The 54,143-nt window shown below is 54.7% G+C and carries 67 protein-coding genes, 1 other RNA gene and 1 other annotated feature (1 of these 69 running past the window's edge); of the genes, 49 read left to right on the top strand and 19 right to left on the bottom strand.

Annotated elements, in window-relative coordinates; genetic code table 11:
• The 7 genes from DD597_RS17940 to DD597_RS17910 form a co-directional block, all read left to right on the top strand.
• Positions 1–228, top strand: partial view of a DUF5347 domain-containing protein gene (locus tag DD597_RS17940; protein WP_032707289.1) — the 3' portion only. Its footprint begins 114 nt before the window's first position; only the last 228 of its 342 coding nucleotides appear in the window; the start codon falls outside the window, past its left edge; its stop codon occupies positions 226–228.
• Between the two features lie 88 nt (positions 229–316).
• The gene (locus tag DD597_RS17935) at positions 317–523 is read left to right on the top strand and encodes a DUF2732 family protein (RefSeq protein WP_165298150.1); all 207 of its coding nucleotides are present in this window, start codon (positions 317–319) and stop codon (positions 521–523) included.
• Positions 523–750, top strand: a complete 228-nt coding sequence (locus DD597_RS17930) for a TraR/DksA family transcriptional regulator (RefSeq protein WP_046888463.1) — start codon at positions 523–525, stop codon at positions 748–750. The genes DD597_RS17935 and DD597_RS17930 overlap by 1 nt, the downstream gene beginning before the upstream one ends.
• 19 nt (positions 751–769) lie before the next feature.
• Positions 770–3,181: a replication endonuclease gene (locus tag DD597_RS17925; RefSeq protein ID WP_129256478.1), complete on the top strand. Its 2,412-nt coding sequence runs from the start codon at positions 770–772 to the stop codon at positions 3,179–3,181.
• Between the two features lie 152 nt (positions 3,182–3,333).
• Complete coding sequence (locus DD597_RS17920) at positions 3,334–3,522, top strand: hypothetical protein (protein ID WP_001154431.1); 189 nt, start codon at positions 3,334–3,336, stop codon at positions 3,520–3,522.
• Positions 3,523–3,532: 10 nt separating this feature from the next.
• Entirely contained in the window at positions 3,533–3,766 is a 234-nt protein-coding gene (locus tag DD597_RS17915; RefSeq protein ID WP_165298146.1) for a DinI-like family protein, read from the top strand.
• 113 nt (positions 3,767–3,879) lie between these two features.
• Positions 3,880–4,557, top strand: a complete 678-nt coding sequence (locus tag DD597_RS17910; protein WP_139003150.1) for a hypothetical protein — start codon at positions 3,880–3,882, stop codon at positions 4,555–4,557.
• 350 nt (positions 4,558–4,907) lie between these two features.
• Here DD597_RS17910 and DD597_RS17905 read toward each other — a convergent pair whose 3' ends face one another.
• The 3 genes from DD597_RS17905 to DD597_RS17895 are packed head-to-tail and all read right to left on the bottom strand — an operon-like array spanning position 4,908 to position 8,451.
• Positions 4,908–5,963, bottom strand: coding sequence for a phage portal protein (locus tag DD597_RS17905; protein ID WP_045307532.1), 1,056 nt, complete (start codon positions 5,961–5,963; stop codon positions 4,908–4,910).
• Positions 5,960–6,685: a terminase large subunit domain-containing protein gene (locus DD597_RS17900; protein WP_039505133.1), complete on the bottom strand. Its 726-nt coding sequence runs from the start codon at positions 6,683–6,685 to the stop codon at positions 5,960–5,962. The genes DD597_RS17905 and DD597_RS17900 overlap by 4 nt, the downstream gene beginning before the upstream one ends.
• Positions 6,685–8,451 carry a terminase ATPase subunit family protein gene (locus tag DD597_RS17895; protein ID WP_045895159.1) on the bottom strand — a complete coding sequence of 589 codons (1,767 nt, stop codon included), beginning with the start codon at positions 8,449–8,451 and terminating at the stop codon, positions 6,685–6,687. The genes DD597_RS17900 and DD597_RS17895 overlap by 1 nt, the downstream gene beginning before the upstream one ends.
• Before the next feature lie 142 nt (positions 8,452–8,593).
• Here DD597_RS17895 and DD597_RS17890 point away from each other — a divergent pair, with 142 nt between their 5' ends.
• The 18 genes from DD597_RS17890 to DD597_RS17805 all read left to right on the top strand — a co-directional run bounded on the left by DD597_RS17890 (position 8,594) and on the right by DD597_RS17805 (position 18,545).
• The gene (locus tag DD597_RS17890; protein ID WP_129256476.1) at positions 8,594–9,427 is read left to right on the top strand and encodes a GPO family capsid scaffolding protein; all 834 of its coding nucleotides are present in this window, start codon (positions 8,594–8,596) and stop codon (positions 9,425–9,427) included.
• Positions 9,428–9,443: 16 nt separating this feature from the next.
• Positions 9,444–10,505, top strand: coding sequence for a phage major capsid protein, P2 family (locus DD597_RS17885; protein ID WP_013098795.1), 1,062 nt, complete (start codon positions 9,444–9,446; stop codon positions 10,503–10,505).
• A gap of 3 nt (positions 10,506–10,508) precedes the next feature.
• Complete coding sequence (gene gpM / locus DD597_RS17880; RefSeq protein WP_129256475.1) at positions 10,509–11,159, top strand: phage terminase small subunit; 651 nt, start codon at positions 10,509–10,511, stop codon at positions 11,157–11,159.
• A 93-nt stretch (positions 11,160–11,252) separates the two neighbouring features.
• Positions 11,253–11,717 (top strand): head completion/stabilization protein, encoded by a 465-nt coding sequence (locus DD597_RS17875; protein WP_045895156.1) that lies wholly within the window; start codon positions 11,253–11,255, stop codon positions 11,715–11,717.
• Positions 11,717–11,920, top strand: a complete 204-nt coding sequence (locus DD597_RS17870; protein WP_000868184.1) for a tail protein X — start codon at positions 11,717–11,719, stop codon at positions 11,918–11,920. Before DD597_RS17875 ends, DD597_RS17870 begins: the two co-directional genes overlap by 1 nt.
• A gap of 3 nt (positions 11,921–11,923) precedes the next feature.
• Complete coding sequence (locus DD597_RS17865; RefSeq protein WP_000171565.1) at positions 11,924–12,139, top strand: HP1 family phage holin; 216 nt, start codon at positions 11,924–11,926, stop codon at positions 12,137–12,139.
• Positions 12,120–12,629 carry a lysozyme gene (locus DD597_RS17860; RefSeq protein ID WP_045895153.1) on the top strand — a complete coding sequence of 170 codons (510 nt, stop codon included), beginning with the start codon at positions 12,120–12,122 and terminating at the stop codon, positions 12,627–12,629. The genes DD597_RS17865 and DD597_RS17860 overlap by 20 nt, the downstream gene beginning before the upstream one ends.
• A 4-nt stretch (positions 12,630–12,633) precedes the next feature.
• A complete protein-coding gene (locus DD597_RS17855) occupies positions 12,634–13,011 on the top strand; it encodes a DNZ54_00345 family protein (protein WP_129256474.1) in 378 nt (125 codons plus the stop codon).
• Complete coding sequence (lysB, locus tag DD597_RS25220; protein WP_165298148.1) at positions 13,008–13,436, top strand: Rz-like lysis system protein LysB; 429 nt, start codon at positions 13,008–13,010, stop codon at positions 13,434–13,436. Before DD597_RS17855 ends, lysB begins: the two co-directional genes overlap by 4 nt.
• Positions 13,321–13,569, top strand: a complete 249-nt coding sequence (lysC, locus tag DD597_RS25050) for an Rz1-like lysis system protein LysC (protein WP_230065598.1) — start codon at positions 13,321–13,323, stop codon at positions 13,567–13,569. Before lysB ends, lysC begins: the two co-directional genes overlap by 116 nt.
• The gene (locus DD597_RS17840; RefSeq protein ID WP_129256472.1) at positions 13,532–13,963 is read left to right on the top strand and encodes a phage tail protein; all 432 of its coding nucleotides are present in this window, start codon (positions 13,532–13,534) and stop codon (positions 13,961–13,963) included. Before lysC ends, DD597_RS17840 begins: the two co-directional genes overlap by 38 nt.
• On the top strand, positions 13,956–14,402 hold the full coding sequence (locus DD597_RS17835; protein WP_045895143.1) for a phage virion morphogenesis protein: 447 nt from the start codon (positions 13,956–13,958) through the stop codon (positions 14,400–14,402). The genes DD597_RS17840 and DD597_RS17835 overlap by 8 nt, the downstream gene beginning before the upstream one ends.
• Before the next feature lie 68 nt (positions 14,403–14,470).
• The gene (locus DD597_RS17830; protein ID WP_045895141.1) at positions 14,471–15,049 is read left to right on the top strand and encodes a phage baseplate assembly protein V; all 579 of its coding nucleotides are present in this window, start codon (positions 14,471–14,473) and stop codon (positions 15,047–15,049) included.
• Positions 15,046–15,405: a GPW/gp25 family protein gene (locus DD597_RS17825; RefSeq protein WP_045895140.1), complete on the top strand. Its 360-nt coding sequence runs from the start codon at positions 15,046–15,048 to the stop codon at positions 15,403–15,405. Before DD597_RS17830 ends, DD597_RS17825 begins: the two co-directional genes overlap by 4 nt.
• Positions 15,392–16,300, top strand: coding sequence for a baseplate assembly protein (locus DD597_RS17820; protein WP_045895138.1), 909 nt, complete (start codon positions 15,392–15,394; stop codon positions 16,298–16,300). The genes DD597_RS17825 and DD597_RS17820 overlap by 14 nt, the downstream gene beginning before the upstream one ends.
• On the top strand, positions 16,293–16,898 hold the full coding sequence (locus DD597_RS17815) for a phage tail protein I (protein ID WP_045895136.1): 606 nt from the start codon (positions 16,293–16,295) through the stop codon (positions 16,896–16,898). Before DD597_RS17820 ends, DD597_RS17815 begins: the two co-directional genes overlap by 8 nt.
• A complete protein-coding gene (locus DD597_RS17810) occupies positions 16,895–18,310 on the top strand; it encodes a phage tail protein (RefSeq protein WP_129256471.1) in 1,416 nt (471 codons plus the stop codon). The genes DD597_RS17815 and DD597_RS17810 overlap by 4 nt, the downstream gene beginning before the upstream one ends.
• A 1-nt stretch (position 18,311) precedes the next feature.
• Complete coding sequence (locus DD597_RS17805; RefSeq protein WP_129256470.1) at positions 18,312–18,545, top strand: phage tail protein; 234 nt, start codon at positions 18,312–18,314, stop codon at positions 18,543–18,545.
• Here the strand turns inward: DD597_RS17805 and DD597_RS17800 are convergent.
• Positions 18,508–18,933: a tail fiber assembly protein gene (locus tag DD597_RS17800; protein WP_129256469.1), complete on the bottom strand. Its 426-nt coding sequence runs from the start codon at positions 18,931–18,933 to the stop codon at positions 18,508–18,510. The two genes, DD597_RS17805 and DD597_RS17800, sit on opposite strands and share 38 nt — an antisense overlap.
• Before the next feature lie 589 nt (positions 18,934–19,522).
• Here DD597_RS17800 and DD597_RS17790 point away from each other — a divergent pair.
• The 8 genes from DD597_RS17790 to DD597_RS17755 all read left to right on the top strand — a co-directional run bounded on the left by DD597_RS17790 (position 19,523) and on the right by DD597_RS17755 (position 27,016).
• Entirely contained in the window at positions 19,523–20,695 is a 1,173-nt protein-coding gene (locus tag DD597_RS17790) for a phage tail sheath protein (protein WP_129256468.1), read from the top strand.
• A gap of 9 nt (positions 20,696–20,704) precedes the next feature.
• Positions 20,705–21,220: a phage major tail tube protein gene (locus tag DD597_RS17785; RefSeq protein WP_129256467.1), complete on the top strand. Its 516-nt coding sequence runs from the start codon at positions 20,705–20,707 to the stop codon at positions 21,218–21,220.
• 54 nt (positions 21,221–21,274) lie between these two features.
• Complete coding sequence (locus DD597_RS17780; protein ID WP_007848877.1) at positions 21,275–21,577, top strand: phage tail assembly protein; 303 nt, start codon at positions 21,275–21,277, stop codon at positions 21,575–21,577.
• A gap of 14 nt (positions 21,578–21,591) precedes the next feature.
• Complete coding sequence (locus DD597_RS17775; protein ID WP_007848878.1) at positions 21,592–21,711, top strand: GpE family phage tail protein; 120 nt, start codon at positions 21,592–21,594, stop codon at positions 21,709–21,711.
• On the top strand, positions 21,704–25,147 hold the full coding sequence (locus DD597_RS17770) for a phage tail tape measure protein (protein WP_129256466.1): 3,444 nt from the start codon (positions 21,704–21,706) through the stop codon (positions 25,145–25,147). The genes DD597_RS17775 and DD597_RS17770 overlap by 8 nt, the downstream gene beginning before the upstream one ends.
• Positions 25,147–25,632: a phage tail protein gene (locus DD597_RS17765; protein ID WP_014884887.1), complete on the top strand. Its 486-nt coding sequence runs from the start codon at positions 25,147–25,149 to the stop codon at positions 25,630–25,632. Before DD597_RS17770 ends, DD597_RS17765 begins: the two co-directional genes overlap by 1 nt.
• Complete coding sequence (locus DD597_RS17760; RefSeq protein WP_129256465.1) at positions 25,629–26,729, top strand: phage late control D family protein; 1,101 nt, start codon at positions 25,629–25,631, stop codon at positions 26,727–26,729. The genes DD597_RS17765 and DD597_RS17760 overlap by 4 nt, the downstream gene beginning before the upstream one ends.
• A 68-nt stretch (positions 26,730–26,797) precedes the next feature.
• Positions 26,798–27,016 carry an ogr/Delta-like zinc finger family protein gene (locus tag DD597_RS17755; RefSeq protein WP_045334934.1) on the top strand — a complete coding sequence of 73 codons (219 nt, stop codon included), beginning with the start codon at positions 26,798–26,800 and terminating at the stop codon, positions 27,014–27,016.
• 115 nt (positions 27,017–27,131) lie between these two features.
• Here DD597_RS17755 and ssrA read toward each other — a convergent pair.
• Both ssrA and smpB read right to left on the bottom strand, forming a co-directional pair.
• Positions 27,132–27,495: a transfer-messenger RNA gene (gene ssrA / locus DD597_RS17750) on the bottom strand.
• Between the two features lie 89 nt (positions 27,496–27,584).
• On the bottom strand, positions 27,585–28,067 hold the full coding sequence (smpB, locus tag DD597_RS17745; protein ID WP_003863115.1) for an SsrA-binding protein SmpB: 483 nt from the start codon (positions 28,065–28,067) through the stop codon (positions 27,585–27,587).
• Between the two features lie 156 nt (positions 28,068–28,223).
• On the opposite strand from smpB, the gene DD597_RS17740 reads away from it, so the two are divergent.
• Positions 28,224–28,661, top strand: coding sequence for a type II toxin-antitoxin system RatA family toxin (locus DD597_RS17740; RefSeq protein ID WP_003863117.1), 438 nt, complete (start codon positions 28,224–28,226; stop codon positions 28,659–28,661).
• Positions 28,651–28,938 (top strand): RnfH family protein, encoded by a 288-nt coding sequence (locus tag DD597_RS17735; protein ID WP_003863119.1) that lies wholly within the window; start codon positions 28,651–28,653, stop codon positions 28,936–28,938. Before DD597_RS17740 ends, DD597_RS17735 begins: the two co-directional genes overlap by 11 nt.
• A 61-nt stretch (positions 28,939–28,999) precedes the next feature.
• Here DD597_RS17735 and bamE read toward each other — a convergent pair whose 3' ends face one another.
• The 3 genes from bamE to nadK all read right to left on the bottom strand — a co-directional run bounded on the left by bamE (position 29,000) and on the right by nadK (position 32,102).
• Positions 29,000–29,338, bottom strand: coding sequence for an outer membrane protein assembly factor BamE (gene bamE, locus DD597_RS17730; protein WP_003863121.1), 339 nt, complete (start codon positions 29,336–29,338; stop codon positions 29,000–29,002).
• 138 nt (positions 29,339–29,476) lie between these two features.
• On the bottom strand, positions 29,477–31,138 hold the full coding sequence (gene recN, locus DD597_RS17720; protein WP_045337470.1) for a DNA repair protein RecN: 1,662 nt from the start codon (positions 31,136–31,138) through the stop codon (positions 29,477–29,479).
• Between the two features lie 85 nt (positions 31,139–31,223).
• Positions 31,224–32,102 carry an NAD(+) kinase gene (gene nadK, locus DD597_RS17715; RefSeq protein WP_003863124.1) on the bottom strand — a complete coding sequence of 293 codons (879 nt, stop codon included), beginning with the start codon at positions 32,100–32,102 and terminating at the stop codon, positions 31,224–31,226.
• Between the two features lie 122 nt (positions 32,103–32,224).
• On the opposite strand from nadK, the gene grpE reads away from it, so the two are divergent.
• Positions 32,225–32,818: a nucleotide exchange factor GrpE gene (gene grpE / locus DD597_RS17710; protein WP_003863126.1), complete on the top strand. Its 594-nt coding sequence runs from the start codon at positions 32,225–32,227 to the stop codon at positions 32,816–32,818.
• Between the two features lie 52 nt (positions 32,819–32,870).
• Here grpE and DD597_RS17705 read toward each other — a convergent pair whose 3' ends face one another.
• Positions 32,871–34,157 (bottom strand): HlyC/CorC family transporter, encoded by a 1,287-nt coding sequence (locus tag DD597_RS17705; RefSeq protein WP_129256464.1) that lies wholly within the window; start codon positions 34,155–34,157, stop codon positions 32,871–32,873.
• A gap of 19 nt (positions 34,158–34,176) precedes the next feature.
• The gene (locus DD597_RS17700) at positions 34,177–34,968 is read right to left on the bottom strand and encodes an inner membrane protein YpjD (protein WP_003863130.1); all 792 of its coding nucleotides are present in this window, start codon (positions 34,966–34,968) and stop codon (positions 34,177–34,179) included.
• Between the two features lie 166 nt (positions 34,969–35,134).
• Between DD597_RS17700 and ffh the strand changes: the two genes are divergently transcribed.
• The 7 genes from ffh (at position 35,135) to DD597_RS17665 (ending at position 40,551) form a co-directional block, all read left to right on the top strand.
• On the top strand, positions 35,135–36,496 hold the full coding sequence (ffh, locus tag DD597_RS17695) for a signal recognition particle protein (protein WP_003863132.1): 1,362 nt from the start codon (positions 35,135–35,137) through the stop codon (positions 36,494–36,496).
• 116 nt (positions 36,497–36,612) lie between these two features.
• Positions 36,613–36,861, top strand: coding sequence for a 30S ribosomal protein S16 (gene rpsP, locus DD597_RS17690; protein ID WP_003863133.1), 249 nt, complete (start codon positions 36,613–36,615; stop codon positions 36,859–36,861).
• Positions 36,862–36,876: 15 nt separating this feature from the next.
• The gene (rimM, locus tag DD597_RS17685; RefSeq protein ID WP_003863136.1) at positions 36,877–37,416 is read left to right on the top strand and encodes a ribosome maturation factor RimM; all 540 of its coding nucleotides are present in this window, start codon (positions 36,877–36,879) and stop codon (positions 37,414–37,416) included.
• A 31-nt stretch (positions 37,417–37,447) separates the two neighbouring features.
• Positions 37,448–38,215, top strand: a complete 768-nt coding sequence (gene trmD / locus DD597_RS17680) for a tRNA (guanosine(37)-N1)-methyltransferase TrmD (RefSeq protein WP_003863138.1) — start codon at positions 37,448–37,450, stop codon at positions 38,213–38,215.
• 43 nt (positions 38,216–38,258) lie between these two features.
• Positions 38,259–38,606, top strand: coding sequence for a 50S ribosomal protein L19 (gene rplS / locus DD597_RS17675; RefSeq protein ID WP_002914145.1), 348 nt, complete (start codon positions 38,259–38,261; stop codon positions 38,604–38,606).
• 131 nt (positions 38,607–38,737) lie between these two features.
• On the top strand, positions 38,738–39,142 hold the full coding sequence (locus DD597_RS17670) for a DUF2946 domain-containing protein (RefSeq protein ID WP_045337472.1): 405 nt from the start codon (positions 38,738–38,740) through the stop codon (positions 39,140–39,142).
• 38 nt (positions 39,143–39,180) lie between these two features.
• Positions 39,181–40,551 (top strand): PepSY domain-containing protein, encoded by a 1,371-nt coding sequence (locus tag DD597_RS17665; protein ID WP_045337473.1) that lies wholly within the window; start codon positions 39,181–39,183, stop codon positions 40,549–40,551.
• 2 nt (positions 40,552–40,553) lie between these two features.
• Here the strand turns inward: DD597_RS17665 and DD597_RS17660 are convergent, their stop codons facing one another.
• The 4 genes from DD597_RS17660 to DD597_RS17645 form a co-directional block, all read right to left on the bottom strand.
• Complete coding sequence (locus tag DD597_RS17660) at positions 40,554–41,039, bottom strand: OmpA family protein (RefSeq protein WP_003863144.1); 486 nt, start codon at positions 41,037–41,039, stop codon at positions 40,554–40,556.
• Between the two features lie 12 nt (positions 41,040–41,051).
• Entirely contained in the window at positions 41,052–42,272 is a 1,221-nt protein-coding gene (dgcN, locus tag DD597_RS17655; RefSeq protein WP_023323614.1) for a diguanylate cyclase DgcN, read from the bottom strand.
• The gene (locus DD597_RS17650; protein ID WP_045337475.1) at positions 42,265–42,801 is read right to left on the bottom strand and encodes a YfiR family protein; all 537 of its coding nucleotides are present in this window, start codon (positions 42,799–42,801) and stop codon (positions 42,265–42,267) included. The genes dgcN and DD597_RS17650 overlap by 8 nt, the downstream gene beginning before the upstream one ends.
• 153 nt (positions 42,802–42,954) lie before the next feature.
• On the bottom strand, positions 42,955–43,329 hold the full coding sequence (locus DD597_RS17645; RefSeq protein WP_003863151.1) for a DUF2799 domain-containing protein: 375 nt from the start codon (positions 43,327–43,329) through the stop codon (positions 42,955–42,957).
• Between the two features lie 212 nt (positions 43,330–43,541).
• Here DD597_RS17645 and aroF point away from each other — a divergent pair, with 212 nt between their 5' ends.
• Genes aroF through DD597_RS17630 form a run of 3 tightly spaced genes read left to right on the top strand, consistent with a single transcriptional unit; the run spans position 43,542 to position 46,677 of the window.
• Positions 43,542–44,612 (top strand): 3-deoxy-7-phosphoheptulonate synthase AroF, encoded by a 1,071-nt coding sequence (gene aroF / locus DD597_RS17640; RefSeq protein ID WP_048241938.1) that lies wholly within the window; start codon positions 43,542–43,544, stop codon positions 44,610–44,612.
• A gap of 10 nt (positions 44,613–44,622) precedes the next feature.
• Positions 44,623–45,744 (top strand): bifunctional chorismate mutase/prephenate dehydrogenase, encoded by a 1,122-nt coding sequence (tyrA, locus tag DD597_RS17635; RefSeq protein WP_129256463.1) that lies wholly within the window; start codon positions 44,623–44,625, stop codon positions 45,742–45,744.
• Between the two features lie 60 nt (positions 45,745–45,804).
• Entirely contained in the window at positions 45,805–46,677 is an 873-nt protein-coding gene (locus DD597_RS17630) for an SMP-30/gluconolactonase/LRE family protein (protein ID WP_032609874.1), read from the top strand.
• On the opposite strand, the gene pheA is transcribed toward DD597_RS17630, so the two are convergent.
• The 4 genes from pheA to bamD form a co-directional block, all read right to left on the bottom strand.
• Positions 46,674–47,834: a bifunctional chorismate mutase/prephenate dehydratase gene (gene pheA / locus DD597_RS17625; protein WP_129256462.1), complete on the bottom strand. Its 1,161-nt coding sequence runs from the start codon at positions 47,832–47,834 to the stop codon at positions 46,674–46,676. The genes DD597_RS17630 and pheA overlap by 4 nt on opposite strands.
• A gap of 30 nt (positions 47,835–47,864) precedes the next feature.
• Positions 47,865–47,990: a sequence feature (Phe leader region), on the bottom strand.
• The gene (gene pheL / locus DD597_RS17620) at positions 47,942–47,989 is read right to left on the bottom strand and encodes a pheA operon leader peptide PheL (protein WP_100229775.1); all 48 of its coding nucleotides are present in this window, start codon (positions 47,987–47,989) and stop codon (positions 47,942–47,944) included. It overlaps the preceding feature by 48 nt.
• 104 nt (positions 47,991–48,094) lie before the next feature.
• A complete protein-coding gene (gene raiA / locus DD597_RS17615) occupies positions 48,095–48,436 on the bottom strand; it encodes a ribosome-associated translation inhibitor RaiA (RefSeq protein ID WP_003863162.1) in 342 nt (113 codons plus the stop codon).
• 267 nt (positions 48,437–48,703) lie between these two features.
• Entirely contained in the window at positions 48,704–49,441 is a 738-nt protein-coding gene (bamD, locus tag DD597_RS17610; RefSeq protein WP_003863164.1) for an outer membrane protein assembly factor BamD, read from the bottom strand.
• 131 nt (positions 49,442–49,572) lie between these two features.
• Here bamD and rluD point away from each other — a divergent pair, with 131 nt between their 5' ends.
• The 3 genes from rluD (at position 49,573) to clpB (ending at position 53,984) form a co-directional block, all read left to right on the top strand.
• Positions 49,573–50,553 carry a 23S rRNA pseudouridine(1911/1915/1917) synthase RluD gene (gene rluD, locus DD597_RS17605; protein WP_003863165.1) on the top strand — a complete coding sequence of 327 codons (981 nt, stop codon included), beginning with the start codon at positions 49,573–49,575 and terminating at the stop codon, positions 50,551–50,553.
• Entirely contained in the window at positions 50,550–51,281 is a 732-nt protein-coding gene (gene yfiH / locus DD597_RS17600) for a purine nucleoside phosphorylase YfiH (protein ID WP_003863167.1), read from the top strand. Before rluD ends, yfiH begins: the two co-directional genes overlap by 4 nt.
• A gap of 129 nt (positions 51,282–51,410) precedes the next feature.
• On the top strand, positions 51,411–53,984 hold the full coding sequence (gene clpB, locus DD597_RS17595) for an ATP-dependent chaperone ClpB (protein ID WP_003863168.1): 2,574 nt from the start codon (positions 51,411–51,413) through the stop codon (positions 53,982–53,984).
• Positions 53,985–54,143: the final 159 nt, after the last annotated feature.

Raw genomic sequence — 54,143 nt, 5'->3', positions numbered from 1 at the left:
GAGCTTGAAAGGTTCATTAAAGATATGCGTGACCGTCGCGATATAAACCATAAACAAAATGAGCGCGCACTGGCTGCCATATTCTTTATGGCAAAAATTCCGGCAGAACGTCACGGCGTCAATATTAGTGATCTGACTACTGACGAAAAGCGGGAACTGGTTAAAGCAATGAATCATTTTCGTGCAGTGGTGAGCTTATTTCCCAAACGGCTAACCATGCCGAATTAACCCACAACAGAAATTAATGGCGTAAACCCGCCGGGCATTCTTTTGCCAAAATTCAGGAGAGAGAACAATGCAGAAAGAATTACGAAAAATGTTTGTAGCCGAAACCGATTCGCTTATGGCGGTGATCGATATTGCCAAACGTGAGGAGCGCAAAGGCCGCGCGCTCGCAGTTTCAATCCGTCTTGAGGCGCTGGCAACCCATATCACCAACAAAGGGTTAAACGGTATTGAAGCGGCTGAACTGCTGCGCCGCGAAGCAACCCGCTACGAAAACGAATCTCGGGAGCTGCACTAATGGCTGACTCTATGGACCTCGTACAGCAGCGCGTTGAAGAACAACTGCAGCGCCACATTCACGCCGCCCGCAACAGAGCGCCGGGCGCTTCCCGTGTGCTTTGCATCGAATGCGATGCTCCGATCCCTCCAGCGCGCCGCCGTGCCATTCCGGGCGTGCAGTGCTGCGTAACATGCCAGGAAATCGTTGAGCTGAAAGGGAAGCATTACACCCGAGGCGCGGTGTGAGCTTCGGAGCCAGTCACTGATGCCTGAATTAATAAAAGACGAAGGCGGCCCGACTGTGGCCGCTGGGACTTTCCCATGGAACGGCCCGAGAAAAGCACTAAATCCCTACATGGACCCGGCGGAAGTAGCGCCGGAGACTGCGCTTTCAAACCTGATTTCTCTCTATGCTGCAGATAACGAGCAGGAGCAGCTGCGCCGCGAGGCCCTGAGTAATGAGGTCTGGGAACGTTATTTCTACAATGAATCCCGCGATCCTGTTCAGCGTGAAATGGAGCAGGACCAGCTGATGAGCCGCGCCAAAATGGCCCGCGAACAGCAGCAATTTAATCCCGATCTGGTTATCGTTGCTGACGTGAGCGCCCAGCCAGCGCATATCAGTAAGCCGCTGCTTGAGCGGATTAAATATTTCGAGGGCCTGGGCAAACCGAAGGCATATTCCCGCTATCTGCGTGAAACCATCAGGCCGTGCCTTGAACGCCTAGAGCGCGTGCGTACCAGCCAGATTTCTGCTTCATTCCGTTTCATGGCGAGCCATGACGGGCTGGAGTGCTTGCTGGTCCTGCCCGAAATGAACCAGGAGCAGGTTAAGCGGTTATCTACCCTGGTGGCGGCGCACATGAGCATGTGTCTGGATGCTGCCTGCGGTGAGCTGTTTACGGATGAAAACGTTACGCCGGAAGAGATCCGCCGGTCATGGGAAAGGGTGGCCGCTGAGGCCATGCGCCTCGATGTTATCCCGCCAGCTTTCGAGCAACTGCGCCGTAAAAAGCACCGGCGTAACCCGGTCCCCTACGAGCTTATTCCGGGCTCGCTTGCCCGTATGCTTTGCGCGGACTGGTGGTATCGCAAGCTGTGGCAGATGCGCTGTGAATGGCGGGAAGAACAGCTGCGCGCCGTCTGCCTGGTTAACAAAAAGGCCTCCCCATATGTCAGCTATGAGGCCGTGATCCACAAACGCGAACAGCGCCGCAAATCCCTGGAGTTTTTCCGCTCGCATGAGCTGGTTAACGCCGAAGGTGACACGCTGGATATGGAAGAAGTGGTAAACGCCAGCAGCAGCAATCCGGCGCACCGGCGCAACGAAATGATGGCCTGCGTTAAGGGGCTGGAGCTGATCGCAGAAATGCGTGGTGAATGCGCCGTGTTCTATACCATCACCTGCCCGTCACGCTTTCACGCAACGCTTAACAACGGCAGGCCAAACCCGAAATGGACCAGTGCCACGGTCCGTCAGAGCAGTGATTACCTAGTGAATATGTTCGCCGCCTTCCGTAAGGCGATGCACAAAGCCGGGCTGCGCTGGTATGGCGTCCGCGTTGCTGAACCACACCATGACGGCACCGTGCACTGGCACCTGCTGTGCTTCATGCGCAAAAAAGATCGCAAATCCATCACCGCGCTGCTGCGTAAATTCGCCATTCGTGAGGATCGGGAGGAGCTGGGCGCCAATACTGGGCCGCGTTTCAAGTCTGAGCTTATCAACCCGCGCAAGGGCACCCCGACCAGCTATATCGCCAAATACATCAGTAAAAATATCGACGGGCGTGGACTGGCGCAGGAAATCAGTAAAGAAACGGGCAGATCACTGCGCGATAACGCTGAGAACGTAAACGCCTGGGCTTCGCTGCACCGTGTCCAGCAATTCCGCTTCTTTGGTATCCCTGGCCGCCAGGCGTACCGCGAGCTGCGCCTTCTGGCCGGACAGACTGCCAGGGTGCAGGGTGACCAGAAGGCAGGCGCGCCGGTACTGGAAAACCCGCGACTGGATGCTGTGCTGGCCGCAGCTGATGCTGGCTGTTTTGCCACCTACATCATGAAGCAGGGCGGTGTCCTGGTTCCCCGTAAACATCACCTTGTCAGGACTGCCTACGAGCTTAACGAGGAGCCGAGCGCCTACGGTGATCATGGTGTTCGTATTTATGGCATCTGGTCCCCGATTATTGAGGGCCGGATCTGCACTCATGCGGTGAAGTGGAAAATGGTTCGTAAAGCCGTTGACCTTCAGGAGGCGACAGCCGACCAGGGCGCTAGCGCCCCTTGGACTCGTGGCAATAACTGTCCCCTTGCTGAAAATTTGAACCAACAAGGGAAAGACAAATCAGCTGATGGGGATACCAGAACGGATATCACCCGCATGGATGACAAGGAGTTGCACGATTACCTGCACAGTATGAGCAAAAAAGAGTGCCGGGAACTGGCAGCAAGGTTACGCCTGGTTAAACCGAAACGGCGTAAAGACTACAAACAGCGAATTACAGACCATCAGCGACAGCAGCTCGTCTATGAGCTGAAGTCCAGAGGATTTGATGGTAGCGAGAAAGAGGTCGATTTACTCCTTAGCGGCGGCAGTATTCCGTCAGGAGCAGGCCTGCGTATCTTCTATCGGAACCAGCGTTTGCAGGAAGATGATAAGTGGCGGGATCTGTATTAATTACGCGGGTTAACAATTCGTGCTCTTAATAATACCAGGCATATCAGGCTGATGAACGTAAAAAAACGTTTTACATCAGTAAGATTATTATATACTGTGAATATAAACAGTGGTTATGTATACAGTATTGCTTTGGTGTTATAGGAGGAAAGATGCAGGACTATTTTTTGGAGTCTTTGAAGCTCCAGCGCATTGATTTTTTTCTTAAGCTTGTAGCGGCTAGTGAGTGTAGTGATGAAGAGAAGGGGCTGGCTTTGCAGTGGGTTTCTGAACTGACAGATGAACTCATGGCAAAAATCAGAAGCCACGAATACAACCGCTCAATGGATGTCATCAGCTGAGGTGACTTTTATGCGCATTGAAATAATGATCGATAAAGAGCAGAAGATTAGCCAGTCTACCCTGGACGCCCTTGAATCCGAGCTTTACCGCAATCTGCGCCCCCTATATCCCAAAACGGTAATTCGTATCCGTAAAGGTAGCTCTAACTGTGTGGAACTGACCGGACTGCAACTGGATGAAGAAAGAAAACAAGTGATGAAAATTATGCAGAAGGTGTGGGAAGACGACAGCTGGCTGCATTGATTTTGTCAATAGATGCTTGTTTTTAATACTTAAAAAGGGTTACATATGAGTGAGAGGTGATGTCAATCAGATATCACCTCGTTTTTTGTCAAGAAAAGAATAATAGGCTAAAAATGAAAATTAACCATATTGCGTTACCTATATCTCTTGCTGTAATCCTAACTGGTTGCGTGCCTCATGCTTCTAACCGAAATATCACAGCTATTGAAGTGGTGAAGCCTGCTATTGGGCAAAGTGCTACAGCCTACATGGGCGACCCCATCATAACATCTGCTACTGGATATAAAACGGACGTACTAGAGCTTGGTGCGGCTAATGGTGCGCTATCTTCTATCTCTGCAGGTACATATTGCAGCGAAGGGAATGGAATTTACCGCAATCATCATAATTCTCAAGCTGTTGCGCTAAAAAATATCTATGGACAAATCGGCACCTATGTTGATTATGTAAGTTACGATGCTGCAAAAAATGAGATATCACCACCAAACGGCACTTCTTATACAGCCTCAGAAATTTCTATCAAGCGTGTTCCTGATGGGCTGTGTCGAGTGAGTAACTCATTGGTTAAGACTATCGAATACAATGGAAATGCAGGCGGTGTAATGAAGTTTACCTATCGTGAGTTTGCAAACGATATGGCTCGTGCAGCGTTTACAACAGATTTTTCTGTAGATTCGAAGGGAAGTGATGTTATCGCTTACAAAGGAGCCAAGTTCAAAGTGAACAAGGCTGATAACTCGTCTATTTCCTATACAATTATTTCTGGCTTTGACAAGGCTGTCACGTTCTAGGTTTCACGCTTGCTGAGTATGTTACGATTTTGCACATTCTGCATAAACGCGCATGTCTATGCTGCATGAGATCGCATGATCGTTTGAGGATCTTTTGTGTTAAGGCCCGCCAGTTCTGGCGGGCTTTTGCGTAGATCATGCAGGTGCATGAAAACCACTACATAAAGCGGGCAGGCGTGGCGGGGATACGAGCGCGCGCAACGGGGTGAAATGGTGAAAATCCGGCGCAATCTCCGGCACGCTGGCGGCTTCAATTGGTGAGGGTGAGGGAGCAGCAGCAAAAAAGAAGCGCCCCGCAGAATGCTGCTGGGGCGCTGTGAGGGGCGGTCTTGTTGTCGTGGTGCGGTGGGTCAGTCGTTGCGCTTGTCTTCTGTCAGTCCCAGCGTGTACGGCTCAAAGCGGATCACTTCTTCTCCAAGCCAGTCGTTAAGCTCCTGCAGTCGCTTCTGCAGCGGCATCAGCTCGTTGCGGACAAAGACGCGGCTGGCCTTTTCCACATCACCAAAGCCGCCGGTATTGTTGGGAATAATGCCCATCATCTGCGGCGGTACGCGGTGCGCTGCCATCATGTCATCGCGGCTCACGTTCTTGATGTTCAGAAACTCATCTTTCGCCGCAACCTCTGATAACGGGATGATCTGGATGCCGTCCTTTTTGCCGTTGGGCGAATACATAAACAGGTTGCGGAAGTTGCCCGGCCCTTTGGCGCTTTTCATTGCCTGGCGGATATTGTTCACGTCCTCCTGGTTCTGTGCTGCGTCGGTCATGTACATGATGAAGCCTGCATGGCTGCCGTTGATGTAATACTTCCGGCGGAACAGCGTTGCGGACTCGTTGAGCAGGGTTGACGGGATGGCGGAGAGATAGCCGGGCAGCCCGTAAATCTCCTGGTTAATATCCGGCTCCAGCAGATGAAAGATATTGCCCTGCGTAAATTCATAGGGCTGCGTGGTCAGGCCATACTGCACAAACCAGTAGGTGTCGAGGTCCACGCCTCGCCGTGTGTACTTCGCCAGCGCTGGCTCCAGTGAGAGAACGCCGCCGAGCCGGTTGGTGCGCTTTTCCAGATAGGCGTTACCGAACACCAGATAATCCTGGACGAAACGGGCAAAAGCCTGCTGGCTGAGCAGGCGGTGCGGGATGTAGGTACTGCTGAGAATGTCACGCTTAACGGCAATCGGTGAGCTGTGATGCACGGCGGCGCGATAGGTTCGCGCCAGTCCGTCAAAGCTCACCGGCGGCTCATACCAGCGGTCCATCTGCACGCATTCCACGTAGTCCAGCAATTCGCGTCGGTCTAACACCGGCACCGGGTCGCCAAAGCTGAACGCCTCCGCTGCAGCGCCGCCTGATTGTGCGTTGTGATCTACCGCTGCGCGGTTATTCTTGTTTTTACGTTTGCTCATGCCGCCTGCTCCTTGTCAGCCTGAGGCCATTCGCACATAAACAGCATTTTCCAGTCCTCTGCTGATAATTCTTTTTTCATGTCATTCAGCCATTCATCATCAAAGAGCGCGGCTCCGGTTGCGAGCGTTGCCCCGGATGCTGCAGCGTCATCAGCGGTAAAGGTCATGCTGGTTGTGCTGTTGCGGGAAATCAGCTTCTTGTATTCCCGCCATGCTTCCGGGCTGGGGCTTGGGGTGGTGTAGTAGGTAGCGTGATAGCGCGCGTGCATGGACAGGCTTTTGGCGAGCGCAATCATATTTTTCGGGGAGTCCGCCCAGGCATACTCTGACACGTAGACGTTTCCATGGAGCGCGGCGGCGAGGCTTTCCGGCCCGATAAAATAAATGACCGCACCGTTTGGTAGTTCCAGATGCGCTTTACCTGATTTTATTTTCCCAAGGTGTGTCCAGGCTGCGGCCTCACTTAAAAAAGCTGACATATAAGTTTTGACGGTAAGGGCAGATGCCGGGGTGCAGCCCAGAAAAATCTGGTTGCGTCCGGTATGCAGTGCATCGTTCAGTGCTTCGTAGGCGAAAAAGAAATCCGCGCCAGCCTGACGCATTTTTGTAAGCACACGGTTTCTGCTGCGTGCGCCGCTGTTCCATTCATGCTGGTAAGCAAAGAAAGGGCGATCTACAGGCAGGCTGGCGGTGGTCATGAGGTTAGTTGGGGTTGAGTGCATCAGAAAATCTCCACAATGTTGCTGGTATTGGCGGCTTCGCCCTGCAACGGTTCGTTAAACAGTGCGTGCATCGTTGCCCAGGCCAAATCGGCGTGGCTGGCTTCTTCGCTGCGGCTGGCTTCGTAAGTGGGACGGTTTCCGCTGGCGGTAGTGGCGCGGCGGATAGCCATAAAGGATTGCGCAATGTCGGTGTGTCCTGCGTCAAACTCCAGACGGCGGTGGCTGATAATGTCGTATGCCTTGAGCACAAGGGCGTTTTTGACGTTGGGGTTGTAGACAAACTCCCGCACGGCAGGAAAGAACGCTTTCACGTTCTCGTAGACACCGTGACCGACGCCGGTCGAGTCGATACCGATATAGGTCACGTTGTACTGCTGCGTCAGCTTTTTGATAGCGTCAGCCTGGGCGCGGAAGTCCATCCCGCGCCACTGGTGCCGCTCAAGAATGCGGAACTTGCCGCCCGGTACGGTTGGCGGTGCCACCACCACGCACCCGGCGCTGTCACCGTTCTGCGTGCCTTTCGCCGGGTCGTATCCGATCCAGACTTCGCGCCAGCCAAACGGGCGCAGCGCCAGCGCCTGAAAATCTGCCCACACTTCCCAGCTGTCCACCATGCACGCCTGCAGCTCGCTGAGAGGGAATACTGACGCCAGATCGTCAATAAATTCGCACATCAGCAGGTTCTGGTATTCGTCCGGGCTGTACTCCATGCGCAGCTGGTCAAGGTCGAACAGATTACAGCCACCGCGCACCGCATCCTCCACGGTGACGATCTGGCGATACTGTCCGTCCGGACAGAGCACGCCGCGCGCAAGGTTGCTGTGGGTCAGGTCAATATCCACCTTGTCCGCTTTGGCGCGGCCCCGGTTGAACAGCGTGCCGGACCAGAACGGATAGGCGCTGTGGGTCAGGCTGGACGGCGTGGAGAAGTAGGTTTGTCGCCATTTCTTGTGAATGGCCATGCCGGAGGCAACCTTGCGCAGCTCCTGGAATTTCGGTATCCAGAAATATTCATCAAGGTACAGGTTGCCGTGGTAGCTCTGCGCTGTGCGGGCGTTGGTGCCGAGGAAGTACAGGCACGCGCCGTTGCTGAGCGTCATCGGGTCGCCTTTCAGCTCAACATCCACCTCTTTTGCAAAGTCGATGATGTACTGCTTAAAAACGTGCGCCTGCGCCTTACTGGCTGAGAGAAAAATTTGGTTGCGCCCCGTGGTGATGGCGTCAATCAGCGCTTCGCGAGCAAAAAAGTATGTTGCCCCGATCTGGCGTGATTTAAGCAGGTTGCGAATGCGGTGTTTTACGCCTGCCTGCCACCAGTGGCGCTGATATTCAAACATGCCGTTGCGGAAGATTTCCTCCAGCTTTTCGGTCTGTTCATCGGTAAAAACGTTCTTTTCTGGCTGCCTGCGCGGGCCTTTATTACGGTTGGCGACGTTCGGGTTTAAGTCAGCTTCGTTCCCGCCATCGTTAAATTTACCGATCCGGGCGTGGCGCTCTGACTGGCGCGCCAGCAGGTCAATTTCCTTGAAGTCTTTCCCTTCCTTCTGCTCCTTCATGATGAGCTGGCAGTAACGTGCGGCGGTGGTGAGCTGCATCTGATCCAGCGGCCCATAGTCGCCCCATTTGTCGCGCTTCTTCCAGCTGTGAACGGTTGCAACTTTCTCGCCCAGCATTTCAGCAATGCGGGCTACGCGGTATCCCTGAAAGTACAGCAGCATGGCCTGCCGACGGGGATCGAGGTCTGCGGGGGTCAGTGTCGTGTTCATGGCCCAAACATACGGCCTTGCCTGACGGCTTTCCCCGGCTGCGGTTTGTGTGGTTTACCATACAAGTGCCGCGCGTTGTTTCACTCCCCCCATCACCGCAAACATAAGGCTCCAGTAAGTTATTTCTAACGGAGCACGGCTCATGACAGTGAAAGCAAAGCGTTTCCGTATTGGGGTGGAAGGTGCCACCACTGACGGGCGCGAAATCCAGCGTGAATGGCTGGTACAGATGGCTGCCAGCTACAACCCGACGGTCTATACCGCGCTGATTAACCTTGAGCACATCAAGTCTTATCTGCCGGACAGCACCTTTAACCGCTACGGCAGGGTGACGGGGCTGGTTGCAGAAGAAATCAAGGACGGGCCGCTGGCGGGCAAGATGGCACTTTATGCCGATATCGAACCCACGGACGCCCTGGTGGAACTAGTGAAAAAGGGCCAGAAGCTTTTCACCTCCATGGAGGTCAGCACGAAGTTTGCCGACACCGGCAAAGCCTACCTTGTGGGGCTGGGGGCGACGGACGATCCGGCGAGCCTTGGCACAGAAATGCTGGCATTCAGCGCCAGCGCCGCGCATAACCCGCTGGCGAACCGTAAGCAGAACCCTGAAAACCTGTTTTCGGAAGCGGTTGAAACGCTGATTGAACTGGAAGAAGCCCAGGATGAAAAGCCGTCCCTCTTTGCCCGCGTCACCGCGCTGTTCACCAAAAAAGAGCAGACCGATGAGGCGCGCTTCTCCGATGTGCATAAAGCCGTGGAACTGGTCGCCACCGAGCAGCAGAACCTGAGCGAACGCACTGATAAATCACTGTCAGAACAGGACAAGCGCCTTTCTGAGCTGGAGTCCTCCCTGCAGGAGCTGCAGGCCGCCTTTGCCGGGCTTGAGAAAAAGCTGAGCAGCGAAGACAGCCGTAAAGACTACCGCCAGCGCGCGCCGGGCGGTGACGCACCGGCAGGCACCCTGACCAATTGCTGATGGAGCATAAAACCCGATGAAAAAGAAAACCCGCTTTGCCTTTAACGCTTATCTGCAGCAGCTGGCGCGCCTGAACGGTGTGGAGATTGAAGAACTCTCCAGCAAGTTCACCGTGGAGCCGTCCGTGCAGCAGACGCTTGAAGACCAGATCCAGCAGTCCGCCGCTTTCCTGACGCTGATTAACATCACGCCGGTCACTGAGCAGTCCGGGCAGTTGCTGGGGCTGGGCGTTGGCAGCACCATTGCCGGAACCACCGATACCACCACCAAAGAGCGCGAGCCTACCGATCCGACGCTGATGGAAGACGTGGAATACAAATGCGAGCAGACCAACTTTGATACGGTGCTGACCTACGCAAAACTGGACCTGTGGGCGAAATTCCAGGACTTCCAGGTGCGTATCCGCAACGCCATCGTCAAGCGCCAGGCGCTGGACCGCATCATGATCGGCTTTAACGGCGTGAAGCGTGCCAAAACCTCCAACCGTGCTGAAAACCCGCTGCTGCAGGACGTCAATAAAGGCTGGCTGCAGAAAATCCGCGAAGACGCGCCGGATCACGTCATGGGCAGCACCACGAAAGACGGTGCAACGACTGCAGGCGCGGTCAAGGTGGGCAAGGGCGGCGACTATGCCAACCTGGACGCCGTGGTGATGGATGCCGTCAACGAGCTGATCGACGCGGTTTATCAGGATGATGACGATCTGGTTGTCGTCTGCGGACGTGAACTGCTGTCTGACAAGTATTTCCCGCTGGTCAACAAAGAGCAGGACAACAGCGAGAAAATCGCCGCCGATCTGATCATCAGCCAGAAACGTATGGGCGGCCTGCAGGCTGTGCGCGCGCCTTATTTCCCGGCAAATGCCCTGCTGATCACCCGTCTGGATAACCTGTCCATCTACTGGCAGGAAGATACCCGACGCCGTTCTGTTATCGACAACCCGAAACGTGACCGGATTGAAAACTTTGAATCCGTCAACGAGGCGTATGTGGTCGAGGACTACCGCTGTGCGGCGCTGGTTGAAAACATTGAAATCGGTGATTTCAGCGCGCCTGCCGCACCGGAAGGTGGGGAATAACACATGAGCCTGAGTCCCGCACGGCAGCACCGCCTGCGCATTCAGGCCGAACAGGCCGCCCGTGAGGGCGGCAGTGTTCGCCATGCGTCGGGCTATGACCTGATGCTGCTGCAGCTGGCAGAAGACCGCCGCCGCCTCAAGGGCGTCCAGTCCACGGTGAAAAAGGCGGAAATCAAGGTGGAGCTGCTGCCGAAATATTCCGCCTGGGCGGAGGGCGTGCTGGCTGCCGGAGGTGCGCAGCAGGATGACGTGCTGATGTACGTGATGCTGTGGCGTATCGACGCCGGTGATTATGCCGGTGCGCTGGAAATCGGGCGTCATGCGCTGCGCCATGGCTGGGTGATGCCGCTGGGCAACCGTAACGTGCAGACCGTGCTGGCAGAAGAAATGGCAGACGCGGCGCAAAGCGCCCTGCTTGCCGCTGCTGGTTTTGATGCCGATCTGCTTTTGCAGACGCTGGACCTGACAGCCGATCTGGATATGCCGGACCAGTCGCGGGCACGTCTGCATAAAGCCATCGGCGCTGTACTGAGCGAAAGCAACCCGGCATCTGCTCTGAATCACCTTACCCATGCGCTGCAGCTCGATCCCAGCTGTGGCGTGAAAAAAGAAAAGCAGCAGCTGGAGCGCAGACTGCGCAATGACAGCCGCTAAAGAACGTGCCCCGCGCACGGGCGGCACGGGGTGGCGAAAGGCACTGCCACATCAAAATCCCGTCCACCGCCCACTTATTCAGGAGAAAGCCGCATGAAGTTTGTTGCGCCCGAACAGGCACCGGAACAGGCGGAGGTCATCAGAAATACACCGTTCTGGCCTGATGTGGACCTGTCGGAATTTCGCAGTGTGATGCGTACTGATGGCACGGTGACGCAGCCGCGTTTAAAGCAGGTCGTGCTGACGGCGATCTCTGAGGTTAACGCTGAGCTGTACGACTTCCGCAAGCGTCAGCAGATGCTTGGCTGGCAGACACTTGCAGACGTTCCCGCAGAAATGCTGGACGGCAAAAGCGAGCGTATCCAGCACTACCACAACGCTGTTTTTTGCTGGGCGCGCGCGGTGCTCAATGAGCGTTATCAGGACTATGACGCCACGGCTTCAGGCGTGAAGCGAGGGGATGAGCTGGCGGAGGCCAGCGGCGATCTGTGGCGTGATGCCCGCTGGGCTATCAGCCGGGTGCAGGATGCGCCGCACTGTACGGTGGAGCTTATCTGATGAAAGTGCGTGCGCATCAGTATGACACGGTGGACGCGCTTTGCTGGCGTCATTACGGGCGCACGCAGGGTGTCACTGAGCAGGTTCTGCAGGCAAATCCGGGGCTGGCTGAGTACGGCCCATTTTTACCGCACGGGCTGCAGGTGGAGCTGCCGGACATTACGGCGTCAACCACGGCGCAGACCGTCCAGCTATGGGACTGAATTATGACGCTTGAACGAATCAGCGCCTTTATCACTTACTGCATCGCCGTGCTGCTGGCATGGCTGGGCGATCTGTCGCTCAAGGATGCGTCAACGGTTGGCGGCGTACTGATTGGTGTGCTGATGCTGGCTATCAACTGGTACTACAAACACCAGTCTTTCAAATTGTTACGTGGCGGCAAAATTTCGCGGGGGGAATATGAATCCTTCAATCGTTAAGCGCTGCCTTGTCGGGGCGGTGCTGGCTATCGCCGCCACGCTGCCCGGTTTCCAGTCGCTTCATACCTCCGTTGAGGGGCTGAAACTGATCGCCGATTACGAGGGATGCCGCCTGCAGCCTTATCAGTGCAGCGCGGGCGTATGGACCGACGGGATCGGCAATACATCTGGTGTGGTGCCGGGCAAAACCATCACTGAGCGGAAGGCGGCGCAGGGACTTATCACCAATGTGCTGCGCGTAGAGAGGGCGCTGGATAAATGTGTGGTGCAGCCGATGCCGCAAAAGGTCTATGACGCGGTGGTGTCGTTTGCTTTCAACGTGGGCACCGGCAACGCCTGCAGCTCCACGCTGGTTAAGTTGCTGAACCAGCGGCGCTGGGCGGATGCCTGCCATCAGCTGCCGCGCTGGGTATATGTCAAAGGTGTTTTTAATCAGGGGCTGGACAACCGCCGCGCGCGGGAAATGGCCTGGTGCTTAAAAGGAGCATAACGGAATGAAAAAGAAAGTCATGAGCGTTTTTTTCCAGCTGGCATGGGCTGCGCTGTTGGTTATCAGCCTGCTGTATCCGCGCAGCGGTGCGCCGGTTCTGGTTGGTGCGTCTGTCTGGGTGTCATGCTTCCTCGCCTGGCTGCTTGCTGCGCTGTGTGCTGTCGGGTGGTTCGCCGGAGATCGGGCGCGCGATGAGGTCAGGGCGGCATTGCTGAAATTCAGGGCGTACCCTGTAAAACCCGTGCGTACATGGATAATCAGGCTGCTTATTGTTCTGTGCCTGGCGTTTTCGGGATGGGTGATCACCCTGGTGTTTTACCTGCTGACGCTGGTTCTGTATCAGATTGCCCGCGCGCAGCTTCATGAGCCGATGGCGGCCTGATGCGTGCGCTGGCGGTAGTGCTGGCGCTGGCACTTGCGGCGCTGGGCTGGCAGTCGTGGCGGCTTAACAATGCCAGCCACTCCATCGAGACGCAGGGCGCGGCGCTGAAAAGCAAAACGCAGGAGCTGACGAAGAAAAACAGCCAACTGATCGGCCTGTCCATTCTGACTGAAACCAACAGCCGGGAGCAGACGCGGCTTTATGCGGCAGCGGAACAGACCACCGCACTACTGCGCAGCCGCCAGCACCGGATCGAGGAACTGAAACGTGAAAACGAGGATTTGCGCCGCTGGGCTGATACTCCTTTGCCTGCTGACATTATCCGGCTGCGGGAGCGTCCGGCCCTCGCCGGAGGTGCAGCTTACCGTGAGTGGCTGTCCCAGAGTGACGCAGTGCCGCCTGGAAAGGTCAGCGCCGCGCAGTAACGGCGATCTGAATGCGGTGCTGGATGAAACCGAGGCCGCCTGGGCGGTCTGTGCTGACAAAGTGGACACGATTATTGCGTGTCAGGAGCGAGACAGTGAACAAACCGCAGTCCTTACGCAGCGCTCTGAATAAAGCGGTTGCCTATGTCCGGGACAACCCGGACAAGCTGCACCTTTTCGTTGATAACGGCTCACTGGTGGCAACCGGTGCCAGCTCCATGTCATGGGAGTACCGCTACACCCTGAACGTGGTGATCGAGGATTTCAGCGGCGACCAGAATCTGCTGATGGCTCCTGTGCTGCTGTGGCTAAGTGACAACCAGCCGGATGCTATCAATAACCCGGAGTTGCGCGAAAAACTGTTCACCTTTGAAGTGGATATTCTGCGCAACGATGTGTGTGATATCAGCCTGAACCTGCAGCTGACGGAGCGCGTGCTGGTCAGCACTGACGGCAGCGTGTCAAGCGTTGAAGCGGTGCCGGAGCCGGACGAACCAGAAGAAATGTGGACGGTGAAAGGTGGATGAACTGCAGAGGGTGGATGACTGGCTGACGGCGCTGCTGGCGAATCTGGAACCTGCCGCGCGCAGCCGTATGATGCGGCAACTGGCGCAACAGCTGCGCCGGACGCAGCAGCAGAACATCAGGCTGCAGCGTAATCCTGACGGCAGCGGCTATGAGCCGCGCCGGGTGACTGCCCGCAGCAAGAAGGGACGCATCAAACGCCAGATGTTTGCAAAGCTTCGCACCACAAAATACCTGAAAACTACCGCCAGTGCGGACTCCGCCTGCGTGCAGTTTGATGGCAAGGTGCAGCGCATTGCCCGTGTTCACCATTACGGCCTGCGGGATCGCGTCAGCCGAAAAGGCCCGGAGGTCCGCTACGCAGAGCGCCGACTGCTGGGTGTGAATGATGAGGTTGAAACCGTCACCCGTGACACTCTGCTGCGCTGGCTGGCGGGGTGATCTTTGTACCACCGCTGGCACAAGCGTCCGCGCTGCCTCCCTTTTCCCTCTGATGGCAACCTTTCGTTATGAATGCACAACTGACCGAAATCATGCGCCTTATCACCAACCTGATCCGCACCGGCACCGTGACTGAAGTGGACCGGGAAAACTGGCTGTGCCGGGTGAGAGTGGGCGAGCTTGAAACCAACTGGATTAACTGGCTGACGCTGCGTGCCGGTGGTGCCCGTACATGGTGGTGTCCGTCGCCAGATGAGCAGGTGGTGCTGCTGAGTATGGGCGGCAATCTGGAAACCGCTTTTGTGCTGCCAGCCATCTACTCCAATCAGTTTGCGCCGCCATCGGATTCCGTGGACGGTTGCGTGACGGAGTACCCTGACGGGGGCTGGTTTGAGTATGAACCAGCCACCGGGCGGTGGCATGTCCGGGGTATCAAATCCATGGTGATCGAGGCGGCGGACAATATCACTCTCAAAACCGGTGAGTTTGTGGTGGAGGCTGACACCACGCGCATTAACAGCGAGATGGTGGTCAATGGCGTCGTCACCCAGGGCGGCGGCGCGATGAGTTCCAACGGGATCGTGGTGGATAAACACGGTCACACTGGCGTTAAGTCCGGCGGCGATACGTCAGGAGGACCGGTATGACGCTGTATATCGGCATGAGCCAGGACAACGGCAAGGCCATTACTGATACTGACCATCTGCGCCAGTCAGTGCGGGATATTCTGCTGACCCCACAGGGTAGCCGGATTGCCCGTCGGGAATACGGTTCCCTGCTGTCCGCCCTGATTGACCAGCCGCAGAACCCGGCGTTGCGCCTGCAGGTCATGTCTGCGGTCTATGTGGCGCTGAGTCGCTGGGAGCCACGACTTACGCTGGATTCCATCACCATCAGCAGCAATTTTGACGGCTCCATGGTGGTTGAGCTTACCGGGCAGCGCAACAACGGCGCACCGGTTTCCCTTTCGGTATCTACAGGAGCAGACAATGGCAGTGATTGACCTTTCCCAGCTGCCCGCGCCGCAGATAGTGGACGTGCCGGATTTTGAGACGCTGCTGGCTGAGCGCAAGGCCGCATTTGTGGCCCTTTATCCGGCGGATGAGCAGGACGCGGTGCGGCGCACGCTGGCGCTGGAATCTGAACCCGTCACCAAGCTGCTGCAGGAAAGCACCTACCGTGAAATCCTTTTGCGCCAGCGTATTAATGAGGCCGCGCAGGCGGTCATGGTGGCGTATGCCATCGGCGGCGATCTCGATCAGCTGGCAGCCAACTACAACGTGAAACGCCTGACTGTAACGCCTGCCGACAACGACGCGGTGCCGCCGGTTGCTGCCGTCATGGAAAGCGATGATGCGCTGCGCCTGCGTGTTCCGGCTGCGTTTGAGGGATTGTCCGTTGCGGGACCGACGGCGGCCTATGAGTTTCACGCTAAAAGCGCGGACGGGCGCGTGGCAGACGCCAGCGCAACCAGTCCGGCACCGGCGGAGGTGGTGCTTACCGTGCTGAGTCGTGAGGGTGACGGTATGGCAGGGGCTGATCTGCTGGCGGTGGTAGAGCAGGCGCTTAACAGCGAGAACGTGCGCCCGGTAGCAGACCGCCTGACGGTGCGCAGCGCCGAAATAATCCCGTATAGCGTAGATGCAACGATCTTTCTTTATCCGGGGCCGGAAGCTGAGCCGGTGATGGCGGCAGCAAAAGCCAGCCTGCAGAAGTACATCGCCAGCCAGACGCGGCTGGGCCGTGATATCCGTCGCAGCGCGATTTATGCCGCGTTGCATGTAGAGGGCGTCCAGCGGGTGGAGCTGGCCTCCCCGTTGGATGATGTGGTGCTGGATAAGACGCAGGCGGCATCCTGTACGGAATGGAGCGTAACCAACGGGGGCACGGATGAATAGCCTGCTGCCGCCCGGTTCATCGCCGCTTGAGCGACGGTTAGCGCAGACCTGCAGCGGCATTTCCGATCTGCAGGTGCCGCTGCGCGATTTATGGAACCCGGCAACCTGTCCGGTCAGCTTTCTGCCATATCTGGCGTGGGCGTTTTCCGTTGACCGCTGGGACGAAAGCTGGACGGAGAGCGTCAAGCGCCGTGTGGTGCAGGATGCTTTCTATATCCATCAGCATAAGGGGACAACCAGCGCCGTGCGGCGCGTGGTGGAGCCGTTTGGTTTTCTGATCCGCATCATTGAATGGTGGCAGACCGGCGAGGCGCCGGGCACGTTTCGCCTGGATATTGGGGTGCAGGACCAGGGCATAACAGAGGAAACCTATCTGGAGTTGGAGCGCCTGATTGGTGATGCCAAACCCTGCAGTCGGCATCTGATCGGCATGTCCATAAACCTGCAGACGAGCGGGCCATATTTTGTTGGGGCTGCCACTTATACCGGCGAAGAAATCACGATTTACCCGTATATCAACGAAACCATTATTTCAAGCGGCACCGCTTATGAGGGCGGAGCGGTCCATGTTATTGACACAATGAGAGTGAATCCATGAGCGCAAAATTTTATACCCTGCTGACGGATATCGGCGCGGCGAAACTGGCAAGCGCCGCCGCGCTCGGTGTCCCGTTGAAAATTACCCAGATGGCGGTGGGCGACGGTGGCGGCGTGTTGCCAACGCCCAGCGCGCAGCAGACAGCGCTGGTTGCTGAAAAGCGCCGTGCGGCATTGAATATGCTGTATATCGATCCGCAGAACAGCAGCCAGATTATTGCTGAGCAGGTGATTCCTGAAACGGAGGGCGGTTGGTGGATTCGTGAGGTTGGGCTGTTTGATGAAACGGGCGCGCTGATCGCCGTGGGGAACTGCCCGGAGAGCTATAAGCCGCAGCTGGCAGAGGGAAGCGGCCGCACGCAGACAGTGCGCATGGTACTGATTACCAGCAGCACCGATAACATTACGCTGAAAATTGATCCGTCCGTAGTGCTGGCTACCCGAAAATATGTGGATGACAAGGTGCTGGAACTAAAGGTGTATGTAGATGAGCTGATGGCGGCGCATCTTGCAGTAGCTGATCCACATACGCAATATGCGCCAAAAGCCAGCCCGACGTTTACCGGCACCCCAAAAGCACCGACTGCAGCTGAAGGTAACAATACCACTCAGCTTGCCACAACTGCGTTTGTGCAGGCGGCTCTGATCGCCCTGGTGAATGGCGCCCCGGCGACACTGGACACGCTGAAAGAAATTGCTGCGGCTATCAACAACGATCCTAATTTCAGCACCACCATTAATAACGCGCTTGCACTCAAAGCCCCACTGGCAAGCCCGGTCCTGACCGGAACGCCGACAGCCCCCACGGCTGCGCAGACTGTCAACAATACGCAAATTGCCACTACTGCTTTCGTAAAATCAGCTCTGGCTGCGCTTGTTGGCTCATCACCTGCGGCGCTTGATACCCTGAACGAGCTGGCGGCGGCGTTAGGAAACGATCCTAACTTTGCAACCACCATGACAAATGCGCTGGCAGGCAAACAGCCTCTTGATAGCACGCTGACAACTTTGTCAGGAAAGACAGCAGATGGGATTATCGAATACCTTGGTTTGGGAACAGCGGCGAAAAAGAAAGTTGGGACGGCGGCAGGGCAGATTCCTGACATGAGTTCATGGACATCAGGGACCGGTTGGCGAAGGACTCCTGATGGATACATTGAAATCTGGGGGGGATCGGCAGCAGCAAATACCACTACGGGGTTAGCGACCGCAACATTTGCAATTCCGTTTCCAGTTGAATGTCTGAACGTTACCATTAACGAGGTTACCAATTCATCATCTGGAATATCTGGAGTTAAATCATGGGGGCTGTGCCTAGACACGGTAAGTAAAACTGGATTTTCGGCCATACTGAACGTTACAGGCTCTCCGGCGACAGGTGAGTTTTTTGTTTACCGTGCAATTGGGAGGTAATATGAGCGTCTATATTTGGTCAGCAAAAAATAGTTCATTTATCCCCGTCACATTAAGGCAATCATATATCAATGCGGGATGGGATTTGTCAGATGCTATCCCCATTGATGATGCAGTTTCCGCCGAATTTATGGGAACGCCGCCAGACGGGAAAAGACGAGATGTCGGCGGCGATGGTCTTCCTTGTTGGGTAGATGTTAACTTGATTGAGAGTCAGGAGGAACAGGCCAGCTAATATCTGGTGCGCTGGAGGTATCGACAGCCTCCAGCACCTCAAGATAATCCAGCCACAGGTTGTATTGTTCCTTTTCTTCGTCACCTAACCTGCTCAGTACGGCCTTACCAGGCCACTGCTTACTATTGATATATTCGTTCACCTGAACAATCAGGTATTGTTTTTGTACTTCCGCATCTGCAATTAATTCTTCTACAGATGTCGGTGGAGCATGTACCCATACGGGGCCACCCATATCATCAGTGCCAATAACTTTACCTTCAGGCCAGGCAGCACCAGCAAACTGTTGATAGACTTCATCAGAAACGGCAACGGCATTATTGGGAATGTTTTTATTTATACCATCGATATAAAACCCAAGCACTGATGGTGAGAAATATTTAGTCATGTTAGTGCCCTATTGTTAACCAGCGGATGCCCTGAGTAGAACCAGATCCGGCGTTAGATAGCTATTGTTGAGTTGTCGATAGGGGAGCAGCCAACGCTATATTCCGCTGTTAACGAGATTGCAACGCCCGCCAAAGCGATGTTTCCCAAACCAACGTTTAATATCCTATAGCCATCCAAAAAAAATTACTCGATGTATCAATCATTGTTGCTTTATCAAAAGCATAAGCTCGACAGGTAAATCCAAAACGGTTAACAGTGGAATCATCTATAACTACAGACTGTCCCATGGAGGGAAAAGAAGACTGCCTGTTCCCGAATGCCACTGATAAAACAGCGTTGGGAAAAGCAACAGGAAACGTGATCGGTTTTTCAATATTCGTACCACCGCTCCTGGAATATTGAATCATCAGCCCAGAAGGGAGCTTCTGCCAGCAGTATTTTGATATCTCATGCGAACGCCTGGAAAAAGAAAACGCAGATATCCGCGCGGGCGTATTGTGTGATTAAGGGAACAATGCCGCGTAGCTGTCTGCGCGGCCCATTCAATTCACCATAGGGCGAAACCTAAACACCGGAGGGTTCGCCGTATGGCTCAGGATTATCACCACGGTGTGCGCGTCGTTGAGGTCAACGATGGCACCCGCCCCATTTCAACAGTAAGCACGGCAATTGTCGGTATGGTCTGTACCGGCGATGATGCAGATGCGTCCGTGTTCCCCCTCAATAAACCGGTCCTGCTTACCGACGTGCTGACCGCCAGCGGTAAAGCAGGCGAGTCCGGCACGCTGGCCCGCTCGCTGGATGCAATTGCCGACCAGGCTAAACCCGTGACCGTCGTTGTGCGCGTTGCACAGGGTGAAACCGAAGCGGAAACAACCTCCAACATTATCGGCGGCGTGACAGCTGACGGTAAAAAAACGGGCATGAAAGCGCTGTTATCTGCGCAGTCCCAGCTCGGCGTTAAGCCGCGCATTCTTGGCGTGCCGGGGCATGACACGCAGGCGGTTGCTACTGAGCTGCTGAGCGTGGCGCAGAGTCTGCGCGGGTTTGCTTATCTGTCCGCCTACGGCTGCAAAACGGTAGAGGAGGCCATTGCCTACCGCGCTAATTTCAGCCAGCGCGAGGGGATGATGATCTGGCCTGATTTCATCAGTTTTGACACCGTGCTGAACGCTGACGCAACGGCTTACGCCTCAGCCCGTGCGCTTGGCCTGCGTGCCAAAATTGACGAACAGACCGGCTGGCACAAATCCCTGTCCAACGTTGGCGTGAACGGCGTCACCGGCATTTCTGCTGATGTGTTCTGGGATTTGCAGGACCCGGCAACCGATGCGGGGCTGCTGAACCAGAACGATGTCACCACGCTGATCCGCAAAGACGGTTTCCGCTTTTGGGGTTCCCGTTGCCTCAGTGACGATCCTCTGTTTGCCTTTGAAAACTACACCCGCACCGCGCAGGTACTGGCTGACACCATCGCCGAAGCGCATATGTGGGCGGTGGATGGCGTGCTTAACCCGTCACTGGCCCGCGACATTATCGAAGGTATTCGCGCCAAACTGCGTAACCTGAAAACGCAGGGCTACATCATCGGCGCCGACTGCTGGCTGGATGAGTCCGTAAACGATAAAGATTCCCTGAAAGCCGGGAAGCTCACTATCGATTACGACTATACGCCGGTACCGCCTCTGGAAAACCTGATGCTGCGCCAGCGCATCACCGATCAGTATCTGCTGGATTTCTCCAGCCAGGTCAGCGCGTAAGGGGACAATATGGCTTTACCACGCAAGTTAAAACACCTGAACCTGTTTAACGACGGGAATAACTATCAGGGGATTGTTGAGTCCCTGAACCTGCCTAAATTCGGCCGCAAGTTTGAAAAGTATCGCGGCGGCGGTATGCCCGGTTCGGCTGATGTTGATCTGGGGCTGGATGATGGCGCGCTGGACACGGAATTTTCAATCGGTGGCACCGAACTGCTGTTATTCAAACAGATGGGTAAAGCCACCGTTGACGGTATCCAGCTGCGTTTCACCGGCTCCATTCAGCGTGACGATACCGGCGAAGTGCAGGCCGTTGAGCTGGTTGTGCGCGGGCGACATAAAGAAGTCGATTCCGGCGAATGGAAAACCGGGGAGAGCAACACCACAAAAGTCAGCAGCACCAACAGCTACGCGAAGCTGACCATTAACGGCGAGGTGCTCTATGAGGTTGATGTGATCAACATGATTGAAATCGTTGATGGCGTGGACCTGATGGAAGAACACCGCAACGCCCTGGGCCTCTGATCTACTTTGAAGGCGCGGGCAGCCGCGCCAGTACCTTATTAACAGGACATGACAATGAGCGAACAACTGACTGAAAAAACCGTACAGCTGGACACCCCAATCAAACGCGGTAAAACCGAAATTGCCGAAATTGTGCTGCGCAAGCCGCAGTCCGGCGCGCTGCGTGGCACCCGTCTGCAGGCGATCATGGATATGGACGTCGGCGCGATGATGACGATTATTCCCCGCATCTCCACGCCCGCGCTGACCGCTCAGGAAATGGCTGAAATGGACCCCGCCGATCTCACCGCGCTGTCGGTTGAGGTGGTCACTTTTTTGTTGAAGAAATCGGTGCTTGCCGGTTTGCCGACAGCCTGACGGTAGAAGACCTGGTGGCTGATATCGCCACCATTTTTCACTGGCCGCCGTCCGTCACTGACGTTATGCCGCTGACCGAAGTGCTGGAGTGGCGGCATAAAGCGATTCAGAGAAGCGGGGCCAGCGATGAGTGACACTAACCTGCGTTTGCAGGTAATTCTAAATGCGGTTGATAAACTCACCCGCCCATTCCGATCAGCGCAGGCCAGTTCTAAAGAGCTGGCTACCGCCATTCAGCAAAGCCGCGCAAGATTAAAAGAACTGGACGCCCAGGCGGGCCGTATTGACGGTTTCCGCAAGGCAAGCGCGCAGCTGGCCGTCACCGGCAACAGTCTTAAAGCCGCACGCGAAGAAGCGGCGAAGCTTGCCACGCAGTTCTCGGCCACTAACCGGCCGACGGCGGCGCAGGCGCGTCTGCTGGAGCAGGCAAAAAACCGCGTTAACGAGCTGCAGAGCAAATACAACGGCCTGCGTCAGTCGGTGCAGCGTCAGCGTCTTGCGCTCAATGAGGCCGGGCTGGACACCAAAAAGCTGAGCAGTGCGCAGCGGGAGCTGCGGCAGAATGCCGACGAAACCCGGCAGGCGCTGGACCGACAGCAGAAATCCCTTAAACGCCTGGGCGAGCAGCAGGCCCGTATGAACGCCGTCCGCGATCAGTATTCGCGGCGCCTTGAGGTGCGGGATCGTATTGCGGGCGCCGGAGCAACGACGACTGCCGCCGGGCTGGCGATGGGTGCGCCGGTGATGGCTGCCGTTAAAAGCTATGCCAGCATGGAAGATGCGATGAAAGGCGTGGCAAAGCAGGTTAACGGGCTGCGGGACGACAACGGCAACCGCACAAAGCAGTTTTATGACATGCAGGATGCCATCAAGGCCGCCAGTGAACAGCTGCCGATGGAGAATGGCGCCATCGACTATGCCGCGCTGGTTGAAGGTGGCGCCCGCATGGGCGTGACAAACCAGAACGATTCTTACGAAGACCAGAAGCGTGACCTGCTGGCCTTTGCATCCACTGCAGCAAAGGCCGCAACGGCATTCGAGCTGCCCGCTGATGAGCTGGCGGAGGGGCTGGGGAAAATCGCGCAGCTCTATAAAGTGCCGACCCGCAATATTGAACAGCTTGGCGATGCCCTGAACTACCTGGACGATAACGCCATGTCTAAGGGCGGCGATATCATCAATGTGCTGCAGCGCATGGGCGGCGTGGCTGACCGGCTTGATTTCCGCAAGGCGGCCGCGCTGGGTTCCACCTTCCTGTCTCTGGGCGCCGCGCCTGAAATTGCCGCCAGCGCATCAAATGCGATGGTGCGCGAACTGTCGATTGCAACCATGCAGAGCAAGCGGTTCATGGAAGGTATGGATCTGCTGAAACTCAATCCAGAAGAGATTGAAAAGCAGATGACAAAGGACGCAATGGGGACCATTCAGCGTGTGCTGGAGAAGGTCAACAAGCTGCCGCAGGACAAGCGCCTGCCCGCCATGACGATGATATTTGGCAAGGAGTTTGGCGACGATGCGGCGAAGCTGGCAAATAACCTGCCGGAGCTGCAGCGACAGCTGAAACTTACCTCAGGCAATGAGGCTAACGGCTCCATGCAGAAAGAATCCGATATCAATAAGGATTCACTTTCCGCGCAGTGGTTGCTTGTTAAAACGGGCGCGCAGAACGCTTTCAGTAGCCTGGGTGAAACCCTGCGCCAGCCGCTGATGGATATCATGGGGTACGTCAAAAGCGTTACCGGGGCACTGCGTCGATGGGTTGAGGCTAACCCGCAGCTGGCGGGCACGCTGATGAAAGTGGCGGCTGCCACTGCTGCGATAACCGTTGTACTCGGCACGCTGGCGGTGGCCGTGGCTGCCGTGCTGGGGCCGCTGGCGGTGATCCGTTTAGGCCTGTCCGTGCTGGGTGTAAAAACACTCCCATCCGTTATGTCTGCAGTGACCCGCACCGGCGGTGCGCTGTCCTGGCTGGCAAATGCGCCGCTTTCCCTGTTGCGCCGTGGCCTGGCGGCATCCGGCAGCAGCGCCGGATTGCTGACGTCTCCCCTTAACTCCCTGCGCCGTTCTGCCGGGCTGGCTGGCAATGCGCTGAAAGCGCTGGCCGGTGCGCCGCTTGCTGTCCTTCGCGGCGGAATGTCTGGTATTCGCAACATTATCGGCATGGTAATGAATCCGCTGGCCGCGTTGCGCGGGGGATTATCCGCAGCCGGTGGCGTGCTTCGTTTTCTGGCGTCCGGCCCGCTGGCTCTCCTTCGCGTTGCGCTGTACGGGATTTCTGGATTGCTGGGCGCCCTGCTTAGTCCGATAGGTCTGGTCGTGGCGGCGCTGGCTGGCGTGGCGCTGGTTGTCTGGAAATACTGGCAGCCGATAAGCGCATTTTTAGGTGGAGTGGTTGAAGGATTCAAAGCTGCAGCTGCGCCTATCAGTGCGGCGTTTGAGCCACTGCAGCCTGTTTTCCAGTGGATAGGTGACAAGGTCCAGGCGTTGTGGGGCTGGTTTACTGATCTGCTGACGCCGGTTAAATCCACCTCTGCAGAACTGCAAAGCGCGGCGTCGATGGGGCGGCAGTTTGGCGAAGCGCTGGCGGCAGGGCTGAACATGGTCATGCACCCGCTGGATTCGCTTAAATCGGGCGTGTCCTGGCTGCTTGAAAAACTCGGCATTGTCAGCAAGGAGGCGGCCAAAGCGAAGCTTCCTGAACAGGTCACGCGGCAGCAGCCAGCTACGGTCAACAGAGACGGTAAAGTGGTGCTGCCGCCTGGCGGATTCCCGACGATGGGTTTTGCTGGAATGTACGACAGTGGCGGTACCATTCCGCGCGGCCAGTTCGGCATCGTGGGTGAGAATGGCCCAGAGATTGTTAACGGACCCGCCAATGTCACCGGCAGGAAACGGACTGCTGATCTGGCGAGGGTGGCGGCAACGCTCAATCCTTCCCGGACGGAACCGGCCAGCGCTAAACAACGTCCTGAACGCGGGATAGTTCTGCCGCCTGATAGTGTGAACGGTCCGGCAAATATTCCGGTAATCAATCGCACTACTGAACTGGTGAAACTGGCGGCAACAGTAAGCCCCGTTCGTGATGTAACAGCCAGCCCGGATCAACGGCCTGAAAGCAGGTTAATACTGCCTCCTGAGATTGTTAACGCCCCGGTAAACCTTCCTGGTCGGGATCGTGCTGCGGAGCTGGCTGATATCGCTGCTGCCGTCATGCCAGCACCGGCCATTACGGAAATCACGGATAACAGGGTTGACCCGATGGCTATGCGCCAGAAGGTGTTCGCTTCCGTGGTCGCTGGCGTAATGGGCCTGGCGGCTGCCCCGGCAGAAGCCGCACCACTTCATCCGTACAGTGTGCCTGTCAGGACGCAACCGGCGCCGTCGCCGAAGGAAGAGAGACAGTCGCAGGTAATTAAGTACGAGATAAGCGCGCCAATTCATATTGTCGCGCAGCCAGGGCAAAGCGCGCAGGATATCGCCCGCGAGGTGGCCCGGCAGCTTGATGAGCGTGAGCGCAGGGCCAGGGCAAAAACACGCAGTAATTTCAGTGATCGAGGGGGTTACGAATAATGATGATGGTGCTGGGGTTGTACGTATTCATGCTGCGAACAGTGCCCTATCAGGAGCTGCAGTATCAGCGCAGCTGGCGGCACGCAGCCAACAGCCGGGTTAACCGGCGCCCGTCAACGCAGTTTCTTGGACCGGATAACGATACGCTTACTCTGTCCGGCGTCCTGCTGCCGGAGATTACCGGCGGCAGGTTGTCTTTGCTGGCGCTGGAGCAGATGGCGGAGCTGGGAAAAGCCTGGCCTCTGATTGAGGGGAGCGGGACGATTTACGGCATGTTTGTGATCGAGAGTCTGAGCCAGACAAAAACAGAATTTTTTGAGAGCGGTATGCCCCGGCGCATCGAATTTTCGCTGAGCCTGAAACGGGTGGATGAGTCGCTGTCTGATATGTTCGGCAGCCTCAGCGACCAGCTCAGTAATTTGCAGGAATCTGCCACCTCTGCGATAGGCAATATGAAAAATACGGTTGGAGGGTTACTGCAGTGAATTTCAGCTCTGATCTCCTGAACCTGAACAGCAAAACTCCCGGTTTCAGTATCATCATTGAAGGTAAAGATGTGACTACCGTGCTGGATGCGCGCCTGATGAGTCTGACGCTGACGGATAACCGGGGCTTTGAAGCGGACCAGCTTGATCTGGAACTGGACGACTCGGACGGGCTAATCGTTCTGCCGCGTCGGGGGGCCATTATTCAGTTTGCGCTGGGGTGGAAAGGTCAGCCGCTTTTTCCGAAAGGGGCGTTTACTGTCGATGAGATTGAGCACAGCGGCGCGCCTGACCGTCTCACAATCCGCGCGCGTAGTGCAGATTTCCGTGAAACCCTGAATACGCGGCGTGAAAAGTCCTGGCACCAGACAACGGTGGGCGAAGTTGTGAAGGAAATCGCGGGCAGGCATAAATTAAAGATGGCGCTGGGAAAGGACCTGTTGGACAAGCCTGTCGATCATCTTGACCAGACTAATGAAAGCGACGCCAGCTTTTTGATGAAGCTGGCGCGGCAGTATGGGGCGATAGCCTCAGTTAAGGACGGCAATCTGTTGTTTATCCGCCAGGGGCAGGGCAGGACGGCAAGCGGTAAGCCGCTGCCGGTTATCACCATAACCCGCCAGGCCGGTGACGGTCATCGTTTTACTCTGGCTGATCGCGATGCCTATACGGGGGTAATTGCCAGCTGGCTCCATACCCGTGAGCCAAAGAAAAAAGAGACTGCAAAGGTTAGGCGCCGTCGAAAAAAAACCACTGCGGCAAAGGAGCCGGAAGCAAAACAGGGAGATTACCTGGTTGGAACGGATGAAAACGTGCTTGTACTCAACAGAACTTATGCAAACCGCAGCAATGCAGAGCGAGCGGCAAAGATGCAGTGGGAGCGCCTGCAGCGCGGGGTTGCAACATTCTCCCTGCAGCTCGCAGAGGGAAGGGCTGATCTGTATACCGAAATGCCGGTGAAGGTGAGCGGCTTTAAACAGCCCATTGATGATGCCGAATGGACCATTACCACGCTGACGCATAGTGTCAGTGCAGATAATGGTTTTACTACGACTCTGGAGCTTGAAGTTAAGATCGATGATCTCGAAATGGAGTAATGGGTTCTCAAAATTGAATAATGATGTATCATTATTGTGATTTTGGCAAAAGTGGTGGGATAACCGGAATGATGAATTGTCCAGAGTGCGGCCAGGCAGCGCATACAAGAAGCAGTTTTCAGGTATCAGCAACAACCAAAGAACGTTACAACCAGTGCCAAAATATCAACTGCGGTTGTACTTTTGTCACGCATGAAACATTTGTTAGGCATATCATTAAGCCTAATGTGATTTCTTCTGCACCCCCACATCCGGGAAAAGATGGGCAAGGGCACATGAATTTTTAAAAAGAACCCGCTTTCAAAGCGGGTTTTTTTGTCGCCAGTCCAAAAGCCTGTCGCCATTTTGCCGCCATTGGAATAGAAAAAGGGGCTACGTTTTCACGTAACCCCTTGTTTTATTTGGTGGAGCTGGCGGGAGTTGAACCCGCGTCCGAAATTTCTACATCCTCGGTACTACATGCTTAGTTTGTCTTTACATTCGCACGCCAGCTGCGGACAGACACGCCACTAACGAACTAGCCTGATTAGTTTTAACGCTTCAACCCCAGGCAGGGTTTCCACGCGATCTCTTTTGGGTTTGACCTCTCTTTGATCCCCGTCTTAAGAGCGGAAGCTAGGGAGAGAGGGCTCTTAGCAGGTTATTAAGCTGCTAAAGCGTAGTTTTCGTCGTTTGCGACTATTTTTTTGCGGCTTTTAACGAGGCAAACCGCCCCTCGGCATGCACCTTGGGTTTCGCAAATCCCGTCGAATCCAGAATCAGCCCCAATAGTGTTGAACTCAGTATACCAGATTTTACTTCCTCGACACCAGCCCGAAACGCTAACTTATTGAATAGTACAATAAGCGCGCAGAATCAACGTCCTGCGTTTTTCATGATACGTGCTTTGTCGAGCTGCCACTCGCGTGCTTTCAGGTCAGTACGCTTGTCGTGTTGTTTCTTACCTTTCGCCACGCCGATTTTCACTTTGCACCAGGCGTTTTTCCAGTACAAAGAGAGTGCCACCACTGTGAAGCCTTCACGGTTGATGCGTCCGTAGAGGGATTCCAGTTCGCGCTTGTTCAGCAGCAGCTTACGGGTGCGGGTAGGATCGCAAACGTAATGTGAAGAGGCGACGGTCAGCGGCGTAAAGTTCGCGCCGAACAGGAAGGCCTCACCGTCTTTCAGGATCACGTAGCTGTCGCCGATATTGGCTTTCCCGGCACGCAGCGATTTTACTTCCCAGCCCTGCAACGCAAGGCCGGCCTCGAATTCTTCTTCGATGAAATACTCGTGGCGAGCACGCTTGTTAAGCGCAATGGTCGCCGAACCAGGTTTATGTGCTTTTTTCTTCGTCATAAGTGTCGTAAAGCCGTCGGTAATCTGATTTTAAAAAGTCACCTCATTGCGTCCTGTGAGGTCTAACGCGCTATATTAGCACGAGATAAGGCTTAGCGTTTTTTTAACAGGTGATAAATGTTATTATTTGTCTGTTGTGTGACCATGGAAAATGCTATGCCTCAGATTAGCCGTACTGCGCTTGTTCCCTACAGCGCGGAACAAATGTATCAGTTAGTGAACGACGTTCAGTCCTATCCGGAATTTATTCCAGGATGCACCGGTAGCCGGGTGCTGGAATCCGGCCCGACGCAGATGACTGCGGCCGTGGATGTCTCCAAAGCGGGGATCAGCAAAACGTTCACCACGCGCAATACCCTGACGAGCAATCAGAGTATTTTGATGCATCTGGTGGATGGTCCGTTTAAAAAACTGATGGGAGGGTGGAAGTTTACGCCACTGAGCGCTGACGCCTGCCGCATTGAGTTTCATCTGGATTTTGAATTTACCAATAAGCTGATCGAACTGGCGTTTGGCCGAATCTTTAAAGAGCTGGCCTCGAATATGGTTCAGGCGTTCACCACGCGCGCCAAAGAGGTTTACAGTGTCGCATAAGATTGCTGTTGAGGTGGTGTATGCGCTGCCGGAGAAGCAGTATTTGCAGCGCGTGACGCTTGAAGAGGGCGCCACCGTTGAGGCGGCTATCCGGGCCTCCGGCATCCTTGAACTTCGCCGTGATATTGACCTGGCGAAGAATAAAGTCGGCATTTATAGCCGTCCGGTTAAGCTCGGTGATGTGCTGAAAGAGGGCGACAGGGTTGAAATCTATCGTCCGCTGATTGCCGACCCGAAAGAGTTGCGCCGTCAGCGAGCAGAGAAATCCGGTAAGTAGCCAAATAAATGTACACAAAAAAGGTGCTCATTGAGCACCTTTTTGCGTTGCTGACGCCTGATTATTTGGTCAGGGCAGGCTTGTTGTCGATGTTGGTCAGCACGCCGGCACTGCTGAAGGTCAGCGTCAGGGTTTGCTGGGTTACATCTTCATGACCAGGCTGCTGGCGGAATACATAGAACCAGGTGTTTGTGCCGAAGGGATCGGACATCATCGGGGTTCCCAGGGCATAAGCGACCTGCTGTTGTGTCATACCCACGCGGATTTTGGACACATCGTTAGGGGTAAGGTAGTTCCCCTGGTTGATGTCAGGACGGTAAACCACTTTCTCCAGAGTGGAACAGCCTGCGGTCAACATCAGAAGAACCGCTGCGGCAGCGGTCAGCGTTTTACAGCGCATAGTGATTTGATTCCTTTTCGGGCCCGAGCAGTACGCGGCTCATATGTAATATGCCGATGATAATAGACCTTGCCCCACTTTGAAACCGGTCTGGCGGCGTTTTTGTTGTTCTGTATGACCCTGAGATCCCGAAAAAGTTTATGCCGCCAGCAGTTCTTTCGCATTCGCGAGGGTATTGCGAGTGACTTCACTGCCGCCGAGCAAGCGTGCCAGCTCCTGCAAGCGTGAGCGTTTATCCAGCGGCTTCATGTGCGTTTCCGTCATTTCACCATCGGTTTCCTTGCTGACGATAAAGTGGTGATGACCACATCCGGCGACCTGCGGCAGGTGAGTCACACACATGACTTGCGTCGATTCACCCAACTGACGCAGCAGTTTGCCGACAACGGCCGCGGTCGGGCCGCTGATACCCACATCCACTTCATCGAAAATCAACGCCGGGGTTTCCATTTTACGGGCGGTAATCACCTGAATGGCCAGGGCGATACGCGACAGTTCACCACCGGAAGCCACTTTCGAAATTGCCTGCAAAGGCTGGCCCGGGTTGGTGGTGACGCGGAATTCTACGCGGTCTGCGCCTTCCGCCGTCAGGTGATTCTCTTCAAAGCGAACATCTATGGTGAACACCCCATGCGGCATCGCCAGCGTATGCATGCTGTCGGTAATGTGCTGGCTAAGCTCCTGCGCATAGTGTTGCCGCACGTCGTGCAGCCGTTTCGCCGTTTCCAGCGCCTGCTGATGATGCAGATTAACCGCCAGAGACAAGGTTTCAAGGGAATCGGCCTGATCGTCCAACTGCTGCTGTTCCTCCAGCAGAGACTGATAGTAATTCGGCAGCTCTTCCGGGGTAACGTGATGCTTACGCGCCAGTGAAATCTGACGGGAGATGCGTTGCTCAAGCTCGAACAGACGGTTCGGGTCGAGATCCAGACGTTCACAGTAGTGGCGCAGCTCATCCCCGGCTTCTGAAATCTGAATCGCGGCCTCTTCCAGCATTTCCAGTACGCCAGAAAGCTTATTGTCCATGCCGGTCAGTTCGGTCACAAGCTGACGCACGTTGTACAGCTGGCTCTGCAAATTCACGTCTTCGCCATCCGCCAGCATGTTAAGGGCATTCTGGCTGGTGGAGAGCAGCTGACCGCTGTTGGCCAGACGCTTGTACTCTTCGTCGATTTGCTCAAATTCACCCGCCTGCGGGTTAAATTCGTTCAGCTCTTTCAACTGATATTCCAGCAGCTCGGCGCGCGCGGTACGCTCCTGGCTTTGCTGCTGATGCTGCGCAAGTTCGCGGCAGCTTTGATGCCACTGACGATAGTGCTCCGCCATGAGTTGAGTAAGCGCGTACTCACCTGCGTAGCCATCAAGCAGGGCTTTCTGTTGTTCGGGTTTGATTAACTGCTGGTGCGCATGCTGACCATGGATCTGGATGAGCAGCTGGCCCAGCTCGCGAAGCTGGGAGAGGGGAACCGCTGTACCATTGATAAAACCGCGGGAGCGGCCATCGCTGCTGATGACGCGGCGAAGTAAACACTCACGTCCGTCTTCGAGCTGGTTTGCTTCCAGCCAGCGCAGGGCGGCAGGTGTGTCTTTTAACGAGAAGCGGGCGCAGAGATCGGCACGGGCGGCGCCTGTGCGCACCATATCCCCCTCTGCACGACCACCGAGGCACAAGCCGAGGGCATCAATGGCAATGGATTTACCTGCACCGGTTTCACCGGTAATCGCCGTCATTCCGCTATGGAAGTCGATTTCAAGCTCACGAACAATGGCAAAGTTGCTGATGGTCAGTTGTGCCAGCATAATTGTTTTCCTGTATGAAAAACCATAACTGTGTTTGTATACAGTATAAACTGGTTTTATATACAGTAAAGTGCTGTATGCAAAATCAGAACAATTTTTTTGACCAGCCGAGCTTGGAGCTTAATGTGTTGAAATAGCTGTAATCTTTTGGGTGAATGAGGTTCAGGTGGTAATCGCAGCGGCGAATGAGGACATCTTCACCTTCCTGAATGGGGAGCGCAATCTGACTGTCGCAGCTGATCTCCAGATCGCTGCGGCGATGAGAAAAACGCAGGCGGATGGTGCTGTCGCCGTTGATCACCAGCGGACGCGCCGAGAGCGTATGCGGGAACATCGGCACCAGGGTAATGGCATCCAGCGATGGCGTAAGGATTGGACCTCCGGCTGAAAGCGAGTAGGCGGTGGACCCCGTCGGGGTTGAAATAATCAGCCCGTCAGACCGCTGCGAGAAAGCGAAGATTTCGTCGATATAGACTTCGAATTCGATCATGTGCGCCACTTTACCGGGGTGGAGAACCACCTCGTTAATGGCGGTGCTGATGCGCTTCTGGCAGTCCTGCTGACACACCTGGGCTTCCAGCAAAAACCTTTTTTCACTGATATAGTGGCCTTCCAGCACGTCCGCCAGCTGCTGCTGCGCATTGTCCGGGTCGAGGTCGGTCAGGAAACCGAGATTGCCACGGTTAACACCAATAACCTTAATATCATAGCGAGCCAGCGTTCGCGCCGCGCCCAGCATATTGCCGTCGCCACCGACCACCACGGCGAGATCCGCCTGCTGGCCAATTTCCGCCAGCGTGCCGGTTCTGACGCTTTTAAGCTGCAACTCCTGGGCAATCTGCTGCTCGACCATCACTTCATAGCCTTTACCACACAGCCAGCGATACAACATTTCATGTGTCGTCAATGCGGTAGGGTGACGCGGATGGCCGACGATCCCAATACACCTGAAATGATTATTCATTTTCTGGAGGTCCTTGTGCCTGATGAATGATGACAATCTGCCTTGTTCCCTTGAATCCAGGAAACTGATCCCCATAATAAGCGAAGTTAGCGAGATGAATGCAGAAAAACGCGGAGAAATTCATGAGTAGTAAAGAACAGAAAACGCCTGAGGGGCAAGCCCCTGAAGAAATTATCACGGAACAGCACGATGAAGTTGAGGCAGTAGAGCCAGACACGTCTGCTGAGCAGGTGGACCCGCGCGATGAAAAAATTGCCAACCTGGAAGCTCAGTTGGTAGAAGCGCAGAATCGCGAACGCGATGGCGTACTGCGTATCAAAGCGGAAATGGAAAACCTGCGCCGTCGTACCGAGCTGGACGTTGAAAAGGCGCACAAATTTGCGCTGGAGAAATTCGTCAACGAACTGCTTCCGGTGATCGACAGCCTGGATCGCGCGCTGGAAGTGGCGGATAAAGCTAACCCGGATAACGCGGCGATGATTGAAGGCATTGAGCTGACGCTGAAATCCATGCTGGATGTGGTGCGTAAGTTCGGTGTTGAAGTGATTGCCGATACGGATGTACCTCTGGATCCAAACGTTCACCAGGCCATTGCGATGGTGGAATCCGAAGACGTTGCCGCGGGTAACGTGCTGGGCGTGATGCAGAAAGGGTATACCCTGAACGGTCGTACTATTCGCGCTGCGATGGTGACCGTGGCGAAAGCTAAAGCGTAATTTGCCGACCCGTAGTGCCGGGTGGCGGCTTCGCCTCACCCGGCCTACAACATTACTCGGCGATACTTTCGCGTAAAGGTTTAACGGGCAGGACCTTCACCTGCTTAATCATGTTGTCCTGAACGTCCAGAATATCAATATCATACTGCTCAATACGCACGCGCGTGCCTGCCGCCGGGATCTCTTCCAGCGCTTCCAGGATCATTCCGTTCATTGTCCGCGCTTCGTCTTCCGGCAAATGCCAGTTGAACGCTTTATTGATTTCACGAATGTTAGCGCTGCCGTCGATAAGCACTGACCCGTCGTTTTGCGGGGTGACTTCTTCCGCAAGGGAAGGCGACATCGAGGTGGTAAAGTCCCCGACAATCTCTTCCAGAATATCTTCGACCGTCACCAGCCCCTGTATATCGCCGTATTCATCCACCACCAGGCCGACTTTCTTCTTGTTGCGCTGGAACTTCACCAGCTGCGTGCTGAGTGGGGTGCCTTCCGGCACGTAGTAAATTTCGTCGGCGGCACGCAGCATTACCTCTTTGGTGAACTCGTTTTTCTCAGTCATCAGGCGATAGGCCTCGCGCACACGCAGCATGCTGATGGCATCGTCGAGAGAATCGCGGTAGAGGACGATACGCCCGTGCGGGGAGTGCGTCAGCTGGCGGACAATGGCCTTCCAGTCGTCGTTGATATCAATCCCGACGATTTCATTGCGCGGCACCATGATGTCGTCAACGCTGACCTTTTCCAGATCCAGCACCGACAGGAGCATGTCCTGATTGCGGCGGGAGATCTGCGAGCGGGATTCGTTCACGATGGTACGCAGTTCGTCTTTGCTGAACGCGCTACTGATGGTGACGTCTGCCTTTATACCGACCATGCGCATCAGCACCCGTGTCACCATATTCAGCAGCCAGACCAGCGGCATCATCAGAATAAGCAGCGGTGCTAACAGGAAGCTGCTCGGGTAGGCGACTTTTTCCGGGTAAAGCGCCGCGATGGTTTTGGGCAACACTTCCGCAAACACCAGTACCACAAACGTGAGCACACCTGTGGCAATCGCCACGCCTGCGTTGCCGTACAGACGCATCCCGACGATGGTGCCCAGTGCAGAGGCGAGAATATTGACCAGGTTGTTACCGATAAGCACCAGGCTAATCAGACGGTCCGGCTTACGCAGAAGCTTTTCGACACGACGCGCGGCACGGTTACCCTGCTTGGCGCGATGACGTAACCGGTAGCGGTTCAGCGTCATCATGCCGGTTTCAGAGCCAGAGAAATAAGCGGAGATGACCACCATGATGACCAGAATGACGATCAGCGTGGTGGTAGAGATGTGTTCCAGGGGGAACTCCTTTTGTTACTTAGCCAGCAAATTGCTGTATGAAGCGGCTACCAAAATAGGCAAGCGTGAGAATGCCCGCACCCGCAACGTTGAACCAGACCACGCGGCGACCGCGCCAGCCTTCATGATAATGGCCCCATAACAGGACAATATAGACAAACCACGCGATGATGGAGAGCACCGCTTTATCGATATTCTCCACGCTGAACAGATTCTTCATGTAAAACAGCCCGGTGCAGAGCGTGAGCGTCAGCAGCACCACGCCGACCTGGGTGATGTGGAACATCTTACGCTCAATCACCATCAGCGGCGGCATTTCGTGGTTAAACGCCAGCTTTTTATTTTTCAGCTGGTAGTCAATCCAGGCGAGCTGCATGGCGTAAAGGGCGGCGATGATCAGCGTCGCGTAGGCAAAGAGCGACAGGCCGATATGCACCAGCATCCCCGGCGTGGCTTCCAGGTGAGTAATAAACTCATTGGGCATGAACGTGGCTAACGCCAGATTGATCAGCGCAAAGGCGTAGACTATCGGCAGCAGCAGCCAGCCACGGTTTTTAGACGCGACAATGGTCATGACCGTACAGATCATCAGGCTGACCAGCGAGCCGACGTTCAGTACGCTCAGATTTTGCACGCTGCCGTCGCCGGGGATAATGCGTGATTCCAGCGCAAAGGCGTGGCTAATCAGTGCGATCACTGCCGAAAGAATAGCCATGCGCCGCCAGCCGCTGTTTTTTTGCAGCAGGCCAGGAATGATCAGCGCGAGGCTGACAGAGTAGGCAACAAGGGCGATCAGTGCGAAAACAGGCATATAGGCGTCGACAGTTGTCTTAATAAGAAAGAGAAGCAGTATAACGTTACGTGACGCCTGCTCCAACCGTTGCATAACAACAAAGGCGCCTTCATGTTATACTCCGGCAAAATTCTGTGTATGTGTCGCCCAGGCGACCTAACGTTTCTACCCCAGGCGAGAGACAATGTTTGATAATTTAACCGATCGTTTGTCGCGCACGCTGCGCAACATCAGCGGCCGTGGACGCCTCACCGAAGAGAACATCAAGGAAACGCTGCGCGAAGTGCGCATGGCGCTGCTGGAAGCAGACGTCGCGTTGCCGGTCGTGCGTGATTTTATCAACCGCGTGAAAGAGAAAGCGGTTGGCCATGAAGTGAACAAGAGCCTGACTCCGGGTCAGGAGTTCGTCAAAATCGTCCGTAACGAGCTGGTTTCGGCGATGGGCGAAGAGAACCAGGTGCTTAACCTGGCGGCTCAGCCGCCGGCCGTCGTGCTGATGGCGGGTCTGCAAGGTGCGGGTAAAACCACCAGCGTCGGTAAGCTGGGGAAATTCCTGCGCGAAAAGCACAAGAAAAAGGTGCTGGTGGTGTCGGCGGACGTGTATCGCCCGGCGGCGATCAAACAGCTGGAAACGCTGGCCGAGCAGGTTGGCGTGGACTTCTTCCCGTCCGACGTGGCCCAGAAGCCTGTCGACATCGTTAACGCGGCGCTGAAAGAGGCGAAGCTGAAATTCTACGACGTGCTGCTGGTGGATACCGCCGGTCGACTGCACGTTGACGAAGCGATGATGGACGAAATCAAGCAGGTTCATGCCTCTATCAATCCAGTAGAGACCCTGTTTGTTGTTGACGCCATGACCGGTCAGGATGCGGCAAACACCGCAAAAGCGTTTAACGAAGCCCTGCCGTTAACCGGCGTGGTGCTGACCAAAGTCGACGGCGATGCCCGCGGCGGTGCGGCGCTGTCTATTCGTCATATTACCGGTAAGCCAATTAAGTTCCTCGGCGTGGGCGAGAAAACCGAAGCGCTGGAGCCGTTCCATCCGGATCGTATTGCCTCCCGTATCCTCGGCATGGGCGACGTGCTGTCGCTGATCGAAGATATTGAAAGCAAGGTTGACCGCGCCCAGGCGGAAAAACTCGCCAGCAAGCTGAAAAAAGGTGACGGTTTCGATCTGACCGACTTCCTTGAGCAGCTGCGTCAGATGAAAAACATGGGCGGCATGGCAAGCCTGATGGGCAAACTGCCAGGCATGGGCCAGATCCCGGACAACGTCAAATCCCAGATGGATGACAAAGTGCTGGTGCGTATGGAGGCCATCATCAACTCGATGACGCTGAAAGAGCGCGCGAAGCCAGAAATCATCAAAGGTTCCCGTAAACGCCGTATCGCTGCCGGTTGCGGCATGCAGGTGCAGGACGTAAACCGCCTTCTGAAACAGTTCGACGACATGCAGCGCATGATGAAGAAAATGAAGAAAGGCGGCATGGCGAAGATGATGCGCGGCATGAAAGGCATGATGCCGCCCGGTTTTCCTGGGCGATAATCGCTTTTGAGATTGCTTTTTGCCCGAAAATGAGTAAAATTTTCGGGCTTTTAATATGACACCCGGGCTCCGTTCCTCGATGGGGCCCGGTTGTTTTATTCACACAAGAGGATGTTATGGTAACTATTCGTTTAGCACGTCACGGCGCTAAAAAGCGTCCGTTCTACCAGGTTGTTGTGACTGACAGCCGTAATGCACGCAACGGTCGCTTCATCGAGCGCGTTGGTTTCTTCAACCCACTGGCCGCTGGCGCAGAAGAAGAAACCCGTCTGGATCTGGATCGTATCGCTCACTGGGTTGGCCAGGGCGCTACTGTTTCCGATCGCGTTGCTACGCTGATCAAAGCAGCAAACAAAGCAGCTTAATCTGTCACGGTGGTCATGATGAGCAATAAAGCACCTGTTGAACCGATCGTATTGGGAAAAATGGGTTCTTGCTACGGTATCCGTGGTTGGCTCAGAGTGTTTTCCTCCACTGAAGACGCTGATAGCATTTTTGATTACCAGCCCTGGTTTATCCAGAAAGCCGGTAAGTGGGAAGAGGTCGAGCTGGAAAGCTGGCGTCACCACAATCAGGACATCATCATCAAGCTGAAAGGCATTGACGATCGTGATGCCGCGAATGCGCTGACTAATTGTGAGATTGTCGTGGATTCGTCGCAGTTGCCGCAGCTGGAAGAGGGTGACTACTACTGGAAAGACCTTATGGGTTGCCAGGTAGTGACCACTGAAGGCTACAGCCTGGGGAAAGTCATCGACATGATGGAAACCGGGTCAAATGACGTTCTCGTCATTAAGGCAAACCTGAAAGATGCATTTGGCATCAAGGAGCGGTTGGTTCCGTTCCTCGATGGACAGGTTATCAAGAAAGTCGATCTCACTACTCAAACCATTGAAGTAGATTGGGATCCTGGTTTTTAAATTCTCCGGATAAACGGTAAAAGACGGCGCTATGTGGATTGGCATAATTAGCCTGTTTCCTGAAATGTTCCGCGCGATTACCGATTACGGGGTAACTGGCCGGGCAGTAAAGAATGGCCTGCTGAGCATCCAGAGCTGGAGTCCTCGTGACTTCACGCACGACCGGCACCGTACCGTGGACGATCGTCCTTACGGCGGCGGACCGGGGATGTTGATGATGGTGCAACCCTTACGGGACGCCATTCACACAGCAAAAGCCGCGGCAGGTGAAGGCGCGAAGGTGATTTATCTGTCACCTCAGGGACGCAAGCTTGATCAAGCGGGCGTGAGCGAACTGGCGACGAATCAAAAACTGATTCTGGTCTGTGGTCGCTACGAAGGAATAGATGAGCGCGTAATTCAAACCGAGATTGACGAAGAATGGTCTATCGGCGATTACGTTCTCAGCGGTGGTGAGTTACCAGCAATGACGCTGATTGACTCCGTCGCCCGGTTTATTCCGGGGGTTCTGGGCCATGAAGCTTCGGCAACGGAAGATTCCTTTGCCGATGGGTTGCTGGACTGTCCACACTATACTCGTCCTGAAGTGTTAGAAGGGATGGAAGTCCCGGCAGTGTTACTGTCTGGAAACCATGCCGAGATACGTCGCTGGCGTTTGAAGCAGTCGCTGGGCCGAACCTGGCTTAGAAGACCTGAACTTCTGGAAAACCTGGCTCTGACTGAAGAGCAAGCAAAGTTGCTGGCCGAGTTCAAAACTGAACACGCGCACCAGCAGCATGAACATGATGGGAAAGCGTAATACGCTCCCGAATATCAGTTTACCCAGGATAAGAGATTAAATTATGAGCAACATTATTAAGCAACTTGAACAAGAGCAGATGAAGCAGGACGTACCTTCCTTCCGTCCAGGTGACACCGTGGAAGTGAAAGTATGGGTTGTTGAAGGTTCCAAAAAACGTCTGCAGGCATTCGAGGGCGTGGTTATCGCTATTCGTAACCGCGGTCTGCACTCTGCATTCACTGTTCGTAAAATTTCCAACGGCGAAGGCGTTGAGCGTGTCTTCCAGACTCACTCTCCGGTAGTTGACAGCATTGCTGTTAAACGTCGTGGTGCTGTACGTAAAGCTAAACTGTACTACCTGCGTGAGCGTACTGGTAAGTCTGCTCGTATTAAAGAGCGTCTGAACTAAGATTCGCTTAAGCGACATCCTGTTAGAAAGGGCTGGCCGAAAGGCTGGCCTTTTTTTATCTCATCGCACCTCTCGCGTTAACCCTTCCGTCATAAATCATTTACAATGTTCGCCTCTTGGGTGGAGGGTAAGTGGATAACGTACTGCATCAGCATAGCTGGAAACGCACAGCGGCATTGACCGCGCTGTTTGCGATCCTGCTGATCGTCGTGGCGCCGCTGATCTCCGTCTCGCTGCAAAAAGATCCCATGAGCGCCATGCCGGGCATGCACTACGACATGAGCATGATGTCGGTGGACGAGCATCATGGTGATATGCCGCATTCTATGCCAGTTGACCATGCTGAAGCATGCGGCTACTGCGTGCTGTTAGCGCATGTACCGGGCGTGATGCTGGCGCTTATCGTTCTGCTCAGCGTGGTGTTGCAGCGGCTGCGCGTGAAGCCGCCTCGTCAGGCGGTCAGCCACTGGCACTTTTTCCCCTGGCTTTACCCCGATACCCGCGCGCCGCCGCGTCGGTCTGCTTTCTCCCTTTAAAACAAAATCACTCACTTTTTGCCTTAAAAAGGAAAAGTATGACTACCTGCACTCCGCGCGCGGCATGGGGAAACCTGCTGCGTCGCCTCCATTTCTATATCGGGCTGTTTGTCGGTCCGTTTATCTTCTTCGCAGCGCTGACCGGTACGCTGTATGTCGCCACGCCGCAGCTTGAAAATGCGCTGTACCATTATGCACTCCACACGGATGCCGTTGGTGAGGCGCAGCCTCTTGCTGAACAAATTGCCGTGGCAGAAAAGGCCGTGGGTTCAGCGCTGCGTTTACATGCTGTTCGTCCGGGGCTGGAAGAGGGTGAAACGACCCGCGTGATGTTTGCCGACCCGGCGCTGGGTCCCTCCGAGCATCGGGCTATTTTTATTGATCCCGCCAGCCTTGAGGTTCGAGGGGATATGACTGTGTACGGCACCAGCGGGATTTTACCGCTGCGTCAGACTATCGATTATCTGCATACCTCGCTGATGCTGGGCAACATCGGACGCCTCTATAGCGAGTTAGCCGCCTCGTGGATGTGGGTTGCTGCCCTGGGCGGGATCGCGCTGTGGTTCTACACCCGACCGAAGCGCCGTATTAACAATCGTTTCCAGAATCGTCGTCGCCTGCATGTGATCTTAGGCTGGACGTTACTGACGGGAATGCTGCTGTTCTCAGTCACCGGGTTAACCTGGTCACAATGGGCCGGTGGCAACGTCGATAAGCTGCGTGCAGAGATGAACTGGCTGACGCCGCAGGTAAATACCACCCTTTCCGGTGCGCCGGAAATGAGGGATGAACACGCCGAACATCGTGGTCATCACGGGGGAATGACGATGCCTGAAATGCCTGTTGAACTGTCGCTTTTTGACAGCGTATTGCAGGCCGCCCGCCAGTCAGGAATTGATGCGAAAAAGGTTGAGATCCGCCCGGCAAGCAGGGACGACCAGGCCTGGACGGTGACGGAAATCGATCGCCGCTGGCCGACGCAGGTTGATGCCGTTGCCGTGGATCCCCACTCACTGAAGGTGCTGGACAGCACTCGCTTCGGGGATTTCCCGCTGATGGCTAAACTCACCCGCTGGGGCGTGGATTTCCATATGGGGATCCTGTTTGGTCTGGCAAATCAGCTGCTGCTCATCGCGTTTGGCGTTGCGCTGTGCGTGTTGATTATCTGGGGATACCGGATGTGGTGGATGCGTCGCCCTGCAACGTCAGCCGCGAACCCGGTACAGACGCTCTGTCAAAGCTGGCTGGCATTGCCGCTGTGGGGAAGGGGAGTGACGTTCCTGATAAGCCTCCTGCTGGGGCTGGCGTTGCCAGTAATGGGCGTCAGTCTGATGGTCTTTATTGTGATTGACTGGCTGCGCTGGCGAGCGGTTTCAGGCGTGTCGCTCGCCGGAACATCCGTTAAATAGCCTTAAGGCGTGCTGATGACTACCGCAACCCGGCGGTTTTCAGCGCGCCCCTGTGCAGTGCGGTTGCTGCTGACAGGGTATTTTTTGCCTAAGCCCCGCGTGGTGAGGTTGCTGCGCGGGATGTTCGCGCCCTTCGCCCAGGCATCCGCCACAACATTGGCACGTTTTAACGAAAGCGCTTCGTTGTAGCTCTCTTCGCCATAGTTATCCGTATGGCCATCCATCCGGGCGTGGTTCAGGCCGGTTGCCGCCAGGCGTGAGGCCATAGTCTGGATCTGCGTTTCACTTTCCGGGCGCAGCCTGGCGTCATTTTTATCAAACAGGATCTTATCTGACAGGCCCAGAGACCAGTCGCCATTCAGTTCGTTAAAGCCATAGGATTTCATGGCCGCGATTTGCTCTGGCGTGAATTTCCCTTCAGGGGATGACTGGCATCCGGACATTGCCAGTGATGCCAGTAACAATGGCGCAAAATATCGCTTTAACATATCGTCTTCCTTTCAGGATATTGTTTTCGAACGCTGGTTTTTGACCAGATACATATTGCGATCGGCTTGCTCCAGTAAGGCCTCAACGGAGGCATTTTCCCATGCCAGAGCAAAGCCAATGCTGAGTGACATTGATGCTGTGTGCCCGTTATGCAGATCAAACGGACGGATAAATTGCTGCGACAGCGCAGCGCAAATATATTCGACCTCACGCGCGGTGTGGACGCCGTAAAGGATCATGGCAAATTCGTCGCCGCCAAGACGGTAAGACTGATGACGTTTTTCGCCAAATTCGACCATCCTTTTTGCGGCTTCGATCAGAACGCAGTCACCCGCGGCATGACCCCAGGTGTCATTGATAAACTTGAAGTTATCACCGTCCAGAAATAGCAGGGCGGAATTGGTTTTTGCCGAAGCGTCATTCATTAATGCTGCAATGTTGTTGCGAAACGCGGCGCGGTTTGCAAGCCCCGTGAGCGGATCGTGCATGGCGGTACGCAACAGTTGAGCGTTTTTCGCCTGTAGTTTGAGCTGCCACTCTTCCATTTCATCCAGCAGGCTGTTGAAGTCTTCTCCAAACTGGTGGAACTCTTCAATGCGGCCTTCCGTTACCCGGCGAGAAAAGTTGCGGTTGGTGCGAACGTCATGCACAACGTCAGTGATGTTTTGCATTTCAACAACCATGCCATGATGTAGCGAGCGGGTGATGGTCAATGCGACGGCAGAAGCAAAAAGAATGCACCCGGTGAGGACTGCAAACGAGAGCCAGATAAAGTGGCTAATCAGGCTGTCGCGTGCGGTCAGACGAATTTCGCCAATCACATTGCCGTTATGTATGATGGGCTGTGCGACAGGAACAGGGAACAGCCACCGGTTGACCAGCGCGCCCAGCGTGTCGGTATTATCCGCCGGGTTCCACGACCACCAGGCAAACCGTTTATGATGTGCATTAAGCACTTCCGCCACGGCAAACTGCCCCTGCTTGCCGAGGGTCGCCAGCGTTTCATTTGCTGCCATGGCATCGTTGAACACCAGAGAGGCTTCAAGGCTGTGGCTCATGGTGGCGCCGGTAAGTTCGAGGTTTTTTTGCGCGTATTGCTTTAATGTCACCACGGAAGCGAAACACAGCAGCAACCATATAAACGTCATCGTTATAATGACGCTTATCATGCTGATTCGCCGCAACGTTCTTTTAAACGTCGGACGCGGTGTTGGTACGACTTCCTTATTCATGCTTCTTATTCCGTGCGAGCATTAATACATCCGGATTGACTCTTACGCCACTGCGCGCCAGCGCATCCAGATTTACGGAAAACCTGACCTGGTTGTGCTCTATTATCAGACAAAATGCGCTGCCAATAACGCATTCAGGATTTTGTTCTGACATTAATAGCAACGCCTGGTCCTGATATTGATTTATTATTTCCTGTTGTTTTGCTGGCGACTCGCTCCCGAAATAGAGGGCATCGCACCTTGCTGTGAGTGCTTCCCGATCGCTATGCACAATGACAGGACTATAGGGCAACGGGTTGTGTTCATCTTCACTGCTGAGCGCCTGTCTGTAATGGGAAGAGGCATAAATACAGAGCTTAGGCTGGCTAGACAGTGCTGGCCATCGGGTGTAGCTCACAATACCAGAAACAATCGAACGTACTGATTTATCCGTTTCAGTGAACGAGCCTGCCTTTGCAGGGGCCACTAAAATGAACAGCATTAGCGCCAGGGGGAGTCGGAGCAAAGCGATCAAGATTGCATTTCTCATCAGAATCCGCCAAACCGCCCCGGAAATAGATGTCCTTAAGAATTGTCGGCAGAATACCATTGTTTATCAAAGCCGTCATTATGTCAGAAATATCCCTGTTTTGACCTAAGCTAAATCTTACAGTGAGCTATATTCAGAGGAATTAAGGCAGGCTCAATTAAGCCTGCTGGAACGCATACTTTCATCCAATCCTTGTTGCCAGGATTCATGCAGTTTTACTGCATTTTCAGTTGTATCGCAGCTGGCAGGAAATGATTTTCCCGCTAATCCCCAGGCGTGAATAAAGCCCTCTTCGCATATTTTTTTCTGTCCGTCAGCGTAGCCACGAAGATATTCCCCTCGATCAACCTGAGGGTCATTAAAACTATCGGCCAGAGCCTGATTATCTTTAACCGGAACACCATTCATAGCGTCTTCTTTACCGGCAGTGAACCAGTCCGGGCTGGTCCAGCCAGGCTGAAAAGTATAAGGATTGATCTGGCAACCCGACAAAATCAGCGACAACAACATGAGAGTAATTGAACGCATGGCTATTCTCCTTTTTGTGAGCATAGCCTGGCTTACAAGTGTGCGTGTGTAATTTTAAATTTACGGTTTTAGGCCATTAATTTTGCAATTAAAGGGTTTCTGTAAAGTAATGTGTACGTATTTTGGATTGAAATCTTTACTTGATGTGATATCGTTGTGTCACCTCTTCGAGGAAAACCACTATCGCAAACGAGTTTGACAGGATCGCAATCATGCAAAAAGACGCGCTGAACAACGTACATATCACTGACGAACAGGTGTTAATCACCCCGGATCAACTGAAGGCGGAATTCCCGCTGAGCGTCGCGCAGGAAACTCAGATTGAGCACTCGCGCCAGACCATTTCTGACATTATCGCAGGCCGCGATCCGCGCCTGCTGGTGGTATGTGGTCCTTGCTCCATTCACGATCCTGAAACCGCCATTGAGTACGCTCGTCGATTTAAAGCATTAGCGGAGGAGGTCAGCGATAGCCTCTATCTGGTGATGCGCGTCTATTTTGAAAAGCCACGTACTACGGTTGGCTGGAAAGGGTTGATTAACGATCCGCACATGGATGGCTCGTTTGATGTGGAAGCGGGCCTGAAGATTGCGCGTCGCCTGCTGGTGGAGCTGGTCAGCATGGGGCTGCCGCTGGCAACCGAAGCGCTGGATCCGAACAGCCCGCAGTACCTCGGCGATCTGTTTAGCTGGTCTGCGATTGGGGCGCGCACCACCGAGTCACAAACCCACCGCGAGATGGCATCTGGCCTGTCTATGCCGGTTGGTTTTAAAAACGGTACCGACGGCAGCCTGGCCACGGCGATTAACGCCATGCGCGCCGCCGCTATGCCCCATCGTTTTGTCGGGATCAACCAGGCGGGCCAGGTATGCCTGCTGCAAACTCAGGGCAACCCGGACGGGCATGTGATCCTGCGCGGCGGTAAAGCGCCAAACTACAGCCCGGCGGATGTCGCGCAGTGTGAAAAAGAGATGGAACAGGCGGGACTGCGTCCGGCGCTGATGGTAGATTGCAGTCATGGTAATTCGAATAAAGATTACCGTCGCCAGCCTGCGGTTGCAGAATCTGTGATTGCACAGATTAAAGATGGTAACCGTTCAATTATCGGCCTGATGATTGAAAGTAATATTCATGAAGGCAATCAGTCATCGGAACAGCCGCGTAGCGCGATGAAGCCCGGCGTCTCCGTCACGGATGCTTGCATCAGCTGGGAAACCACTGATGCGCTACTGCGTGAGATCCACAAAGATTTGAACGGCCAGCTGGCGACGCGTCTGGCATAAGAGGATAGTTATGGTTGCTGAATTGACCGCATTACGCGATCAAATTGATGAAGTGGATAAGGCGTTGCTGGACCTGCTGGCGCGCCGCATGGCACTGGTTGCTGAGGTCGGCGAAGTTAAAAGCAAATACGGCCTGCCAATTTACGTTCCGGAGCGTGAGGCCTCTATGCTCGCCTCCCGCCGTAAAGAGGCACAGGCGCTGGGCGTTTCACCGGACTTAATTGAAGATGTCCTGCGTCGTGTGATGCGGGAATCCTATTCCAGCGAAAACGACAAGGGCTTCAAAACCCTCTGTCCGTCGCTGCGTCCGGTGGTGATTATCGGTGGCGGCGGCCAGATGGGGCGTCTGTTTGAAAAAATGCTGACGCTTTCTGGCTATCAGGTGCGCATCCTGGAAAAAGAGGACTGGCCGCATGCACCGGAACTCATGAAGGATGCCGGAATGGTTATCGTCAGCGTGCCGATCCATGTGACGGAGCAGATTATCGCGAAACTTCCTTCGCTGCCGGAAGATTGCATACTGGTGGACCTGGCCTCCGTTAAAAATGGTCCGCTACAGGCAATGCTGGCGTCGCACACTGGCCCCGTGCTTGGGTTACACCCAATGTTTGGCCCGGACAGCGGCAGCCTGGCGAAGCAGGTAGTGGTTTACTGCGACGGTCGTCAGCCGGAAGCGTATCAGTGGTTCCTGGAACAGATTCAGGTCTGGGGGGCACGTTTGCACCGTATCAGTGCGGTTGAGCACGATCAGAACATGGCGTTTATTCAGGCGCTGCGCCACTTTGCAACCTTCGCCTATGGTCTGCACCTGGCGGAAGAGAACGTTCAGCTTGAACAATTGCTGGCGCTTTCCTCGCCAATCTATCGTCTGGAGCTTGCGATGGTGGGGCGACTGTTTGCCCAGGATCCACAGCTTTACGCCGACATCATCATGTCGTCTGAAAATAACCTGGCGCTGATCAAGCGCTACTATCAGCGTTTTGGCGAAGCGATCACCTTGCTGGAACACGGCGATAAACAAGCGTTTATCGACAGTTTCCGTAAAGTGGAGCACTGGTTCGGTGATTACGCCACGCGATTCCAGAGTGAAAGCCGCACGCTGTTGCGCCAGGCAAATGACAGTCGCCAGTAATCTAATGATGTATATACTGAAAGCCAGCATTGCTGGCTTTTTTCATTTTGGGGAACTGTCATGGCTGAACCGCAGCTGCTGTTGAACTATACCGGGCATCTGCCTGAATGCCCGACGTGGAGTGCAGAAGAGAAGGCGCTCTACTGGGCGGATATCCTGGAAGGGGAGATCCATCGGTACCATCTGCCCACCGCGGAACACTCGGTGCTCTCATTCCATGAAGAAGTTGGGTGTTTTGCCCTGCGTGAACGCGGCGGATTTATCGTCGCGATGCGAAACGCCATCTGGCTGACCGATAAACACGGCCTGCTCCAGCGTAAGGTTTGCGATAACCCATCCAACCCGCAGCTTGCACGTTTTAACGATGGAGGCACCGACCATCAGGGACGGTTTTATGCGGGCACGTTCTGGGGGCCGGGAGATTATAACGGGGCCATGTTGATGCGTATCGACAACGACCTGACGCCGAAAGTGATCCAGTGCGATATCCAGGGGCATAACGGTTTAGCGTTTAGTCCTGACAAACGGTGGATGTTTACTTCTGATACGCCGAACGGTGTGATCTACCGTACGCCGCTTGATGAGCAGGGGGAACCCGGTAAGCGCGAAGAGTTTCGCCGGTTTAGCGAGGGAGACGGTATTCCCGACGGTGCGGCAATGGATGAGGAAGGCTGCTACTGGAGCGCACTGTTTGACGGCTGGCGTATCGCACGGTTTTCACCGCAAGGCGAACAGCTGGAAGAGCACCGGCTGCCGGTACGCTGCCCGACAATGGTCTGCTTTGGCGGCGACGATATGAAAACGCTGTTTATCACCACCACGCGGGAAAATATGGAGGCGGAGGAGCTGGAGAAATACCCGCTTTCCGGTGCCATCTTCACCCTGCCTGTAAATGTGGCAGGGATGAAGAAAAGCCGCTTTATCGAACATTAAGCCGGATCGACCGGGACCACGGTTTCGCTCGGATAGCAGCCCAGCACTTTCATGGAGCGTGTGATCTCGCCCAGTTCGCGCAGGGCTTTCTGCATGGATGCAGACTCCAGGTTGGCCTGAACGTCGAGATAGAACATCTCTTCCCACGGGTTGCCATGTATTGGGCGGGATTCCAGCTTCGTCATGATCAGGTTGTGATTACGCAGCACCAGCAGCGCTTCAACCAGCGCACCCGCCTGCTGGCCGGTCGCCATCAACAGGGTGGTTTTCGCCGGGACCTGGTCCGACACGTTGATGGCCTTGCGGGCCAGAACCAAGAAACGGGTGATATTCTGCGTCTGGTTGGCCAGATTGCGTTCCAGCACCTGTAAGCCATACAGCGCGCCGCCCGCTTCGCTACCGAGAGCCGCGACGGCAGGAGAGTTTGCCTGCGCCACTTTTTCCATCGCCGCCGAGGTGCTTTCGGTGTACTCAATTTTCCAGTGCGGATAACGGTTCAGGAACTGGCTGCACTGCTGGAACGGCTGCGGGTGACTGTACACCGTTTCGATCTGACTCAGATCGGTTGAGCCAGAGACCAGCACACAGTGATCGATAGGGATGGTCAACTCGCCGACTAACGACAGGCTGGTGTGCTGGAGCAAATCGTAAACATCGTTGATGGCGCCGGAACTGGTGTTCTCAATAGGCACCACGGCGTAATCTGCCTGGCCGGTTTCGACCTGGTTGAAAATGTCTGCAAATTTCGCGCAACCGCTCTCAATAAACTCTTCGAAATGGCGGGCTGCGTACTGGCGAGCCGCCAGATGAGAATAGGAGCCTTTCGGGCCGAGGAAAGCGATACGAGCAGAGTGCGGGTTGGTTTTGTTCAGATGCTGCTGGAGCAGGGCCTGTTGCGTCAGAACGGAATCTTCAATGATGAGCTGGAACAGGCGGGTGATGTAGTGCGCATCCAGATGATGCGCTTTGCCGAGTTGAATCAACCGTTCCAGTAAATCACGTTCGCGATCGATATCGCGCACCGGCCGATGGGACTCGAGCTTCGCTTTGCCCACTTCAATGGCGAGCGCGCGGCGTTCGGCCAGCAGGGCCAGTAATTTTTCGTCGAGTGCACTGATTTTTACGCGTAAATCCAGGAGCGGGTTTTCCGGTGTCATAGTGTTGTCTGTCTCATTTTATCGTTATCAATAAAAAAGGCCTCCCGGTGTGGGAGGCCTTGTTGTTCGTCTTCGCATTCTTTATCACACGACGAAACGCCTCCCGGTCAGGGGAAGGTAAAAAAGAATGCGAAGAAAAACGGCGTCTGTTTCATAAGGTCATCCTGAAAATGATAGGGTTAAAGTACCTGCACTGTTTTGATCCTGTCAATAAAAAACGCGCCCGAAGGCGCGTTGTCGGTACACTCAATTTTAGAGGATTACTCTTCTTCAACTTCTTCCGCGAAGCTGGCGTCTTTCACCGAGGTTGCGGCGCGACGTGCTTCACCTTTGTGTTGCACTTTATTGAGCTGCCGTTCCAGCTTGTTGATCAAATCGTTAATTGCGGTGTACATATCCTCGTGTTTTGCGCTGGCGACCAGATGGCCGTTTGGAGTATTGATAGTTGCATCAGCGATGAAACCCTGCGGCTCCTTGGACAGGATGATATGTGGATTAATCAAATGTGTTTGCCATTTATCCAGTTTGGCGAGACGGTCTGCGACGTGCTGGCGGATTGCCGGAGTAATTTCCATTTGTTTACTGGTAATGTTCATTGTCATAAATTTTACCTCTTGTCTTTCCGTCTTGGTGATTCCAGCATACCCGACCCAATGTCAAAATGTGTGATTTAGATCACGTTATTTTGTCGGTTTTTGTCAGGGAATCTTTTTTGTGAGGCAGGGCAGGAAGAGGTGAGATTTACCTTGTCGAAGCCAAAAATTGCGGTCATAGTTGAATGGATGTGTTGAAGCTAAACCGCTTCAGCGTAAGTCTGAAAGAATAAAAAAACGGCAGCCCGCGGGCTGCCGTTATGCGTTGTAGCGGTATCAGGTGTTGCTGCTGTTCGCGGCGATGATTTTCGCCACTTTGTCAGCCTGAGCCGTCATCTGCATCTGGCGATACGCATTTTCCATCAGCTTCAGGCCATCACGCGTGGCTTGGGTATCCGGATAATCACGCAGCATGCCTTCTACACGGTTAACCACGGCAACCCATGCGCCACGGCGGGTGTAGTATTCCGCAACGGAGTACTCATATTTCGCCAGACGATCTTTCAGGAACACCAGACGCTTAGTGGCATCGGTAATGTACTGGCTGTTCGGGTAGCTACGCACCAGTTTGGAGAAGTCATTGAAAGCATCACGCGCATGTTGCGGGTCACGGTCAGAACGATCCACCCCGAAGAAGCCCTGCAATGCACTGTCATCCAGCGCCATGTTAGTCAGGCCGCGCATGTACATCACGTAATCGATGTTAGGATGGGTAGGGTTCAGACGCATGAAACGATCGATCGTTGCCTGAGCCAGCGGCAGATCGGCATTTTTGTAGTAGGCGTAGATAAGATCTAACTGTACCTGCTGCGAATACGGACCAAACGGATAGCGATTATCCAACGCTTCCAGTTGCGTTATCGCCTGTTTCCAGTTACCGTCCTGCAACTTTTGTTGTGCAGTCGCATAGATTTCATTCGGCGGATTGTCAGGGACCTGTTCATTCGAACCGGAGCAGCCCACCAAAGCCAGGCTCAACGTGGCCGCTGCCACCAGATATTTCATGCGCGTCATGACGTTTTGACTTTCCTCAAATGTTTGTCCGGGAGAAACTCAGTTCCTGCTCCCGATTAAGACCAGCTACAATAGCACACTATATTAAACGGCAAAGCCGTAAAACCCAACGTTAAACGAAGAAGCAGTTTATGGCACAACGAGTAGAACTCACCGCAACAGTCTCCGAAAATCAGCTCGGTCAACGCTTAGATCAGGCTTTGGCCGAATTGTTCCCTGATTATTCGCGTTCACGCATAAAAGAATGGATCCTTGACCAGCGCGTGCTGGTAAACGGCAAGATCTGGGACAAACCAAAAGAGAAAGTGTTTGGTGGGGAAGCTGTCGCCATCAATGCTGAAATCGAAGAGGAAATTCGCTTCGAGCCGCAGGATATCCCGCTGGATATCGTCTACGAAGATGACGACATTCTGGTCATCAACAAGCCGCGCGACTTTGTTGTTCACCCGGGCGCGGGCAATCCTGACGGTACGGTACTTAACGCACTCCTTCATTATTATCCGCCGATTGCCGACGTACCGCGTGCCGGTATTGTTCACCGTCTGGATAAAGACACCACGGGTCTGATGGTGGTGGCGAAGACGGTTCCCGCCCAGACTCGCCTGGTGGAATCGTTGCAACTGCGCGAAATCACCCGTGAGTATGAAGCGGTGGCGATTGGTCATATGACCTCTGGCGGCACGGTGGAAGAGCCTATCAGCCGTCACCCAACCAAGCGTACGCATATGTCCGTACACCCGATGGGCAAACCGGCGGTGACCCATTACCGCATCATGGAACATTTCCGTATTCATACGCGCCTGCGTCTGCGCCTGGAAACCGGGCGTACTCACCAGATCCGCGTGCACATGGCGCATATTACCCATCCGCTGGTGGGTGACCCGGTTTACGGCGGTCGTCCGCGTCCACCAAAGGGCGCATCGGATGAATTCATCTCCGTGCTGCGTAAATTCGATCGCCAGGCGCTGCATGCGACGATGCTGCGTCTTTACCACCCAATCACCGGAATTCAGATGGAATGGCATGCGCCGATCCCACAGGATATGGTGGAACTTATCGACGCGATGCGCGCAGATTTCGAAGAACATAAGGATCACGTGGACTGGTTATGACCAAACTGATTGTCCCGGAGTGGCCACTGCCTGAAGGCGTGGCCGCCTGTAGTTCAACCCGTATCGGTGGCGTGAGCCAGGGCGCGTGGGAGTCTCTGAACCTCGGTGCGCATTGTGGCGATAACCTGGAGCACGTTGAAGAGAACCGTAAACGCCTCTTTGCTGCGGGAAACCTTCCTTCAAAACCGGTCTGGCTTGAGCAGGTGCACGGTAAAGCGGTGCTTAAGCTGACGGGTGAGCCCTATGCGTCTAAACGCGCCGATGCTTCGTACAGCAATACGCCGGGAACGGTTTGCGCGGTGATGACTGCTGATTGCCTGCCGGTGTTGTTCTGCAATCAGGCAGGAACTGAAGTGGCTGCTGCTCACGCCGGATGGCGAGGCCTGTGCGAAGGCGTGCTGGAAGAGACCGTCGCCTGCTTCCAGGACGATTCTGCAAATCTCATCGCCTGGCTTGGCCCGGCGATTGGCCCGCAGGCATTTGAGGTCGGGCCCGAAGTGCGCGATGCCTTTATGGAAAAAGATCCACAAGCGGTCGAAGCGTTTGTGGCTTCCGGAGATAAATATCTGGCCGATATTTACCAGCTTGCCCGCCAGCGCCTGAATAACGTCGGTGTGACCCAAATCTTCGGCGGAGATCGCTGTACCTTCACCGAAAAGGGTGATTTTTTCTCCTATCGCCGCGACAAGACGACAGGCCGTATGGCAAGTTTCATTTGGCTGATATAACCTAAAGAATCAAGACGATCCGGTACGCGCCGTTTTCTTTTCACATAATTCAGGTTATTAACCTTGAATAATTGAGGGATGACCTCATTTAATCTCCAGTAGCAAATTTGACCTGTTATGGGAGGAGTTATGCGTCTGGATCGTCTTACTAATAAATTCCAGCTTGCTCTCGCCGATGCCCAGTCCCTCGCACTGGGGCACGACAACCAATTTATCGAACCTCTTCATTTAATGAGCGCCTTGCTGAATCAGGAAGGGGGATCGGTACGTCCGTTATTAACGTCCGCTGGCATTAATGCCGGCCAGTTACGCACCGCCATCGATCAGGCGCTGAGCCGTTTACCGCAGGTCGAAGGTACCGGCGGCGACGTGCAGCCGTCGCAGGATCTGGTGCGCGTGCTGAACCTTTGCGACAAGCTGGCGCAAAAACGTGGGGACAACTTTATTTCGTCAGAGCTGTTTGTTCTGGCGGCGCTTGAATCACGCGGTACCTTAACCGACCTGCTGAAATCCGCCGGTGCAACCACCGCTAATGTGACCCAGGCGATTGAGAAAATGCGCGGAGGTGAAAGCGTGAACGACCAGGGAGCCGAAGACCAACGTCAGGCTTTGAAGAAATTTACGGTCGACCTGACCGAACGTGCCGAGCAGGGCAAACTTGACCCGGTGATCGGCCGCGACGAAGAAATCCGCCGGACAATCCAGGTACTGCAACGTCGTACCAAAAACAACCCGGTGCTGATTGGTGAGCCAGGCGTCGGTAAAACCGCCATTGTTGAAGGGCTGGCGCAGCGTATCGTTAATGGCGAAGTGCCCGAAGGGCTGAAAGGCCGTCGCGTACTGGCGCTGGATATGGGCGCGCTGGTGGCCGGGGCGAAATACCGCGGTGAATTTGAAGAGCGTCTGAAAGGCGTGCTGAACGATCTGGCGAAGCAGGAAGGTAACGTCATCCTGTTTATCGACGAACTGCACACCATGGTGGGGGCGGGTAAAGCTGACGGCGCAATGGATGCCGGGAACATGCTGAAACCTGCTCTGGCGCGCGGTGAACTTCACTGCGTCGGCGCCACTACGCTGGACGAGTACCGTCAGTACATTGAAAAAGATGCCGCGCTGGAGCGTCGTTTCCAGAAGGTGTTTGTCGCTGAACCAAGCGTAGAAGATACCATCGCCATTTTGCGTGGTCTGAAAGAGCGTTATGAGCTGCACCATCACGTGCAGATCACCGACCCGGCCATCGTTGCGGCGGCGACGCTTTCGCATCGTTACATTGCCGACCGTCAGTTGCCGGATAAAGCCATTGACCTTATCGATGAAGCGGCGTCCAGCATCCGTATGCAGATTGACTCGAAACCGGAAGAGCTGGACCGACTCGATCGCCGTATTATCCAGCTCAAGCTGGAACAGCAGGCGCTGAACAAAGAGTCTGATGAAGCGAGCAAGAAACGCCTTGATATGCTCAACGAAGAACTGGACGAGAAAGAGCGTCAGTATTCTGAGCTGGAAGAAGAGTGGAAAGCTGAGAAAGCCTCCCTCTCTGGCACCCAGACAATCAAGGCGGAGCTGGAGCAGGCTAAAATTGCCATTGAGCAGGCGCGTCGCGTAGGGGATCTGGCACGGATGTCCGAACTACAGTACGGCAAGATCCCTGAGCTGGAAAAACAACTTGAGATCGCCACGCAATCAGAAGGCAAAACCATGCGTCTGTTGCGTAATAAAGTGACGGATGCCGAGATTGCCGAAGTGCTGGCGCGCTGGACGGGTATTCCTGTGGCTCGCATGATGGAAAGCGAACGCGAGAAACTGCTGCGTATGGAGCAGGATCTGCATCAGCGCGTCATTGGACAGAACGAAGCGGTCGAAGCGGTATCTAACGCCATTCGTCGTAGCCGTGCGGGGCTGTCCGATCCGAATCGTCCAATCGGCTCGTTCCTGTTCCTGGGGCCAACCGGTGTCGGTAAAACTGAGCTGTGTAAAGCGCTGGCTAACTTTATGTTCGACAGCGATGACGCGATGGTGCGTATCGATATGTCCGAGTTTATGGAGAAACACGCCGTCTCGCGTCTGGTCGGTGCGCCTCCGGGATATGTCGGTTATGAAGAGGGCGGTTATCTGACGGAAGCGGTTCGCCGTCGTCCTTATTCCGTCATCCTGCTGGATGAAGTAGAAAAGGCACATCCTGACGTGTTTAACATTCTGTTGCAGGTGCTGGATGATGGGCGTCTGACGGATGGGCAGGGAAGAACGGTCGACTTCCGTAACACGGTGGTGATCATGACCTCGAACCTGGGTTCCGATTTGATTCAGGAACGCTTCGGTGAGCTGGATTACAGCCATATGAAAGATCTGGTGCTGGGTGTGGTCAGCCAAAACTTCCGTCCGGAGTTCATCAACCGTATTGATGAAGTGGTCGTGTTCCATCCGCTGGGTGAGAAACACATTGCGTCGATTGCGCAGATCCAGTTGCAGCGTCTGTACAAACGTCTGGAAGAGCGTGGGTATGAAATCCACATCTCGGATGATGCGCTGAAACTGCTGAGCGAGAATGGTTACGATCCTGTTTATGGTGCGCGTCCGTTAAAACGTGCTATCCAGCAGCAGATCGAAAACCCGCTGGCACAACAAATCCTCTCTGGGGAGCTGGTTCCGGGCAAAGTTATCCGTCTGGAAGCCAACGAAGACCGAATTGTGGCAGTGCAGTAAGTCACAAAACGCAAAAACGGGCCGCTTGCGGCTCGTTTTTGTTTAAAAACCAGGCAAGAATTAATGTCTGAGATGTGTTTTGCCTGGAAAGTGAGCAGTCGGTAAATAATTTTCACTTTGCACTTGCAGCCTCAGAATAACTCCCTATAATGCGCCTCC

It is taken from the genome of Enterobacter cloacae complex sp. 677-3DZ2D5B (assembly GCF_004136695.1).
Classification (GTDB): domain Bacteria; phylum Pseudomonadota; class Gammaproteobacteria; order Enterobacterales; family Enterobacteriaceae; genus Enterobacter; species Enterobacter hormaechei_C.
The sequence above is the reverse complement of the archived record's forward strand: the minus strand, read 5'-3'. Positions and strand labels throughout refer to the sequence as shown.

Excerpts from the sequence above, each read along its gene's own strand:
- DD597_RS17935 (WP_165298150.1), top strand. The coding sequence starts at position 317 with ATGTTTGTAGCCGAAACCGATTCGCTTATGGCGGTGATCGATATTGCC.
- DD597_RS17930 (WP_046888463.1), top strand. The coding sequence starts at position 523 with ATGGCTGACTCTATGGACCTCGTACAGCAGCGCGTTGAAGAACAACTG.
- DD597_RS17925 (WP_129256478.1), top strand. The coding sequence starts at position 770 with ATGCCTGAATTAATAAAAGACGAAGGCGGCCCGACTGTGGCCGCTGGG.
- DD597_RS17920 (WP_001154431.1), top strand. The coding sequence starts at position 3,334 with ATGCAGGACTATTTTTTGGAGTCTTTGAAGCTCCAGCGCATTGATTTT.
- DD597_RS17915 (WP_165298146.1), top strand. The coding sequence starts at position 3,533 with ATGCGCATTGAAATAATGATCGATAAAGAGCAGAAGATTAGCCAGTCT.
- DD597_RS17910 (WP_139003150.1), top strand. The coding sequence starts at position 3,880 with ATGAAAATTAACCATATTGCGTTACCTATATCTCTTGCTGTAATCCTA.
- DD597_RS17905 (WP_045307532.1), bottom strand. The coding sequence starts at position 5,963 with ATGAGCAAACGTAAAAACAAGAATAACCGCGCAGCGGTAGATCACAAC.
- DD597_RS17900 (WP_039505133.1), bottom strand. The coding sequence starts at position 6,685 with ATGCACTCAACCCCAACTAACCTCATGACCACCGCCAGCCTGCCTGTA.
- DD597_RS17895 (WP_045895159.1), bottom strand. The coding sequence starts at position 8,451 with ATGAACACGACACTGACCCCCGCAGACCTCGATCCCCGTCGGCAGGCC.
- DD597_RS17890 (WP_129256476.1), top strand. The coding sequence starts at position 8,594 with ATGACAGTGAAAGCAAAGCGTTTCCGTATTGGGGTGGAAGGTGCCACC.
- DD597_RS17885 (WP_013098795.1), top strand. The coding sequence starts at position 9,444 with ATGAAAAAGAAAACCCGCTTTGCCTTTAACGCTTATCTGCAGCAGCTG.
- gpM (WP_129256475.1), top strand. The coding sequence starts at position 10,509 with ATGAGCCTGAGTCCCGCACGGCAGCACCGCCTGCGCATTCAGGCCGAA.
- DD597_RS17875 (WP_045895156.1), top strand. The coding sequence starts at position 11,253 with ATGAAGTTTGTTGCGCCCGAACAGGCACCGGAACAGGCGGAGGTCATC.
- DD597_RS17870 (WP_000868184.1), top strand. The coding sequence starts at position 11,717 with ATGAAAGTGCGTGCGCATCAGTATGACACGGTGGACGCGCTTTGCTGG.
- DD597_RS17865 (WP_000171565.1), top strand. The coding sequence starts at position 11,924 with ATGACGCTTGAACGAATCAGCGCCTTTATCACTTACTGCATCGCCGTG.
- DD597_RS17860 (WP_045895153.1), top strand. The coding sequence starts at position 12,120 with ATGAATCCTTCAATCGTTAAGCGCTGCCTTGTCGGGGCGGTGCTGGCT.
- DD597_RS17855 (WP_129256474.1), top strand. The coding sequence starts at position 12,634 with ATGAAAAAGAAAGTCATGAGCGTTTTTTTCCAGCTGGCATGGGCTGCG.
- DD597_RS17830 (WP_045895141.1), top strand. The coding sequence starts at position 14,471 with ATGAATGCACAACTGACCGAAATCATGCGCCTTATCACCAACCTGATC.
- DD597_RS17825 (WP_045895140.1), top strand. The coding sequence starts at position 15,046 with ATGACGCTGTATATCGGCATGAGCCAGGACAACGGCAAGGCCATTACT.
- DD597_RS17820 (WP_045895138.1), top strand. The coding sequence starts at position 15,392 with ATGGCAGTGATTGACCTTTCCCAGCTGCCCGCGCCGCAGATAGTGGAC.
- DD597_RS17815 (WP_045895136.1), top strand. The coding sequence starts at position 16,293 with ATGAATAGCCTGCTGCCGCCCGGTTCATCGCCGCTTGAGCGACGGTTA.
- DD597_RS17810 (WP_129256471.1), top strand. The coding sequence starts at position 16,895 with ATGAGCGCAAAATTTTATACCCTGCTGACGGATATCGGCGCGGCGAAA.
- DD597_RS17805 (WP_129256470.1), top strand. The coding sequence starts at position 18,312 with ATGAGCGTCTATATTTGGTCAGCAAAAAATAGTTCATTTATCCCCGTC.
- DD597_RS17800 (WP_129256469.1), bottom strand. The coding sequence starts at position 18,933 with ATGACTAAATATTTCTCACCATCAGTGCTTGGGTTTTATATCGATGGT.
- DD597_RS17790 (WP_129256468.1), top strand. The coding sequence starts at position 19,523 with ATGGCTCAGGATTATCACCACGGTGTGCGCGTCGTTGAGGTCAACGAT.
- DD597_RS17785 (WP_129256467.1), top strand. The coding sequence starts at position 20,705 with ATGGCTTTACCACGCAAGTTAAAACACCTGAACCTGTTTAACGACGGG.
- DD597_RS17780 (WP_007848877.1), top strand. The coding sequence starts at position 21,275 with ATGAGCGAACAACTGACTGAAAAAACCGTACAGCTGGACACCCCAATC.
- DD597_RS17770 (WP_129256466.1), top strand. The coding sequence starts at position 21,704 with ATGAGTGACACTAACCTGCGTTTGCAGGTAATTCTAAATGCGGTTGAT.
- DD597_RS17765 (WP_014884887.1), top strand. The coding sequence starts at position 25,147 with ATGATGATGGTGCTGGGGTTGTACGTATTCATGCTGCGAACAGTGCCC.
- DD597_RS17755 (WP_045334934.1), top strand. The coding sequence starts at position 26,798 with ATGATGAATTGTCCAGAGTGCGGCCAGGCAGCGCATACAAGAAGCAGT.
- smpB (WP_003863115.1), bottom strand. The coding sequence starts at position 28,067 with ATGACGAAGAAAAAAGCACATAAACCTGGTTCGGCGACCATTGCGCTT.
- DD597_RS17740 (WP_003863117.1), top strand. The coding sequence starts at position 28,224 with ATGCCTCAGATTAGCCGTACTGCGCTTGTTCCCTACAGCGCGGAACAA.
- bamE (WP_003863121.1), bottom strand. The coding sequence starts at position 29,338 with ATGCGCTGTAAAACGCTGACCGCTGCCGCAGCGGTTCTTCTGATGTTG.
- recN (WP_045337470.1), bottom strand. The coding sequence starts at position 31,138 with ATGCTGGCACAACTGACCATCAGCAACTTTGCCATTGTTCGTGAGCTT.
- nadK (WP_003863124.1), bottom strand. The coding sequence starts at position 32,102 with ATGAATAATCATTTCAGGTGTATTGGGATCGTCGGCCATCCGCGTCAC.
- grpE (WP_003863126.1), top strand. The coding sequence starts at position 32,225 with ATGAGTAGTAAAGAACAGAAAACGCCTGAGGGGCAAGCCCCTGAAGAA.
- DD597_RS17700 (WP_003863130.1), bottom strand. The coding sequence starts at position 34,968 with ATGCCTGTTTTCGCACTGATCGCCCTTGTTGCCTACTCTGTCAGCCTC.
- ffh (WP_003863132.1), top strand. The coding sequence starts at position 35,135 with ATGTTTGATAATTTAACCGATCGTTTGTCGCGCACGCTGCGCAACATC.
- rpsP (WP_003863133.1), top strand. The coding sequence starts at position 36,613 with ATGGTAACTATTCGTTTAGCACGTCACGGCGCTAAAAAGCGTCCGTTC.
- rimM (WP_003863136.1), top strand. The coding sequence starts at position 36,877 with ATGATGAGCAATAAAGCACCTGTTGAACCGATCGTATTGGGAAAAATG.
- trmD (WP_003863138.1), top strand. The coding sequence starts at position 37,448 with ATGTGGATTGGCATAATTAGCCTGTTTCCTGAAATGTTCCGCGCGATT.
- rplS (WP_002914145.1), top strand. The coding sequence starts at position 38,259 with ATGAGCAACATTATTAAGCAACTTGAACAAGAGCAGATGAAGCAGGAC.
- DD597_RS17665 (WP_045337473.1), top strand. The coding sequence starts at position 39,181 with ATGACTACCTGCACTCCGCGCGCGGCATGGGGAAACCTGCTGCGTCGC.
- DD597_RS17660 (WP_003863144.1), bottom strand. The coding sequence starts at position 41,039 with ATGTTAAAGCGATATTTTGCGCCATTGTTACTGGCATCACTGGCAATG.
- dgcN (WP_023323614.1), bottom strand. The coding sequence starts at position 42,272 with ATGAATAAGGAAGTCGTACCAACACCGCGTCCGACGTTTAAAAGAACG.
- DD597_RS17650 (WP_045337475.1), bottom strand. The coding sequence starts at position 42,801 with ATGAGAAATGCAATCTTGATCGCTTTGCTCCGACTCCCCCTGGCGCTA.
- DD597_RS17645 (WP_003863151.1), bottom strand. The coding sequence starts at position 43,329 with ATGCGTTCAATTACTCTCATGTTGTTGTCGCTGATTTTGTCGGGTTGC.
- aroF (WP_048241938.1), top strand. The coding sequence starts at position 43,542 with ATGCAAAAAGACGCGCTGAACAACGTACATATCACTGACGAACAGGTG.
- tyrA (WP_129256463.1), top strand. The coding sequence starts at position 44,623 with ATGGTTGCTGAATTGACCGCATTACGCGATCAAATTGATGAAGTGGAT.
- DD597_RS17630 (WP_032609874.1), top strand. The coding sequence starts at position 45,805 with ATGGCTGAACCGCAGCTGCTGTTGAACTATACCGGGCATCTGCCTGAA.
- pheA (WP_129256462.1), bottom strand. The coding sequence starts at position 47,834 with ATGACACCGGAAAACCCGCTCCTGGATTTACGCGTAAAAATCAGTGCA.
- raiA (WP_003863162.1), bottom strand. The coding sequence starts at position 48,436 with ATGACAATGAACATTACCAGTAAACAAATGGAAATTACTCCGGCAATC.
- bamD (WP_003863164.1), bottom strand. The coding sequence starts at position 49,441 with ATGACGCGCATGAAATATCTGGTGGCAGCGGCCACGTTGAGCCTGGCT.
- rluD (WP_003863165.1), top strand. The coding sequence starts at position 49,573 with ATGGCACAACGAGTAGAACTCACCGCAACAGTCTCCGAAAATCAGCTC.
- yfiH (WP_003863167.1), top strand. The coding sequence starts at position 50,550 with ATGACCAAACTGATTGTCCCGGAGTGGCCACTGCCTGAAGGCGTGGCC.
- clpB (WP_003863168.1), top strand. The coding sequence starts at position 51,411 with ATGCGTCTGGATCGTCTTACTAATAAATTCCAGCTTGCTCTCGCCGAT.